The 57,671-nt window shown below is 68.3% G+C and carries 43 protein-coding genes and 1 pseudogene; 21 read left to right on the top strand and 23 right to left on the bottom strand.

Annotation, left to right across the window (positions count from 1 at the left end; all coding sequences use genetic code 11):
- Positions 1-278 precede the first annotated feature (278 nt).
- The 7 genes and pseudogenes from ABZ951_RS16465 to ABZ951_RS16435 all read right to left on the bottom strand — a co-directional run.
- A pseudogene (locus ABZ951_RS16465) lies at positions 279-703 on the bottom strand (transposase); the annotation flags it as partial.
- Between the two features lie 24 nt (positions 704-727).
- Positions 728-5,020, bottom strand: coding sequence for a trypsin-like peptidase domain-containing protein (locus tag ABZ951_RS16460; RefSeq protein ID WP_344090811.1), 4,293 nt, complete (start codon positions 5,018-5,020; stop codon positions 728-730).
- A gap of 47 nt (positions 5,021-5,067) precedes the next feature.
- On the bottom strand, positions 5,068-5,451 hold the full coding sequence (locus ABZ951_RS16455) for a CU044_2847 family protein (protein WP_344090814.1): 384 nt from the start codon (positions 5,449-5,451) through the stop codon (positions 5,068-5,070).
- Positions 5,452-5,677: 226 nt separating this feature from the next.
- On the bottom strand, positions 5,678-6,625 hold the full coding sequence (locus tag ABZ951_RS16450) for a hypothetical protein (RefSeq protein ID WP_344090816.1): 948 nt from the start codon (positions 6,623-6,625) through the stop codon (positions 5,678-5,680).
- Positions 6,626-7,234: 609 nt separating this feature from the next.
- The gene (locus ABZ951_RS16445) at positions 7,235-8,335 is read right to left on the bottom strand and encodes a YncE family protein (protein WP_361280084.1); all 1,101 of its coding nucleotides are present in this window, start codon (positions 8,333-8,335) and stop codon (positions 7,235-7,237) included.
- Between the two features lie 1,802 nt (positions 8,336-10,137).
- On the bottom strand, positions 10,138-10,377 hold the full coding sequence (locus ABZ951_RS16440) for a hypothetical protein (RefSeq protein ID WP_344090820.1): 240 nt from the start codon (positions 10,375-10,377) through the stop codon (positions 10,138-10,140).
- Between the two features lie 873 nt (positions 10,378-11,250).
- Positions 11,251-11,655, bottom strand: a complete 405-nt coding sequence (locus ABZ951_RS16435) for a tRNA-dependent cyclodipeptide synthase (protein WP_361280091.1) — start codon at positions 11,653-11,655, stop codon at positions 11,251-11,253.
- 227 nt (positions 11,656-11,882) lie between these two features.
- Here ABZ951_RS16435 and ABZ951_RS16430 point away from each other — a divergent pair, with 227 nt between their 5' ends.
- The 3 genes from ABZ951_RS16430 to ABZ951_RS16420 all read left to right on the top strand — a co-directional run bounded on the left by ABZ951_RS16430 (position 11,883) and on the right by ABZ951_RS16420 (position 16,162).
- A complete protein-coding gene (locus ABZ951_RS16430) occupies positions 11,883-12,596 on the top strand; it encodes a class I SAM-dependent methyltransferase (protein WP_361280082.1) in 714 nt (237 codons plus the stop codon).
- Between the two features lie 9 nt (positions 12,597-12,605).
- Complete coding sequence (gene solA / locus ABZ951_RS16425) at positions 12,606-14,555, top strand: N-methyl-L-tryptophan oxidase (RefSeq protein WP_344090824.1); 1,950 nt, start codon at positions 12,606-12,608, stop codon at positions 14,553-14,555.
- Positions 14,556-14,644: 89 nt separating this feature from the next.
- On the top strand, positions 14,645-16,162 hold the full coding sequence (locus tag ABZ951_RS16420) for a class I adenylate-forming enzyme family protein (protein WP_344090826.1): 1,518 nt from the start codon (positions 14,645-14,647) through the stop codon (positions 16,160-16,162).
- Between the two features lie 31 nt (positions 16,163-16,193).
- Here the strand turns inward: ABZ951_RS16420 and ABZ951_RS16415 are convergent, their stop codons facing one another.
- The 3 genes from ABZ951_RS16415 to ABZ951_RS16405 all read right to left on the bottom strand — a co-directional run bounded on the left by ABZ951_RS16415 (position 16,194) and on the right by ABZ951_RS16405 (position 20,419).
- Positions 16,194-17,390 carry a hypothetical protein gene (locus tag ABZ951_RS16415; RefSeq protein ID WP_344090828.1) on the bottom strand — a complete coding sequence of 399 codons (1,197 nt, stop codon included), beginning with the start codon at positions 17,388-17,390 and terminating at the stop codon, positions 16,194-16,196.
- A gap of 45 nt (positions 17,391-17,435) precedes the next feature.
- Positions 17,436-18,932: an FAD-dependent oxidoreductase gene (locus tag ABZ951_RS16410; RefSeq protein WP_344090830.1), complete on the bottom strand. Its 1,497-nt coding sequence runs from the start codon at positions 18,930-18,932 to the stop codon at positions 17,436-17,438.
- Between the two features lie 212 nt (positions 18,933-19,144).
- Positions 19,145-20,419, bottom strand: coding sequence for a glycosyltransferase family 4 protein (locus tag ABZ951_RS16405; protein WP_344090832.1), 1,275 nt, complete (start codon positions 20,417-20,419; stop codon positions 19,145-19,147).
- Between the two features lie 240 nt (positions 20,420-20,659).
- Between ABZ951_RS16405 and ABZ951_RS16400 the strand changes: the two genes are divergently transcribed.
- From ABZ951_RS16400 to ABZ951_RS16360, 9 genes are all read left to right on the top strand, one after another.
- Positions 20,660-21,352: a response regulator transcription factor gene (locus ABZ951_RS16400; protein ID WP_344090902.1), complete on the top strand. Its 693-nt coding sequence runs from the start codon at positions 20,660-20,662 to the stop codon at positions 21,350-21,352.
- Positions 21,345-22,850 carry a HAMP domain-containing sensor histidine kinase gene (locus ABZ951_RS16395; protein WP_344090834.1) on the top strand — a complete coding sequence of 502 codons (1,506 nt, stop codon included), beginning with the start codon at positions 21,345-21,347 and terminating at the stop codon, positions 22,848-22,850. The genes ABZ951_RS16400 and ABZ951_RS16395 overlap by 8 nt, the downstream gene beginning before the upstream one ends.
- A 623-nt stretch (positions 22,851-23,473) precedes the next feature.
- A complete protein-coding gene (locus ABZ951_RS16390) occupies positions 23,474-24,625 on the top strand; it encodes a ParA family protein (RefSeq protein ID WP_344090837.1) in 1,152 nt (383 codons plus the stop codon).
- Complete coding sequence (locus tag ABZ951_RS16385; RefSeq protein WP_344090839.1) at positions 24,622-25,731, top strand: ParB/RepB/Spo0J family partition protein; 1,110 nt, start codon at positions 24,622-24,624, stop codon at positions 25,729-25,731. Before ABZ951_RS16390 ends, ABZ951_RS16385 begins: the two co-directional genes overlap by 4 nt.
- A 316-nt stretch (positions 25,732-26,047) precedes the next feature.
- Positions 26,048-26,392, top strand: coding sequence for a hypothetical protein (locus ABZ951_RS16380; RefSeq protein ID WP_344090841.1), 345 nt, complete (start codon positions 26,048-26,050; stop codon positions 26,390-26,392).
- Between the two features lie 1,448 nt (positions 26,393-27,840).
- Positions 27,841-28,725, top strand: a complete 885-nt coding sequence (locus ABZ951_RS16375; RefSeq protein WP_344090843.1) for a ParA family protein — start codon at positions 27,841-27,843, stop codon at positions 28,723-28,725.
- Entirely contained in the window at positions 28,718-29,773 is a 1,056-nt protein-coding gene (locus ABZ951_RS16370; RefSeq protein ID WP_344090845.1) for a hypothetical protein, read from the top strand. Before ABZ951_RS16375 ends, ABZ951_RS16370 begins: the two co-directional genes overlap by 8 nt.
- A 322-nt stretch (positions 29,774-30,095) precedes the next feature.
- On the top strand, positions 30,096-30,614 hold the full coding sequence (locus tag ABZ951_RS16365; protein ID WP_361280077.1) for a hypothetical protein: 519 nt from the start codon (positions 30,096-30,098) through the stop codon (positions 30,612-30,614).
- A 492-nt stretch (positions 30,615-31,106) separates the two neighbouring features.
- Positions 31,107-32,099: a hypothetical protein gene (locus ABZ951_RS16360; RefSeq protein ID WP_344090849.1), complete on the top strand. Its 993-nt coding sequence runs from the start codon at positions 31,107-31,109 to the stop codon at positions 32,097-32,099.
- Between the two features lie 269 nt (positions 32,100-32,368).
- Here ABZ951_RS16360 and ABZ951_RS16355 read toward each other — a convergent pair whose 3' ends face one another.
- Positions 32,369-33,919: a succinic semialdehyde dehydrogenase gene (locus ABZ951_RS16355; protein ID WP_361280089.1), complete on the bottom strand. Its 1,551-nt coding sequence runs from the start codon at positions 33,917-33,919 to the stop codon at positions 32,369-32,371.
- A gap of 29 nt (positions 33,920-33,948) precedes the next feature.
- On the bottom strand, positions 33,949-34,341 hold the full coding sequence (locus tag ABZ951_RS16350; RefSeq protein ID WP_344090853.1) for a hypothetical protein: 393 nt from the start codon (positions 34,339-34,341) through the stop codon (positions 33,949-33,951).
- Between the two features lie 229 nt (positions 34,342-34,570).
- Between ABZ951_RS16350 and ABZ951_RS16345 the strand changes: the two genes are divergently transcribed.
- The gene (locus ABZ951_RS16345) at positions 34,571-35,482 is read left to right on the top strand and encodes an oxygenase MpaB family protein (protein WP_344090855.1); all 912 of its coding nucleotides are present in this window, start codon (positions 34,571-34,573) and stop codon (positions 35,480-35,482) included.
- A gap of 4 nt (positions 35,483-35,486) precedes the next feature.
- On the opposite strand, the gene ABZ951_RS16340 is transcribed toward ABZ951_RS16345, so the two are convergent.
- The 5 genes from ABZ951_RS16340 to ABZ951_RS16320 form a co-directional block, all read right to left on the bottom strand.
- Positions 35,487-36,605 carry a polyprenyl synthetase family protein gene (locus ABZ951_RS16340; protein ID WP_344090857.1) on the bottom strand — a complete coding sequence of 373 codons (1,119 nt, stop codon included), beginning with the start codon at positions 36,603-36,605 and terminating at the stop codon, positions 35,487-35,489.
- 200 nt (positions 36,606-36,805) lie between these two features.
- Positions 36,806-37,741 (bottom strand): diacylglycerol kinase family protein, encoded by a 936-nt coding sequence (locus ABZ951_RS16335; protein WP_344090859.1) that lies wholly within the window; start codon positions 37,739-37,741, stop codon positions 36,806-36,808.
- On the bottom strand, positions 37,738-39,321 hold the full coding sequence (locus tag ABZ951_RS16330; protein WP_344090862.1) for an MFS transporter: 1,584 nt from the start codon (positions 39,319-39,321) through the stop codon (positions 37,738-37,740). The genes ABZ951_RS16335 and ABZ951_RS16330 overlap by 4 nt, the downstream gene beginning before the upstream one ends.
- Positions 39,322-39,324: 3 nt before the next feature.
- On the bottom strand, positions 39,325-40,161 hold the full coding sequence (locus ABZ951_RS16325) for an SDR family oxidoreductase (RefSeq protein ID WP_361280073.1): 837 nt from the start codon (positions 40,159-40,161) through the stop codon (positions 39,325-39,327).
- A gap of 231 nt (positions 40,162-40,392) precedes the next feature.
- Positions 40,393-41,850 carry an NF041680 family putative transposase gene (locus ABZ951_RS16320; RefSeq protein WP_344090866.1) on the bottom strand — a complete coding sequence of 486 codons (1,458 nt, stop codon included), beginning with the start codon at positions 41,848-41,850 and terminating at the stop codon, positions 40,393-40,395.
- A gap of 772 nt (positions 41,851-42,622) precedes the next feature.
- Here ABZ951_RS16320 and ABZ951_RS16315 point away from each other — a divergent pair.
- Positions 42,623-43,666 carry a hypothetical protein gene (locus tag ABZ951_RS16315; RefSeq protein ID WP_361280071.1) on the top strand — a complete coding sequence of 348 codons (1,044 nt, stop codon included), beginning with the start codon at positions 42,623-42,625 and terminating at the stop codon, positions 43,664-43,666.
- Positions 43,667-43,884: 218 nt separating this feature from the next.
- Here the strand turns inward: ABZ951_RS16315 and ABZ951_RS16310 are convergent, their stop codons facing one another.
- A complete protein-coding gene (locus ABZ951_RS16310) occupies positions 43,885-44,265 on the bottom strand; it encodes a transposase (RefSeq protein WP_344090870.1) in 381 nt (126 codons plus the stop codon).
- An 83-nt stretch (positions 44,266-44,348) separates the two neighbouring features.
- On the opposite strand from ABZ951_RS16310, the gene ABZ951_RS16305 reads away from it, so the two are divergent.
- The gene (locus tag ABZ951_RS16305; RefSeq protein ID WP_344090872.1) at positions 44,349-45,668 is read left to right on the top strand and encodes an IS630 family transposase; all 1,320 of its coding nucleotides are present in this window, start codon (positions 44,349-44,351) and stop codon (positions 45,666-45,668) included.
- 102 nt (positions 45,669-45,770) lie between these two features.
- A complete protein-coding gene (locus ABZ951_RS16300) occupies positions 45,771-46,889 on the top strand; it encodes an IS630 family transposase (RefSeq protein ID WP_344090875.1) in 1,119 nt (372 codons plus the stop codon).
- Between the two features lie 26 nt (positions 46,890-46,915).
- Here ABZ951_RS16300 and ABZ951_RS16295 read toward each other — a convergent pair whose 3' ends face one another.
- The 4 genes from ABZ951_RS16295 to ABZ951_RS16280 form a co-directional block, all read right to left on the bottom strand.
- Positions 46,916-47,233 (bottom strand): Imm51 family immunity protein, encoded by a 318-nt coding sequence (locus ABZ951_RS16295; RefSeq protein ID WP_344090878.1) that lies wholly within the window; start codon positions 47,231-47,233, stop codon positions 46,916-46,918.
- Between the two features lie 90 nt (positions 47,234-47,323).
- Positions 47,324-47,677, bottom strand: coding sequence for a hypothetical protein (locus ABZ951_RS16290; protein WP_344090880.1), 354 nt, complete (start codon positions 47,675-47,677; stop codon positions 47,324-47,326).
- The gene (locus tag ABZ951_RS16285; protein WP_344090882.1) at positions 47,562-48,011 is read right to left on the bottom strand and encodes a DUF6192 family protein; all 450 of its coding nucleotides are present in this window, start codon (positions 48,009-48,011) and stop codon (positions 47,562-47,564) included. The genes ABZ951_RS16290 and ABZ951_RS16285 overlap by 116 nt, the downstream gene beginning before the upstream one ends.
- 479 nt (positions 48,012-48,490) lie before the next feature.
- Positions 48,491-48,931: a hypothetical protein gene (locus tag ABZ951_RS16280; RefSeq protein ID WP_344090884.1), complete on the bottom strand. Its 441-nt coding sequence runs from the start codon at positions 48,929-48,931 to the stop codon at positions 48,491-48,493.
- Positions 48,932-49,223: 292 nt separating this feature from the next.
- On the opposite strand from ABZ951_RS16280, the gene ABZ951_RS16275 reads away from it, so the two are divergent.
- The 3 genes from ABZ951_RS16275 to ABZ951_RS16265 all read left to right on the top strand — a co-directional run bounded on the left by ABZ951_RS16275 (position 49,224) and on the right by ABZ951_RS16265 (position 54,152).
- Positions 49,224-49,796, top strand: coding sequence for a glycoside hydrolase family 25 protein (locus ABZ951_RS16275; protein WP_344090887.1), 573 nt, complete (start codon positions 49,224-49,226; stop codon positions 49,794-49,796).
- A 1,113-nt stretch (positions 49,797-50,909) separates the two neighbouring features.
- Positions 50,910-51,113, top strand: a complete 204-nt coding sequence (locus ABZ951_RS16270; RefSeq protein ID WP_344090890.1) for a hypothetical protein — start codon at positions 50,910-50,912, stop codon at positions 51,111-51,113.
- Between the two features lie 183 nt (positions 51,114-51,296).
- The gene (locus tag ABZ951_RS16265) at positions 51,297-54,152 is read left to right on the top strand and encodes an AAA family ATPase (protein WP_344090893.1); all 2,856 of its coding nucleotides are present in this window, start codon (positions 51,297-51,299) and stop codon (positions 54,150-54,152) included.
- 145 nt (positions 54,153-54,297) lie between these two features.
- Here ABZ951_RS16265 and ABZ951_RS16260 read toward each other — a convergent pair whose 3' ends face one another.
- On the bottom strand, positions 54,298-54,795 hold the full coding sequence (locus tag ABZ951_RS16260) for an ATP-binding protein (protein ID WP_344090895.1): 498 nt from the start codon (positions 54,793-54,795) through the stop codon (positions 54,298-54,300).
- A gap of 1,739 nt (positions 54,796-56,534) precedes the next feature.
- On the opposite strand from ABZ951_RS16260, the gene ABZ951_RS16255 reads away from it, so the two are divergent.
- Both ABZ951_RS16255 and ABZ951_RS16250 read left to right on the top strand, forming a co-directional pair.
- Positions 56,535-56,813, top strand: a complete 279-nt coding sequence (locus ABZ951_RS16255) for a helix-turn-helix transcriptional regulator (RefSeq protein ID WP_344090898.1) — start codon at positions 56,535-56,537, stop codon at positions 56,811-56,813.
- A 373-nt stretch (positions 56,814-57,186) separates the two neighbouring features.
- Complete coding sequence (locus ABZ951_RS16250; protein ID WP_344090900.1) at positions 57,187-57,405, top strand: DUF5988 family protein; 219 nt, start codon at positions 57,187-57,189, stop codon at positions 57,403-57,405.
- Positions 57,406-57,671: the final 266 nt, after the last annotated feature.

Here is a 57,671-nt window from a genome sequence, read left to right as displayed (position 1 = left end):
GAGTGGGTCTGCTGCGGCAGCCCTCTGGAAGCCCGAGTCCTCCTCGACACAGTGATGCAGGCCATGTCGCCCCGCGGAGCCCACGAGCTGCAAAAGATCATCAGCAATCTCGACACCCGCTGGTCCCCGCCCTCGCTACAGCCAGCGACAGGCGAAAGATAAAGAACTTCCCCATGAGGATGTCAAGCCGCAAAGGTTACCGGTTGCGATGCCCGGTAGCACTCTCCGTCGCGGAGCATGGCCCACAACACGTTGGCCCTGCGGCGCGCGAGAGACAGCTTGCGGCCATTGATCAACTTGGCCCCGTCAAAGCCGCGGCTGTCCCCGCCGACCGTCTCGGACGCCTTCACGCTCTGAGAGTCCACGATCACCGCCGCGGCCTGCGGCGTCTTGCCGCTGCCGACCCTCACCGCCCGCCGCAGCTGGTCCCGGATCACGCTGATGGCGCCGGAGGCCGCCCAGCGCCGGGCAAACCCGTAAATCGTCCGCCACGGGGGAAAGTCGGACGGCATCGCGCGCCACTTTATGCCATTGTCGACCAGGTAGCGGAGGCCGTCGACGATCTCGCGGCGAGGATGCCTCCGGCCGACCCCGGCCGACCCGACCGACCCCGGCCGACCTCGCTGGCCGCAGACGGAAGCAGGGCCTCAAGCAAAGCCCACTCGGCATCGGTGGTGTCGGACGGATAGCGACGTCGGCGCATCAGCAAGCCTCAGCCAGCGGCGGTTCAGGCCGGGCAGACCTGGTTCGGGAGCCCGACGGCGAGGCCGTTCCGCTCGTGGTCGTCGAGGTCACGGCCCAGGACCTCGCAGACGTGCTTCTTCCAGATGCCGGGGTCAAGGCGGAACATGTCCACGTTTCCGTTGCTCGTGGTCCGCAGCAGCACCTTGCCGTTCCTGGACGCCGCGAGAAACGTCTGGTCCTTCTCGAAGTCGTAGGAGTCGCCACGGCCGGGGGCCGCCGGCCGCAGGAAGCGTACCGAGTTGCCGTTGGCCAGGAAGAAATCGCCCCGCAGGAATCCAGCCTGGTAGTTCTCTCTGAACTTGTTCAGGGGCCCAAGCGGTCCGAGGACTCTCTCCGGCCGTTTGCCGGGCCGTACCGCCCACAGCTCTACCATGTCAGCCCTGGTCTTCGCCGCCGCGTAGCGTCCGCTCCCGTCGAGTACGGCGTTGACGACGTCATGGCCGAGGTGCAGGCGGAGCGCCTTGGTCTCCCGGCCCGTTCGCACGTTGACGGCATGCATCGTCGGACCACCGTCGACCATGATCTGCACATGGTCCGGCTCGGGGTGCGGGTCCAGGACGAACTTCGGTTGCTTGTTCTCCGAGAGTCCCAGGGCACCGACGTCGAAGGGCTGGGAAAGGCGTCGGCCGTTGCGGGCGTTCCAGTGCTCGATCCGCCTGCCGGAGACCGTGACGAGCTCGTCGTCGGTGAGGAACAGGAACTCCAGCCGGTCGGGTTTCCCGTCCTTCGCGGGGGGAGGCGGGGCTGTGGTGAGCTCCGTCGTCCGGCGCAGGGACGGGAGCTCCCGGATCATTACCTTGTTCCGGGCGGTCCGGTCAGCGACCAGCGTTTCGGCGGCGTTGACGATCAGCTTCTGTGACGGGTTCGGGGCCGTGGCCAGGTCCCGCTTCGCTTCGGCGAGGATCTTCAGCCTGCCGGTCGCGCCGGTCAGGTCCTCGCTTGTGTCGAGGAGTCCGACGCTCTCGCCGCGCTTGCCCAGGTGGGCCAGCGTTTTGTTGCCTCCGTCGATCAGTACCGGAGGGCTGTCGACGCTGCTGGTGTCCATACCGAGTTCCGTGCCGGTCACTGCGGTGTCGTCCCAGGTGACCAGGAGGGGGTCATGTTCGTCTCCGAGGAGAGGCAGGTTGGTGAGCAGCTCCGGTTTGGGCGCGGAGAACGGCTGCGCTCTCCTGCCTCGGCGTGTGTCAACGAGTTGCCATCCGCCCACCTCGAACACCGCATACCGTTCGCCCTTCGCGTCGATGGCGAGACCGCGGCAGGACGTCTTGACGTCGTAGCGGTGCAGCTCCCGGCCGTCCGCTACCCGGACGGCCCGGTAGGTGGACTCGCTCGCCGTGCCACCCCGGCTGCAGACGACCAGTACCCCGCCGTCGCCCGACAAGCCGAGCTGTGCGGTTGCTCCGGCCGTACTGGCCCGGTCCGCCAGTTCCCGGGTCCTGCCGGTGCTGATGTCGATCGCCACCATCGTGGACTCCTGGAGCGACGGCCCGCGCCGCTGGCCCACGAGCGTGTTCCCATCCGGGCCGAACCACACCTTCTCGACGGCGGGCCCGTCCACCGGCAGTTCCCGGTTCCGGCGTGTCTCCAGGTCCCACACCCACAGCCGCTTGTCGTCGGCCACCGCGACCGCCCGGCTGCCCTCCGGGGAGATATCGGCCATGCCGGTCCGGTCGCCGGACCATGAGTGGACGACGGCCGCCTCGAAGCCGCCGGATGGGAGCGGCTCCGCCTTGCCCAGCACGCGCTCCGCGTCCTGCGCCGCGGGGTCGACATCGTGCCGGACCAGTCCGCCGTCCCCTTGCGCCACGTAGGCGATCCGCCGCCCGTCCCCGCTGACCATGGGGGCGAGGGCCTTGACCCGGGGCTGGAGCTGCTTGCGCAGCACCTTGCCGCCGGTGCGGACGAACAGCGTCGCGCCCCCCGTCTCGGTCACCACCAGCGTCACCGCGCCGTCCAGGCTCGTCGCGAGCGCCTTGATCTTCCCCTCGGCGCCGGTCAGCACCCACTCGTCGTCCTTGAACTGGTCGTACCTGCGCATCAAGGCGGTACGGGCCTCCTGCGTCGGCGCGATGTCGTACGCCGCCACCGCGGCCAGGGCGGCTTGCCCCGGGTCCCGCTTCACCAGTTCGCCGGACAAGCTGGCCAGCGAACGGGACCGCGCCTCGGCCTCCCGCTGCTCGCTGACGCTCGACTGGTAGACGAGGAAGGTGCCGAGTCCGGCGATGAGCGCGAGCACCAGGGCGGCCGCCGTCCACGCGATGCGCGTGCGAGTCCGGTGGGCACGTTGTCGCTGTCGTGCCAGCGCGAGGAAGGCGCGTTCCTCCTCGGTCAGGTCCTGTTCGCGGTCGCCCAGCCAGCGTCCGATCGCTGCCAGTTGTTGTCCGCCGGGCAGCAGGTCGGCCGACCTGCTGCCCCGCTCCCAGCGGTCGTGGTCGTGCCCCAGTTCCGCCCGGCCCGCCAGGAACGCGCCGTCGGCCTTCACCTGCCGCCGGAGCGCCGGCCAGGCGCTGATCAGCGCCTCGTGGGCCAGCTCGGCTGTCTCTGGTTCCTCCTCTCCCCCGTGCAGCACCAGCAGCCGCCGCTCGGCGAAGGACCGCGCCAGGCGCCAGCGTGTCACGCCCGCCTCCTCCCGGGTCAGCCTGCGGCGCAGCGGGGTCTCGCTGCCGGGGTGCACCCGTACCAGGCCGGTGAGCAGCCGCAGTGCCTCCGCCTCCGCCTGTTCGTCGACGCACTCCTGCCAGACCGTCCGCGCGTGGAGTTCCAGCGCGCCGGAGACGCCGCCCATCGCCTCGTACGAGGCGGAGCGCAGCCGTCCGGCAGCCCGCCGTTCCCACAGTTGTTCGAGTACGAAGCCGAGGAGTGGGAGGATCCCGGGCTCGTCGCGCGCGTCGTCCAGGATGCGCCGGTCGAGCCCCGGGTCGTACGCCACCGCCGGGATCCGTTCCAGTGGCTTGACGATCACCTCGTCGAGCTGGGCCCGGGACATCGGGGTCAACGGGAGCGTCTTGCCGACGCGCAGCGCGGGTCCGAGGCGCGGGTGCTTCAGCATCGCGTCCATGAAGTCGGCCCGCAACGTGACCAGGACGCGTAGGCCGGCCGGTCGGCGGTCGGGGAAGAGCAGGTCGGCGGCCTCGGTGACCTCGGCTTCTGTGCGGTCCAGGAGCGCTTCGGCCTGGTCGAGCACGACGACGAGCCCGCCGGCCGCCTGTCCCCGGGCGCGGTGGTAGGCGTCGGCGAGCCCCCGGTCCGCGAGCCAGGTCTCGACCTGCTCGGCGCTGTCCGCCCGGGCGGGCAGCCCGTACCGCCCGGAGCGGACGGCCTCGTACAGTTCGGTGGCGAGCGCGGAGCGCGGAGACGAAATGTGCCCGGCGTTCACCACCAAGACGTCGTATCCGGCCCGCCGCATCCGGGGCACCACACCGGCCAGAGCCAGCGACGACTTCCCGGAGCCGGACGGGCCGTACACCGTGACGGTCGGGTGGTCGCCGCGCAGTGCCGTGACGACGTCGTCGATGTCGTCGTCCCGCCCGAAGAACACGTCCGCGTCGTTTTCCTGGTAGGTGGCCAGGCCGCGGAAGGGCGCGGCCGGGAGGATGACGGGGGCGAGTGCGGGTATCTCCCGGAGCAGGGTTTTCGTGCTGAGCACGAATGCCTGCTGGGCGTCCCGTTCGGGCTGGGCCGCCACCAGGAGGCCGACGACCGCGTCGAGTTCGTTGTCCCAGACGGGGCTTCCGCTGAAGCCCCGCTTGACGTGTGCGGCCTGTCCGTCGGCCCGGGAGAGCTGGATCCAGCCCTCGCTGGTCGAGCCGCTGAACTTCCCCCGGAACCAGATCTCGCCCGGTTCGCCGCCCGTGAACCCCACGGCGCGGGCGCCGTGTTCCCAGACGCTCCCGGGGTCGGCCATGGGAAGCGGACGGGCACCGGGGAGGGCGGTGCGGAGCCGCAGGACGGCGATGTCGCCCGTACGGTCCGGCCTGATCGGTATCCAGTGCTCAACCTCGGCGTCGAGGGTCCCGCGCGGATTCCCGGCGCCGTCGGCGCTGACCGCGCCGTCGGCCGGGAGCCCGGCCAGCGGGAAGGTGACCGTGACCACGGCTCCCGGCGCCACCGTCTCGTGCCGGGGCCGCCCCAGCGCGTCCGACACCACGTGGGCGCAGGTCAGCACCGTGTCCGGGGCGACGAGCGCGCCGGCCCCGCCGAGTGTGCCGTCCTGTCCGCTGACCCGGGCGACTGTCAAGGCCAGTGCCTCGTCGGCGCTCCGTGACTCCGTCGCCACCGCGACCTCCGCTTTCCGAGCGGGAGGACCGCGGGAGCCCCCTTCGGCTACCCCTGACTCCCTTGCGGATTATCGTCAGTCGAGGTGCCTGTGTCACTCCTGTTCCACGTCAAACTCACGGAGAAGTTGGCGGCGGTGGCGGTGCTGGCGATGACGACGTCCGCCTCGGCCGACAGCGACACCCCGAACTCCAGCGTGATCTCGTCCGGCGCGTTCGCGAGCCCTCGGAACCGTCCGACGAAGCTCTCCGCCACAGGCCGTACGGTGTCCAGCATCTGGCCGAACGACCGCTCGGCCCGGGTGACGGCACGGGCGCCGCCCCGGCCCACGCGGACGAGGGCTTCGTCCACCTCACGTATCTGGACCCGGATCGTGTCGTCACTTCCGTCACCGAGGGGGACCTCTACGGTCTGGACAAGACGTTCGTTCATAGCAACCTCCAGCAGCCGGGAGCTGGGGATCATAACGAACGCCGCGCCGGAACGCCCGGGTTGTTCTGCGCCCCGGCCTCCCCGCAGCGGGCCGCCCGGGGCACACGAGGACATCGGTCCCCCGCGGGGCACGAGCGGCCGGTTCGTGGGTCCGCCTCGGCCGGTACGTGCCGCGTCGGCATGGTGGCCGGGGGCTTCCCGGGACGCGCCCCGGCCGTGACCACCGTCAGCCGGCGGCGGTGCCGTCGCCCACAGCCGCCGCAAGCGCGGCGCGGAGCCGTTCGTAGAGGGGCGCCAAACGTCGCAGCCCCGCTGCCAGTGCCCGGTCGTCCCGGGTGGCCAAGGGGAGTTGCAGGCTTCCCAGGGTGCGGGCCTGGTGGTCGGCGATGGCGGCGGCGTCGGTCAGTCCCAGCGCGTCCAGGCACGCGGCCGCGTCGACGAGGCGGCGGACGCCGACGCGGACGCCGAATTCCTCCAGCATCGTGCGGACGCCCGGGTCGAGCCCCCGGGACACCTGGTCGGCGAAGGCGTCGAGGGCGGCGGCACCGCCGAGCGATCCGGGCGGCATCGGCAGGTCCTGACGGCCCGCCAGCCAGCGTACGGCCCCGGGCAGGGAGCTGCGGAGCGCCTCGGCCGGCGTGACCTCGTGTTCGCGGACGAAGCCGGAGCGCAGTACATACGGCGCGTCGCTGTAGGCGACGCTCTCCGCTCGCCAGGCGGCGGTGAATGCCGTGACGGGCAGTGTGGCGTAGGGGTGGCCGTGCGGGTCGTGGAGGTGGACGGTGTCGCCTTCCACGTTGAGGACGATCACGTAGTGGTCGCCTTCACCGGGCAGGGGGGTACCGGGCCGGTACAGCAGCAGTCCCATGTCCACCGGCCCGGCCATGACCGGCCCTTGGGCACAGGTGTCGCGAAGGCGCGCGACGGCCTGGTCGGGCGTCCCGCCCTCGACGCGCTCGCACCGCCAGCCCAACAGCTCGAGAGCGGTGTCCACGCCGATCTCCGGGTGCCAGCCGTAGGGGTCGAAAAAGAGCTGTCCGTCATCCATCAGCTGGACGCCGAAAGGTGAGCCGGTCAGCGTCTCGGTCACGGCCGGGGCAGGGGCCAGGGGGCCGAGCAGCATGGTCAGGCAGTGGGTGTAGCAGTAGGGACCGGAACCGGTGTAAGGAAACATGCGTGCTCTCCGGGTGGCAGGTGACGTCGTGACGCCTGCCAGCACAGGGCCTGACACGGTGAGAGGGTCAAGCGCAGGGGCCGGGGCCGGCGTCTTACCTGAGCCGTCGGCTCCAAGGTTCGCCTGGGAGGTTCGGCTAGGAGGTTCGGCTACGAGGTGAGGTCCGTGGCCGCCCCCGCGTCGCCTCGCCCGGCGCTCTCCGCCCACCTCAGGGATGAGAGCGGTATCCGTCACGACCCGGCCGAGGAAAAATCGATCCGTACGAACGCCGGGCACAGCGCCCGGAGCAGCAGTGCCGAGCGCTGCGCGACCAGCACCGGCCGGGCGACGGCGCGCGGTCCGATCGAGTTCGGCCGGTGCCGCGGATCGTCACCGCGTACCGCTGCCGTCCGGCATCGGCGTGCTTTCTGCCGTGACGCCAATCGTTTGCATGCTGCCCATCATTCGAGTCGCGTTCGTCGCCCGCGGCTCCGCACTGCGCGCCGCCTTCCCTCAAGGGCGCTGATCGGGCGTCGGGCGCCGCGTGCGGCCTCGCCCCGGGCACCCGCGGGCCATTTTCGGGGTGCGTCCTTACCGGCTGGAGACTTGATCTCGCCGAGTAGCGTCGGCTCAGCGCGGTGTGATGGCGATGCCTTCCGGTTTGCTGCCTGTAGGAAGTGTGCCTCGTACCTTGCCTGTATCCAGGTCAATGATGGATACCGTGTTGGAGTCGTCATTGGTGACCCAGGCCCGGCGGCCACCAGGCGTGAGGGCGACGCCCTGAGGTGCTTTGCCGACGGGAATGCGGGAGGTGACCTGGTTGGTAGTCAGGTCGAGGACGAGCAGGGCGTTCTCGGTGGAGTCGACGGCATACAGGTGTCGGTCGTCGGGTGCGACGACGACACCCAGTGGCGCCTTGCCGACGGGCAGGGTCCCGGTCACCTTATTGGTGGCGGTGTCGATTACGGAAATGCTGCCGGACCCGGTATTGCTGACGAAAACACGTTTCCCGTCGTGGGTCCCGGCAATGCCGCTGGGGAAGTCCCCGACACGGACCGTTGCCTCGAGCCGGCCGTCCGCGCTCAGCACGGTGACCGTGTTGGAACCACTGTTGGTTACGTAGGCACGCCCACCGGCGATGGTCGCAATGCTGTGGGGGAGGTTGCCAACCGGGGCGGTAGCGGTGACCTTGCGGGTCGCGGCGTCGATGAGGGAGACGGAGTCCGCCCCCCAATTGGCCGTCAGGACACGACGCCCGTCGGCACTGGGCACAGCGGCAAACGGGCGCCGCCCCACGGGGACGGTCGCCGTGACCTTACGGCTGAGGGTGTCGATGAACGAGACCGAGTTGGACAGACCATTGGCGACATAGACGGTGTCCCCGTCCGGCGCGGCTCCGACTCCGGTCGGGCCGGCGCCGACCTGGACCACAGCCGCAGGCTGCTCCAAACGGGCGTCGTAGACAGACACGGTGCCTGCGCCACTGTTGGCCACATATGCGGCGACACGCATCGGATACCACGCACGGTAGTCCGCGGCCCAGCCCCCGTCAGAGGAATGCGCCGCCGAGTCGTTCACGGGCGGGCTCAGCATCCATGATGTGATCATCCCGAGGGTGACGAGCCGCTTACCGAGCCGCCGCCGGCGGCCGGGTACGCCGACCCGGCCGGGTCGCACTACCGACCCGTGGGAGACGGCATGGGAGCGTCTGAATCGTGCCTGCTGAACCACAGCGTCTTCCTTCACACTGACCCAAAAGCCGGAAATGGTCTGATACCGATATCATCGACCTTTCCCGTGCAGCCGGAAGACGGCGCGCCCAAAAGCGTCTCCTGCTCCTGCGGCGATGCCACTGGCCCCACGAGCACCAAGCAGCGGGGGGAGCCGCGGAGGCGGATCGGCGTTGACTGGGCAGTCGGAGCTGGAGTCGTGATCGAGTCGGACGCTCCGCAAGCAGATGGCACAGCAAACCACCACGTCAGCGACACCGAGGGCGGAAGCCGAACCGTTTCCTGTTGGCGAGCTGGGCCCCGGGGTCGCTGCGACGCCCCGGGGCCGAATTCACCCGGCCGTCCGAGGTTGCCCCGACCGCCCGGCACAGGTCTGTGACGGCTGCGCGGCGCGGGTCGCCGTTGTCTGTACGCCCGGCCGCGCAACAGCCGTCCATCGTCATCCGTCCAGCCGCCGCCGGGCGGGTCCTTGCCGGTTCGGGTCACGGCTCGGTGAGGTCAGGTCCGGAGGCAAGAGCCTCCGCGGAGTGTGGAAACCCGGCCGTCTATGCCTTCGCCTTCCATTCGATCACGACGGCGCCGTTGGCGCCGTCGTGCCCGTGCCGCCCACCGAACCCAGACGATCCCGGAGCCCCCGGACTGCCCTTATGCCCCTTGGCTACGCCGTTACCGCCGTGGCCTCCGGCGCCTCCGGAACCACCTGCGCCTCCGTCACCGCCCTCGCCGTATCCGTGCCCGCCAACGACGACCTCTGCTCCCCCAGTTCCACCCGCGCCTTGACGCAGGTAGCCGGAGCCGGCCGAACCGCCCGCGCCCCCGAGTGTGTTGCCGGCAGCACCGGGGAAGCCCGCACTACCCTCTGGCCCGTCACCACCCGCGGTGCCGCCAGGCCCGGGTGACGTGGCGAGCAGTTGCATCACCTCGCAGGTGCTGTGCTGGCTGCTGTGGGTAGCACCGCCCCCGTGGCTGCGAGCGGGCCCCGCCGTCCCACCAGGTCCCCCGTAACCACCGTTGTTCCCATGCCAGCCGCCGATGCCGCCGCCGGCCACCGCATCATTCGGAGACGCCGCGTACCCCCCTGCGCCGCCACGTGCCAGGAGCACCGCGTCGTCCTTGGCAAAGCCGATCATGGTGTCCTCGCCGGCCGTACCCGGGGCTCCGGGCTCGTTGCCGTGCCCGGCCCCGCCGTTGCTGCCCGTGGCTCCCGCTAGGCCGCCTTCGCCTCCATGTGCCCCACCCCTGCCACCCTTCCCGCCATGTCCGATACGGAAGGGGAACTGAACGCCTGGAGTCACACGGAGCCGGCACTTGATCATGGCGCCGCCGGCCCCGCCGCTGCCGCCACCGCCACCCGCTCCTCGGCCACCGGCGCCACCGCCGCCGCCTCCAAGAGACGTGAGACCGGGGACGTTCTGGCCGTTGTTGCCGCCTCCGCCCCCGCCTCCACCCTGGCCGCCCGCGCCGCCGCCTCCACCCCCACCAGCGCCCCAGGCCGTCACCACCATGTACTTCGCCCCCTGGGGTACCTCTACGTTCGTAAATCCCGGGGCTGTGATCACCCTTGGACCCGGTACGACCGGAGCCGCACCAGTGGCCTCCGTCGGCATTGCTGCGAAAGCCGCGGTGGACATCATGAGCAGCGCCGACAGCACCGGCTTACTCGACACCATCACAGAGAGATCTCCATTACTTCCGGATAAGCGAGAACGTACTTAACGGCCCTGCTGCGTCGCTCATGGAGCAGTCATCGAAACACCAGGCCCTACCGACTCGGATCAAGCCGCATTTGAATCCCCGTTTGTGCTAGGGCACAGAGAGAGGTACCTGGCACGGGCGCCAACTCAGGACCGGGCTCCAGGTGTCGGTGACCTTGCGCTCCTTGGTGAGCTTGCCCGAGGCCGGGGAGACGATCAGCACCAGCGCACCGCTGTCGTGCCCGCGGCGGTGGTCATCGGCAACGGCCACCGGCACCTGGCTAAGAGCCATCAGCGACGCGGCGGCAGCCACCACGGCCGCGGAAAGACGGAAACGGGCAGAAGACATGAACTGCTCCTTAGCGAAGGAGGGGTGCACTTCACGTGCCTGCTCCCCGTGACCCGGCATCAGGAGGTACGGCCGGTCCGAAGGTCGGCCGACAAACTGGTCGAGGTCACACACGCCGGGACAGCACCGGTGACGTGTGATTGGTACCGGCCGCGCACCGCCCGGTCAAACGATCCTTCAAGTTCGCCCGAAAAACACATAGACATACAGATGGCATTCGAACGTCCATCTGTTGTGTCACCACCCTGTGGGGTGTCGACCTCCGCCCCACACCACTCCCCCGGGTCCGGCGCACCGTGCCCTCGTCCTCTCCTTCGCGACCTCGCCCACCCTCATCCGCCAAGCCGAATACGCCCTGAGCTCACGTTCTTTCCGGCCTTCGTCCTTCGGTACCGCTCCCGGAACGCGCTCGGTTCGCTTAGGTCAGCGCGGAAGCCTCCCCGTTCGGGTGACCGTCGTCCACAGAGGATGTTCATCACACCAATTTGGGGATGAACGGCTGCTTCCAGACACATCCCCCGGGGCCTATCCGAAGGGCTCAGGCGCGGGAAGCGGGAGACTGCACGAACGCCGCCGAGCTTTTCGCCGAGTTCCGCGAGCGCGGCTACCCAGGGCGGCAGCACCACCGCCCGCCAGTACGTCCCACGCCCCCGTGAGGCGTTCCCGCCTTGCACACGTTCACCGCCGACCTCGCCCAGGACCTCGACGCCGTCGTCGCCGGGCTGAGCACGAGCTACAGCTCCGGCCCGTCGAGGGCCGCAACGGCAAGGTCAAAATGCTCAAGCGGTGAATGTTCGGCCGTGCCGGCTCCGACCTGCTCCGCAAAAGCCTGAGCGGCGACGGCATCGCACTGGAGACTTCGTTCGGGCCCACCTACCTGCCCTCGTCCACAGGTCGTACGACGGCATGCCCTTGACCAGGATGCCAGTAGTCAGTGAGATCCCGGAGTTCATGCACGATCGGAATTGGAGCGTGATAGCAGAACAGAGAGGAGTTCACGCCAAGAATCTCGGGCGTGGAGATAATCAGGGGGAGTTCGGCCATGAAATAAGCCCGTGCAGCCTGCCGGCGGCTCTCCTCCCGCCCATCGTTCAACCCGTTGGGGCGGTCGCGAGAGGCGAGCCATGTGCTGACGTGGACCTCACAGGCTGAGGCCAGACGACGATCCCTCGTGACGGCCGCGTCCAGCCGCTGTCGGATGGGACGGTAGCCGGGCAAGGCCATGCACGCGGAAATGGGCCGTACCTGAAGCGCAGGCGCGGGTGCGACCTGCTCAATGGCCCGCCGCCGGAGGCCCTGTCAACACCTTCAGAGTTAACACCTTCGGATTAGAGCGTGCGGAGATTGGGTTGCGGCCAGGGCGCCTGGGAAGCCTGTGAGCGGTTCGCCCTGCCGGGGAGAGATTTCACGGCGGGCGACGGGGGCGGCGCCGTCGGCGGCGCACATGCCTTGAGAAAGGCACGACAATGAGGCAGCCGTGCAGTCGTTTCTGTGACATGAACCCGGTGGGGGGCTATCAGCCGCTGGACGGACAGGCGCTGAGGGAGCGGGGGGCCCGCGGCGAGCTGCTGGTCGAGCGCGAGGGCCGACCCGCGGAACCGACCGGCCTGCGGTGGTGGCTCCGCGAACCCCGTGCCTCCGCGCCTGCCGATCTCCGCGCCTTGGATCTGATCATGGAGGGCCCGGTGCTGGACATCGGGTGTTCCACCGGCCGGCACCTGGAACACCTCATGGCCCGCGGAATCGACGCCGAGGGCATCGATCTGCTGGAGCCCGCGGTGGAACAGGCGGTGCTCCACGGCTGCCGTGTACACCTCGCCGATCTGTGGACCTTCCGCCCCAGCCGGGCCTACCGGCACCTGTTGCTGATGGGGAACAACCTGGGTATCGCCGGGCGGCTCGCGAGGCTGCCGGCGCTGCTCGACCGGCTGGCCGGCCTGCTGGCCCCGGGCGGCAGCGTGCTGGTCTCGGGGAAGGACCAGCGTGCTCCGGGCCCGGCGGGCGCGGCGGACTGGTCGGCGAGCGAAGGGCGCCCCTACCCGGGTGACCGGCGGATCCGGCATCTGTACGCCGGGCAGGTGGGCCCCTGGTTCCCCTGGCTTGACCTGGACCCGGACACGCTGGCGGCCCGGGCGGAGGAAGGCGGGTTCGAGGCCCGTATCGAAGCGGGTGCGAACGGCCTGTTCCTGGCCACGTTGCTCCTGCGGCCGCGAGTGTGAGGAGTGGCGATGGAAACGTACGACGTCGTTGTCGTCGGTCTGGGCGCGGCAGGAAGCAGCGTCGTACGCCACTTGGCGGCTGCCGGGCTGCGGGTGCTGGGTCTCGAACAGTTCGGTCCCGCGCATGTCAACGGTTCGAGCCATGGGGGGACGCGCATCGTGCGTCGTGCCTACGCGGAAGGAGCGGCGTTCGTGCCTCTGCTGCTCCGCGCCCACGAGTTGTGGGACGAGCTTTCCCACGCCGCCGGGCAGACTCTGTTGCAGCGCACCGGCGTGCTCATCACGGGTCGGCAGGACAGCGAGGCGGTGGTGCGCACTGCCGAGTGCGCGCGCCGGTTCGCGTTGGAGCACCACATGCTGGACGCGGCCGGCATCCGGCGGCTGTCCGTGCCCGGCGCCTGGGTGCCCGACGACGCCGTCGCCTGCTACGACCCCATGGCGGGCCTCGTCCGTCCGGAGGAGGCACTGCTCCTGCACCACAAGCTGGCGCGGAACGACGGGGCCCGGCTCGCCTTCCACGAACCGATGACGCGGTTCTCCGCCGGACGCTCGGGGCTGACGGTGGAGACCCCGCGGGCCCGTTACTCGGCCGGGCACCTGGTGCTCTGCCCCGGTTCGTGGAGCACGGGCCTGGTGCCAGGGGTGTCCGTGCCCGTGCGGGCCCAGCGGCAGGTCCAGCACTGGTTCGACCTGTGCCCCGACACGGCGCACCACTTCGCGCCGGACCGCTTCCCCGTGCACATCTGGCAGGCCCCCGGCATCTTCTTCACCATGCCGGCCGTCGACGGCCCGGCCGGCGGCGTCAAGTGCAGCCAGGAGGCCGAGCCGGCCCCGTGCGATCCGGGCACCGTGGACCGGCGGGTGCGACGCCAGGAGATCGAGCAGGCGGCGACGGAGCTGCGCCGTTACCTTCCCGGGCGGACCGGCCGCTGGATGCGGAGCGTGGTGTGCACCTATCCGCGCACCCCCGACAATCACTTCGTCCTGGGGCGGGCGCCCGGCCACGAGGCCGTCACCCTCGTCACGGGGCTGGGCGGCCACGGCTTCAAGTTCATGCCCGTGTTCGGGGAGATCGTCCTCGGTCTGCTGACCGGCGGCGGCCGTTTCACGGCGGAGGAGCTGCGGCCCTTCGCACCGGACCGCACATATGTATCCGACCCACAGGCCGGGGTGCGAGCATCGCCCCCGGCCGGGGAGCAGCGGGCGCGGGCTGCCCTTCCGCCGCGCAGCGGCCGGCTGGTTCGCGGGGGGTGGAGCGCCGCCGAGCGCCGCGTCTGGCGGGACTTGGAGCAGGGGCCCGCGGTCGGACACGAGGATGTTCCCGAGCGGTGTGACCCGGTGCCCGACGGGCTGCGCGTCCTGCTGCCTTCAGCCACCACCGCTTCGCCCGTGACGGAGGTACTGCGGCGCCGCCGCTCCCGCCGTGACATGACCGGCCCTTTGTCGCTCTCCGCTCTCGCCGGTGTGCTCACCGGCCTGTTCCGCGGCGCCAAGGAGGCCGAGCCGACCAGCCCGACGTGCGGGGGCACCGGCAGCCTCACCCCTTATCTGCTGGTCAACGACGTCACGGACCTCGAACCGGGGCTCTATGCCTGTGCCGGCGGCAGCGAGCTGATCGGTCATCCCACCTCTCCCGCCTGGCGGCGGTCCGTGAACGACCGTGTCAACGGATATCTGCGTCGCGGCCCGGCTGCCGGGCACCCGCCGGTCGTCCTGCTGTGGCAGGCCAACTGGGTGCGCACCATGGCCCGTTATCCCGGCGGCGGGCTCCTAGCCGTTTTCTGGGACGCCGGTGCCGCCGTGCAGAGCGCCTATCTGCTGGCCGAAGAGCACGACTTGGCGGGCTGCGCCTGTGCAGGGCTGCCCCGCACCGAAGAGATCCGGGAACTGGGCTGGGATCCGGACACCCATGCGTTCGCCGCTGCCTTCGCCATGGGCCGACGGCCGTCACCGCCGTGACATTCCGGCCCTCGTCTCTCCCCGACCCCTCCCCGGCCGGCCATGAGCGCCGGACGGCTCCGCGGGCGCACAGATCAGGACGGCACAGTATGAGTCAGCTTCTCCACCGAATCCTTTGGGGGCTGGGGCACAACCCTCGCGGCGAGGCTCTGGTCCACGGAAATCGGCGTCTCACGCATGGTGAAGTGCTCGACATGGTCCACCGCTTCGCGCATGTGCTCGCCCAGGCGGGTATCGGCCCGGGCAGGACGGTGGCCACCCTGCATCTCATCTCCCCCGAGGCGGTGGCCCTGCGCTTGGCGGTACAGCTGCTCGGCGGCTGCTACGCCCCTCTTTCCACCAGGATTCCGGCGCCGGCGCTGGTGGCCCTCGCCCGGACGGTCGGGCCGGCGGCGCTCGTCTTCGCTCCCGCCTTCGGCAAGAACGCCGAGGCTGTGCTCGACGCTCTGGACCCGCCGCACGTGCTGTCGCTCGGGTCGGCCGACCATGGCTGTGACCTGCTGGCCGCGGCGGCAGGCGCGCCGGCCCGGCCCGTCCCGCCGGGTGGCCGCGAGAGCGATCCCGCACTGATCATGTGCACCAGCGGCTCCACCGGCACCCCCAAGGCACCGGTCCACACCTTCGCCGGTCTGGCGGTGCAACAGCAGATGGACCGGTGGCTGCGTCGCCACGTCCCCGGCGGTCTCACCCGCCGTTTCCTCCACCATGCGGGGGACATGCTCTCCCCGGAGGTCGAGCATGTGATGTGGACGCTGGCCGCGGGCGGTTCGGCCGTACTGCTGGGTGACGTCGGCCCTTCGCAGGTGATCGAGGCTCTCGATCGGGAGCGCGTCACGCACCTGTACTGCATGCCCCGGCTGCTGGAAGAGCTCACGGCGGAGATCGGCCGTGGTCCCGCCGGAGTGGCCCGGTATCCACACCTGTGCCAGGTGGAGTACGGGAGTGCGCCTGCCGACCCCGGCATCGTCAAGGAGGCATTGGACGGCTTCGGCCCGCGGCTCGTCCAGGTTTATGCCTCCAGCGAGATGGCGTACGTCACCGTCCTGGGCACGGACGAGCACACCCCGGGCCTGCTCGGGTCGGTGGGCAAGCCGCTCCCGGGGGTGCGTCTCCGCATCGGGGACGGTGCAGCGGGCACGGACGGTGATGTCTGGGTGCGTTCCCCCGCCGCCATGACGGAGTACCGGGGCGATCCGGCGCGGACGGCGTCGTCCTTCAGCGAGGGGTGGTTCCGCACCGGTGACCGTGGCCGCGTGGACACCGCCGGGTACCTTCGTCTCACCGGCCGCGAGAGCAGCAAGATCATTGTGGCCAGCGGGCTGTGTGTCTATGCCCACGACGTGGAGGCCGTACTGGCCTCGCACCCCGCCGTGTGCCGGGCATCCGTGTTCGGCGTCCCTGACGCTCGCCTCCACGAGACGGTCCACGCGGCCGTGGTACGCGCCGGTGACTCGACGATCAGTGCGCGCGAACTCATGGCATTCGTCCGGAACGCCATGGGCGAGCGGTATACGCCGAGCAGCATCCACTTTCTGCCCGAACTGCCGCTGACCCGCAAAAACCTGCCGGACCGCTCGGCTCTGCGCGACGCCGTGCGGCAGCGTTAGGCGTCGTACGCGGCGGAGCCTTTCCCCGGCCTCAGGACTTCTTGGGTTGCTCCGGCAGCCGGTCGGCGACGTCGCTCCGCGGCGCATGGAGGTGCTGCGGCACCGGTGGGTAGCCGTTGAAGCCCACCAGGGTGCTCGTCGAGCAGTAAGCGCCCGTCGACCAGATCACGCCCCGGTCGCCGGGGGCCAGGGCCAGGGGTGCGTGGTAGACGTTGTCGGCGGTGAAGGTGTCCAGCGAGTCACAGGTCGGGCCGCACAGTGTGACAGGCCGGGTGGCGACGCCTTCCGGGTGGCCGGGAAAGGTGACGCGATACTCGATGCCGCCGAGGTTGTCCAGGAGGCCGGCGTTATACAGCCCGGCGTCGAGGACGACATAGGTGCCGCAAGGGCGGTCGACGACGGCTTTCACCGAGGTGATGGTGATGCCCGCGTCGGCCACCACGGCCCTTCCTGGTTCGAGCACGAGGTGCGGCTGGTGAGGGTGGGGGAAGTGGCGGTCGACGGCGGTGAGGATGATGCGGGCGTACGCCTCCGCCGGTGGCACGCTGGTGCGGTAGGTGCCGGGGAGGCCGCCGCCGAGGTTGAGGTGCTCCACCGTCATGCCGTGGCACCGTATCCGGCGGGTGATGCGAGCGGCGCGGGCGATCGCTCGTTCCCACTGGGCCGGGTCGTGCTGCTGACTCCCCACGTGCCAGCTCAGGCCCGCCAGGCGGAGGCCGCTCCGGGCGGCGAGGAGGGCGAGCTGGACCGCTTCGTTCTCCGAGCAGCCGAAGCGGCCGGTGAGGGGCTGGGCGGCACCGGCGGTGTGTTCGTGCGCGACGCGGACGAAGACCGACGCTCCCGGGCACACGGCGGCGAGGCGTTCCACCATGGCGGTGCTGTCGGCGGTGAAGACCATGACGCCGTTATCCCGGGCGAAGGCGAGTTCCCTGGCGTCCGCGAACACGTTGGAACAAGCGATGTCCTCGGGTGGGCAGCGGGCGTCCAGGGCCTGCTGGATCTCGCCCGGCGAGGCGACGTCCAGGGCGCTGCCTCGCCGGACGAGGGTGGTCAGGAGTGCCTGGTCGGGGCGGGCTTTGACGGCGTACTGCACACGCGCTCGTCCCTCGAAGGCGGCCACCAGCCGCTCATAGGCCGCCAATGCTTCGCCTATGTCGAACGCCGTGAAGGGCGTGGGGCGCCGCCGGTCAGTGGCGAACCGGGTCAGCCATGGGCTGGGCGCTTTCATGGTTCCCTCCTCCGTCGGCGGGCTACGGCCGTCGGCGGGCTGACGTCACGTGCCGTGGTGGGCGCGCGCCGCGCGAAGGTAACGGCGCAGCAGATCGACCGACCGGGTCTCGATCGCCGTCGGGTCGAGGAACTGGGGGTCGACGACCTCCGGCGGCAGGGCGACCGGGTCCTCCAGGCTTTCGTAGAAGGTGCGGATGCGTGCGCGTGCCCACTCTTCGAGGGGTGTGCTGTCGAGCCACCACGGCATACGCGTTCCCTGGTCGTGCATGGTGTCCGCGGCGTGCCGCGCGGTGTCGTCGACGGCTTCGGGGACGGACATCGTCTGGATGGGCATGCGTTCGGGGGCGAAGTGGGTGAACGGGGTGTCCTTCTCCGCCGCGGTGTCCTGAAGGAGCAGCGCGGCGAGGTGACGGGCGATGGCCGGGCTGCTGTGGAAGCCGTCGCGGTAGGTACCGGTGGCGAAGAGGAGGCCGGGGATGGAGCACGCTCCGATGAGGGGGTAGCAGTCCAGGGGAATCGGGCGGGTGCCGATCATCCACCGGTGCACGTAGGAGACGGCGAGAGCCTCGTCGACCTGCTCGGACGCCTGCCGCATCATGGTCTGTGCCAAGCCCAGGTACACGCCGGGTGCGGGGTCGAAGGTGATGACGTTGGTCGCGCCGATGTACTGCTCGTCCTCCCCGGCCAGCGGGACCACGTGCAGGCCGCAGGTGCCGGCCCGGTTGGGTGTGCGGATCACGTGGGGGCCCCGGGGGCCGGTGTTCGCCCGTTTCACCGTCACGGCGAGGCCGGTGCCGTGCAGCATGGGCGGGACGGCGCCCGGGGGCAGCACCTGGCCCGCGAGTGCGCCGCTGGCCACGCCCGCGGCCAGCACCACCGCTCCGGCCGACACCGTCCGGCCGTCCTGCAGTTCCACCCCGGACACTGCACCGCCTGATGGTCGCAGCAGCGCGCGTACGGTGGCAGGCACCAGCTCCACCCTCCGCTCACGTGCCGCCTGTTCCAGGGCTGCGACCATGGCCCGCCCGTCCACGGCACCCTCGCGCCGGAGGTGCAGGACTCGCAGGGGCCTGTGGCCCAGGCGGGGTGAAAGGCCGGCCACCTCCTCGGGAGCCACGAGCTCGTGCGGTTCGCCGTGTTCCTCGGCGGCCGCACACATGGCCGCGAAGTTCTCGCCGGCGATCCGCCCCGAGCTGCTGCTCATGATGACGAAGGTGCCTTCGCTCCACGAGGCGCGCACCGCGCGGAAGTTCGCTCCGCCGACGTCCTCCTCCAGTGCCGCCAGCCACTGCGGCCACAGGTCCAGTGCCTCTCGTGCGACGGCGAACCGGGCCGCGGACACGGGATGGCGACCGGTGTACGTGGTGACTTCGCCGAAGCAGTTCAGCATGGCTCCCGCGGCCACGCTCGCCGCCCGCGCGCGCTCCGCCGGACCGATCACCGAGACCTTCAACTCCGGTGCCCGCCGCGCAATCTCCACGGCGACCGACAGCCCCAGCGCACCATTGCCCACGACGATGACATCAGCCAGACTGCGCACCCGACCCCCCGTAGGCACGGCCCGCGCACCTGAGCTGGTCCCGAGCGGAAGCCAGTCCGGAGCCGTGCTAGCTGAAGCTACCCTCCGCTTCCCCGGGGAACCTCGGCGCTGCTTCCGGGGGGCTTTCCCTCCCGAAGTTCACCCGTAAGGGTGTGTGCGCTCAGGCATCACCGGAGGACGCCGAAGGCGGGCGAATCTTGAATCTGGTGCTGTCAGTGATCACTTTTCAGCAAATTGCGGGCAGTAGAACGCAGGGCGTGTGCGGTGTCGATCGTGCTGGTCCGCGCGCGGTGTGCGATTTCCCGCGCGGGACCGAGCGATCGTCGGCCGGGGCCCTGACGAAGCAGCTCTTGGTAAAGGCTCAGGTGACGTTCGGCTATGCGCGCCGGGTCGAAGCGGGCCGAGTTCTTCAAGGCTGCCTCGCCCATGCGCTGCCGTAGCTTCTCGTCCCCCACCAGTTCGAGGAGTGCGGCTGCGATGGCGCCGGCGTCGCCGGGGCGGACGAGGCGTCCGTCGACTCGGTCGTTGATGATCTCGCGCGGTCCGGCGGGGCAGTCCGTGGAGACGACGGGGAGACCGCAGCGCATCGCCTCGACGATGGTCATGCCGAACGATTCGTGGTCAGAGGTGGAGGCGGCGATGGAACCTTTCGCCCACTCCGCCTCCATCGGGTTGGCCTTGCCCATGAGCCGGGCGTTGCGGCTCAGCCCGAGTTCACCTATCAGGGCGGACAGGTTGTTCTTCTCGTTGCCGGTGGCGTCGCCACCGCCAAAAATGCGCAGGTGCCAATCAGGGTGGATGGCGACGACCTCGGCGAATGCCCGGATGAGCAAGTCGTATCGCTTCACCGAATTGAGCCGGCCTGCCGCTATGATCACCTTGGCGGCGCTGTCGGCCGGTTCGACGCGGGCGGCGGGGACACTGTTCGGTACGGCCTCCACCCGCACTCCCGGCAGGCCGAGCTGCCGGTAGGTGCGTGCGTCGGCCTCGGTGACGGTGGTGAGGGCGTCCAGCAGCTGATAACGGTGGCGTATCTCGTGCCGCATACGAAAGCCATGGCTCGCGAGGGTCAGGTGCTCCTGCCCCACTCTGATCGCTGCACGGTGCGCTTGGCGGGCGATGTGGACGTTCAGTCCCGGTCTGGTTCCGACGATCACATGGGCGTCCAGCCTCGACAGGTACCGGCCGATGCGCTCGTCCGTGAGGCTGCTGTACTGCTTGTGCCGTCCGTCGGCGCGGGGGAAGATCTTGGCGGGCTGTGCGTGGCGGGGATCGTCACCGTCGTAGTCCGCGGAGCCCGTGCGCATGTCGACCAGAGGGGTCAGGCGCACCTTGGAGGGTGTGCCCATGGCCGGCGCCTTGCGGTGGCGGAGCACTGAGATGATCTCCACTTCGTGGTGCTCTGCCAGTGCTGCGGCCAGGTTGAACGTCGACCTGATCGTGCCGCCTATGCCGTAGGCGTTATGGAGCAGGAAGGAAATGCGCATGGGGCAGCACGCCTTTCGGTAGTGCAAAGGGTCTTCGACGGAAGGCGTCGAAACACAGATCAGTCCCTTTCCCGGATGGCAGGGGCACTGTCACCGGCAGGAGGCCGAAGCATGGGCGTGCCCATTCGGCAGCGGCCGGTGACCTCGCGGGGCGGCCCCACTATGCACAGGTCATCCTTAACCGTTCCTGAAGCCTGCTGAGTGAGCTGTGGGGCGCGTCTGCAGTGCGATGCTGGCGTGGTGAATATTCTGGTGGTGGAGGACGATCCGGTGATCGCGGCCGCCGTGCGGGACGGCCTGGAGGCTGAGGGGTACACCGTCACTCACACGGCGGATGGCCTCTCCGCGGTGGAGCTCGGTGGCACGGGCGCTTTCGCGGCCATCGTCCTGGATGTCATGCTGCCGTCGCTGAATGGTTTCGCCGTATGCGCACGGCTGAGAGCCCTGGGTGTCGACACCCCGATGCTGATGCTGACAGCCAGGGACGAAGAGCTCGACGAGGCCCGCGGTCTGGACACCGGTGCAGACGACTACCTGACGAAGCCGTTCTCCCTGGTCGTCCTCATGGCACACCTGCGGGCGCTGATCCGCCGCAGCACCCGTGCGGTCGCGGGCTCGGACCAGCAGGACGTGCTGCGCGCCGGTGACCTGTGGCTGGATGTGCAGGGGCGAACCTGCGGGCGTGGCGACGAGCGTATCGAGGTCACCGGTCAGGAGTTCGCGGTACTGGAGGTGCTGATGCGCGAGCCGGGCCGTGTGCTGTCGAAGGAGACGATTCTCGGCGAGGCGTGGGACATCGCCTACCGCGGCGGGACGAGCATCGTCGAGGTGTACATCAGCCTCCTGCGCCGCAAGATCGACCACCCGTACGGCACCCGGAGCATCGTGACCGTCCGGGGGCACGGCTATCGCCTGGACGACTCGCATGCCTGACCCCGTTCCCCGGATGCCCGGCAGGATGCTCCAGTGGTGGACGCGGCTGCCCACCCGGGCCCGTACCGCTTGTGCCGCGGGCGCTGCCGCCCTGATCCTCGCCGGTGCCGGGGCATGGTGGCTGCACCACGACGTTTACGCCACGCAGATGACGGCTGCCCGCGGCCGCGCGTGGACACAGGCCCGCGCGGTCGCGGCAGAGGTCGCCCGCATCCAGACCAGGGACCGGGAAGCCACCAGCGACATCATCGACGTGTGGCCAGTGGTGATCATCGGCCCGAGCGGTCCGTTCGCGTCCTGGCTCCCCGAGGCGTTCCCCGACGCGGCCGGAACGCTCCCGGCCGCGCCCGCGTCGGCGCGTCCCGGTTGGGGGACCTTCGTGCCGGTCCACTTCGGCACGCCGGCCGCCTCCTGCCGGGACAATCCCTCGCGCACCACGTCCGGACAGCCTGTCATCGACTGTCTCTCCAAGGCCTCGGCCCTGGCCGGACAGACCCTGGACATGGCCGGCACCGTCGTCGAAATCCCCAGTTCTTCGCCGGCGCCCGCCGGCCGTTACACCGTGTACGTCGCCGTCACCAGGACCGAGGCGGCCCAGACAGCCGACGCGCTCATCCCGGCGCTGGCCGGCGCCGTCCCATTGGCCGCTCTGATCGTCGCCCTCAGCGCCTGGGTGGCAACCGCCCGTGCACTGCGCCCCGTCGAAGCCATCCGCACCCGGCTGGCCACCGTCGACCAGCCGGGCGCGGGCACCCGAGTCCCCGTCCCCGCAGCCGAGGACGAGATCACCCGCCTGGCCCGCACCACCAACGACACCCTCGACGTCCTCGATGCCCACGCCGACCGTCAACGCCGTTTCATCGCGGACGCCGCCCACGAACTGCGGAGCCCCGTCACCGGCCTGCGGGCCACCCTCGAAGTCGCCCTCGCCCACCCCCAGCGGCCCGGCGCCCTTGCCAACGCCCTTCAGGCGACGACCAGGCTGCAGCACCTCGTCGACGACCTCCTGACCCTCGCCCGTCTCGACAACACCGCCGCACCACCGACGACCAGGACGCGGATCGACCTCACCGACCTCGCCCAGGAACTCCTCCTCGAACTTCCCCACACCCAACCCGGAGCCACTGCGCACCTCACCCTGGAGGCTCCCGACGATCCCCTCACCGTCCCGGGCGACCGCGACCAGCTGCGCCGCCTGCTGCGCAACCTCCTCGACAACGCGGCCCGTCACGCCAGTACCCAGGTCACCGTCACTCTCGACTCCGAGCCCGGGTGGGTGGAATGCACCGTGCGCAACGACGGTGAGCCCATCCCGGAAGCAGACCGTGAGCGCATCTTCGAGCGCTTCACCCGCCTCGACGAAGCACGCACCCGCGACACCGGCGGCAGCGGCCTCGGTCTCGCCATCGCCCGGGACATCGCTCGCCATCACGGAGGAACCCTCACGGCCACGCCAACCAGCCGGGGCGCGGCCTTCCTCCTCCGACTCCCCGGCTAGCGCTGCCTTTCTTGATACGGAAGGTCGTCCGTAGGTGTGTGCAGTTGGCCCCGGAACCTCACCTGTTGGCCTTCAACTCCGCGGGGGAGGTGCTCGATTGGCAGTCAGGGTTGGGCTCCCACCAGGCGGCCTTGTAGCGACTCCGCCCTCGGGTCACGACATCGCTGCCTGAGGCCGTGTCCCTCGCCCAGCTCCCTGGTTGCCGATCGTGAGCGGCTTTGCCTTGCCGAGTCGTTCGGGTCGGCTCGGCTCGGCTCGGCTTGAGCGAGCTGACGGGGCGGGGCTCCGCAGGAGCGCCCTTTATTACGTCGTAATGAACGACCGGGCATCAGGGACTGCCGGTGCGGGGGGCGTGGGGGCGCTGATTATTACGTCGTAATGAAGGACCGAGGCTCAGCGACTGCCGGGGCCGGGGGGCCGTGGGGACGCTCATTATTACGCCGTAATGAACGACCGGGCATCAGCGACTGCCGGTGCAGGGGCCCATGGGACCGCGTCGGGCCGGGTTGAGATCACAAATTCATAGCCGGAATGTGCTGTTCCTTATGCCAGGAAGGTATAAAAAGGTACAAGGCGCGCCTAACCGACGAGGCGTCAGCGGCAGAAGTCAGTAAGGTGACGTCATGGCATCTCCGTACCCTGATGGCGAGCGGGAAAAGGTAGCGTCCAAGCTGCCGAGCGCGCTTCGTCAAGAACTCAAAGTCCGTGCCGCTGAGCTCCGGATCGACATCCAGGACGCCGTCACCGACGGCGTGAACGCCTGGCGTGCGAGCGTCGAGCCCTACTCTCCTGTCGACACCACCGGCGCCGACTCGTTCAGCACCTGGCTCCCCGCCGGCCTGTACGACGCATTCAAGGCTGACTGTGCCGCCCGCAAGGTCTCCTACACCCAGGGCCTGGCCCAGTCGATCCGTGGCTGGCTCGATGCTCACTCCTCCCCCACCGCGCGCCCTGAGACGGGCATCCCTCAGCGCAAGATCATTTGTAATCAGAAGGGCGGCGTCGGCAAGACGTCCATCGCGGCGGGTGTTGCCGAGGCGTACGCCGAGGCCGGGAAGCGCGTGCTGCTCGTCGACTACGACCCGCAGGGCCACCTCAGCGAGCAGCTCGGGATCCCGCAGATCGCGCCGGGGCACGACAGCCTCGTGGCTCACATGTGCGCCGAGGGCAAGGGCGACCTCCGGGACCTGCTCGTCACGATCGAAGGCGAGCGGTTCGGCAAGCGTCTGCATGTCCTGCCGGCCTGCTTCGACGGGTTCCTTCTGGACGCGCGGATCGCCACCAACACGCGGATCCGTCATCGGGAGACCACCCTGGAGCGGGCGCTGGAACCGCTTGAGGACGACTTCGACGTCATCGTCGTCGACTGTCCCCCGAGCCTCGGTATCGCCATGGACGCCGCGATCTACTACGGGCGTCGGCGGCCGAACGAGCAGTCCGGTGTCTCGGGCGTCATCATCCCCGTCCTGGCTGAGGACAGCTCCGCTACCGCCTACGCCATGCTCGCGGACCAGATCGGTTCGCTGTGTGATGACCTTGAGCTCGATCTGGACTACCTGGGTCTGGTGGTGAACCTCTACGACAGCCGCCGCGGCTACGTGGCCACCTCCTCCCTCGCGGCCTGGAAGGAGATCGGTGAGCCGCCGGTGCTGGCGATCATCGGTGACCTCAAGGAACAGCGCGAGGCCGTCCGTAAGCGGAAGGCTCTGCTGGATTACGCGCCGTTGAGTGACCAGGCCGAGGCGATGCGGCAGATCGCGAGCGCGACGTCATGAGCAAGGCCGACCAGATGGGGGAGTCCTCTGCGTTCTCCCGGGCCGGCACCGCTCGTAGCGCCCGAGGTCGGGCCATCAGCAGCGCGCTCGACGGCAGTGGACCGAATCAGCTCGCGCTGCATCTGCTGGGTCACAACCCCGACAACCCCCGCGAGCAGTTGGGCGATGTCACCGATCTCGCGAACAGTCTGCGTGATCACGGGCAGAAGCAGCCGCTCGGGATCATGACGCGGGATGCCTACCTGGAGGCCAATCCGGGGCGGGACGAGGAGCTGGAGCCGAGGGCCATGTATGTGGTCATCGACGGTAACCGGCGGTTGGCTGCTGCGCGTGAAGCCGGTCTGTCCTCGCTCAAGGTCATGGTGGATGACAGCCTGGGGGCTGACAACAACGCGATTCTGGAGTCCGCTCTCGTCGCGAACATTCACCGTGAGGCGTTTGAGCCGTTGGATGAGGCCAGGGCTCTGCAGCAGTTGTTGGAAGTTCATCAGACGCAGGACCGGCTGGCGAAGCGGCTTCACCGTTCGCAGGGGTGGGTCTCGCAGCGTCTGTCGCTTCTGCAGCTGACCCCTGAGCTGCAGAGGCGCTTGGAGGCGGGCGAGGAGCCGGTCGACCTCTTGCGCACGGTAGGTAGGAAGCCGCCGGAGAGTCAGGAGACTGCTCTGCGGGCTCTCAAGGAGAAGAGGGCTCTGGAGCAGGCGGAGAAGGAGGCCAGAAAAGCGGCGCGTCTGGCGGGGGAGCAGCGGACTCCTGTTCAGGCTGTGGCGTCAGGGTCTGATGAAGGACCTGACGGTCTTCATTACGACGTAATGAAGACCGCTGATGGCCGGACGCCGGTGGAAGGGACCGCGTCGGCTTCGAAGGCAGCCTCTGGTCCAGGTGGTCTTCATTACGACGTAATGAAGACGAACGGTGGCCAAGGCTCTGCGGCTTCCCGGGATGAGCCGGTCTCCCCCAGCCCCGTAGGTGCCCAGAGTGCTGCAGTGGCCGTTGGCGTCGAGGAGATGCCGTGGCACAGTCCGGCCGCGGTGCTGCGCATCCTGCGCGAGCACATGCGGGCGGCTGACTTCGAGCAGCTGATGAAGGAAGGTATCGAGCTGATCTGAGCAACGGCTCTCGAGCCGTGTGGCCCCGCGTCCTTGCCCCTGGAGGGTGGAAAGGACGCGGGGCCTTTTCGTTTGTCTGCGCTCGCCGCCGCTGCGGACGCGATCCGCGCGTACAGGGTGAGCCGTCAGGAAGCCGTCAGGAGAAGTTCGAGCTCACTGCCTCCGGGCAGGGCACCTCCTTTACTTGCACGTCACCGGTGCCCTGCCCGTCGAGACCTGCTTGCTACACCTGCCGTAGCAGCAGGCAAGACGTGGTGTACTGGTCGGCCGTCTGTGCTCATGACGGCAGAACAGGACAGAACGCTACGGAGCGAGTATGTGGGACGGCCCCTTCTATCGGGTCAAACGTGACGGGTACGAGATCTGCTTCGTACCCGGTGCAGGGGAAGACCTCGACGAGGTCTGCAATGTTGACATGTGGGTCGTCCGCGATGACGGTGACCGGTGGTCCGGAACCGTGTTCACCCTTGCCGAGGTGCAGCGCATCATGAACCGGCAGCGGCGGGCAGGCGAACCTGAAGGCGAGTACTGGTGGTGCTGGGACGGCCTCATCGTTCGCGATCCGGGACTGCCGTCGATGGTCAAAGTCATCGACGGGCTCGTCGCCTCGGGCGAGTACGAGACAGTCCTTCGCCATATCGGGCCCGAGTCGGGCTCATGATCCGACGCCGGTTACGAATCCGCCGCCACGACCGCGCAGGCCACCGACCGCTCTGACGTCGTCCGCGCGATGGCCTGGGACCGGGCCCCCGCCTGACTACCCGCTCCGCGTGCTTCTACCGCAGCGGCGAACTCCCCGTCATCAAGGGGGCCGTCCGTCACTGATCTGACCGGCGACGACCTGGACGTGAGCCGACAGGATTTCCTGTGGGATGGTCCAGCAGATCCTCGGCTGAACCGCTCCCAACTCCGTACCCCGAAGACCGTCGGCCGCCGGGCGTGGCTCGTCATCGGCGCCAGCGTCCACCTCGACTCGTCTGCCAGGGCCGCTGCCGACCTGCGGCAGCCCTAGGAGAAATGTGCCGAGCCCGGCCGGCTCGCACCCGCCCGGATCCACTGCGGGTTTCGGTGCCGTGGCAGCTCAGTCGTCAGTATTACGCCGTAATGAAATAACGAAGGGGTCGGGTCGCCCCGACCATGCCCGTGACTCTCCGCGCATGTCACGCGGCCTCGCCCACGGGGTGGCATAGGGCGCGTCCACCGCTCTGGGAGGGAGAGCCCGAGAGCCGCTGCACTGCTGGGAATCCTGACTGCGTGCGCGAGTTGCGGGTCTCCTTCCTCAGCTACAAATATAACGATAGCTATCCTCATGCATGTCGAGACACATAGACCACATCGAGTTGCGATAGCTACACCTAGTGATGCACTTAGAAATCTAACGACTCATATACCTGTTGTTGCATTCGTGGAAGTACCGATCTGTGTTCTCTTATCTATAGCTATAACTAGTGCGCTGTTGCTAGCTAACTAGCTAGCGATGTAACTAACTACCTGCCGAACTAACCATTCACCCATGGAGCTGCCCTACGGACGGGCTTGCTGCTGCGCTGCCGCCTCAGCTGCCTAACTTGTGACCGGCCTACCTGCCTAACGACCTACCCAGCGCCCTTACTGACTTACTGCCGAGCTGTCGCACTACTCACCTCGCTGACCGCCCACCTGACGATCGCGTCAGCTTCCTGCCTTACGATCCCGCCGCCGAACAGACATGCTTACCGGCTTGCGCGCTCCGACGCTGCTCTGCCTGCTCTTCACCGACCTCACTGCTTTGCGCACTGACCAGCGAGCTGACAGCCACCCTGACGACCTGCCTACCTGTCCTGTCGTCACCGTCCGTCGCATCGGCACCCCCTGACGGACCCCATCCAGGTCCTTCCCGCGCGTCGGGGTGCACCAGTGGACGCCGGTGCTGTTATCGTCGTGCGTGAAGATCCTGTGTCACTAGAGCTAACCGATCCACGACGGACGCAGCGGAAGGGCGAGAAGCCGTTGAATCCGGCATTTCCTCCCCCGCTCGCAGGTCAAGCGAGTGCTTAATGCCCTGGTGACAAAGGGCTTCAGGCAGCAGGCACCACTCAGACGATGTAGCAGGAGAGGCGGAACAGGGCGATGAAGGTCCTCGCGGTCGCGAATCAGAAGGGGGGCGTCGGCAAGACGAGCACGACCGTGAACCTGGGAGCGGGTCTCGCGCTCGCCGGTCACCGGGTGCTCGTAGTCGATCTCGACCCCCAGGCCCAGGCCGGGACGGCCCTCGGAGTGAACCTCTCCGGTGAGGACCAGCTGGCCCGTTCGCTGGGCTGGGCGATGCAGGCACGTATGCAGAACATGCGCATAGAGCTGCCCACCATCATGTTCGACCGCGGGGAACTGCTGGAGGACTGGGACAGCGGGGGCTCCCTCCATCTGCTGGCGGGGGAGGAGTCGACCATGTCCGCGGCCCAGGACCTCATTCACAAGAAGGGGTACCAGGCCACGCCGATTCTCCGTCGCATGCTGCTGGAGGTCGAAGATTCCTTCGATTTCGTTGTCATCGACACCCCGCCGGCGGTCTCCTCTCTCGCGGCTACCGCTCTGGCGGCCGCGGACCACGTGCTGACGGTCTGCTACCCGGAGTACTCCACTCTCAAGGGAGCCGTGGCCATCCGAGGCACGGTCGGGTATGTCAAGGACCGGACCGGTGGGGAGTGTGATCCGCAGTACCTGGGCGCGGTCCTCAACCGTTCGAGCGCTCCGTCGACGATGAAGGCCCAGGAGATCAACATCCGCAATGGTGTCATCGAGGCCGGCCTGTACCCCTTTGTCACTGATATCCGCAAGGACGACCGGATCTCCGGTTCCTACGCGTACGGGGAGCCGGCCGTTCTCCGCTTCGCGAACCATGCACCGGGCAAGCAGTACGCCCGGCTGATGGGCGAGGTTCTCACACGCATCGACCAGCCGGTCGAGAAGTGGGAAACCCCCGAACTGATCGCCACGGGGGCCTTCGATGAGTAGTTCGTCCGCCGGTGGCAAGGGCAAGAAGAAGTCCGCCTCGGCATTCCAGGCAGCAGCCAGGGGTAAGGGGCAGTCGGCAGCACTGCTGCAAAATCTTCTCGCCGGTGCGGACGAGGTAGCCGAGCGTTCCTTCCTCGGCGGTGGAAGCGCGCTCGCACCCGCTCCCGTCAAGCCCGGCGCTCCGGATGCCGCTGAGGCTGCCACTCCGGTCCCGCCCCAGAGCCGGGATGAGACAGAGGCTCCGGAAGCGGCTTCGTCGCCCGCTTCCTCGCCCGCTTCACCGGAGACGCGCAACGGCTCGCGCCCGGAAGCGGCGGAGGAGCCTGCTTCAGGCAACCCGTTCAGCAGCAGTGACCTTCCGGTTTCTGCAAAGAAGACCGGCCCGCGCACCCGCCGGTCGACGAAGTCGCCGTCGGAGCCCTCTGCCCCGTCCACAACTACCGCTAAATCAAGCACAGTTGTCGATCCGAGCCCCGCCGACGCTCTGCCTGAGACGCCGGGCAGTGACGAGCCTGCGCTCTCGGCTTCGGCTCTCGCGCCTTCTTCACGGCGGCGTTCCAAGAGCACGCGTGGCCCGTGGGCACACACTGCGGTCCATGAGAGCTTCGCTGAGGCGAAGATCCGCTCGGAGGAGTGGGAGCAGCACGGTTTCCGCATCGAGCCCGAGGTGCTGGCGGCGCTCAAGGCCCGCATTGCCCAGGACCGCCGCTCATCGGGCAATGGCGGGCTGGCTTTTGGTCACTACCTCGATGCGGCACTGCGGCACACTCCGACGAACGTCGACGAACAGATCGCGTGGGCCCAGCAGTTTCTCGATGATCGAATGGCATATGTCGAAAAGGGCAAGCAGTCGACCTACCGCGTGGGCCGACAGGCCCACGCCCTGATGTCCTCCCTGCACCAGGAGCTGCAGGAGGCGGACTACGGCCGACGGGGACTGTACGTGATCTCCGCTGCGCTTGAACGTTTGTTGCAGGCGCTCAATGCCGAGGGCGAACTGCAGCGGCCGGAGCGCCGGAACCCGGTCGGAGAGGCATCCACGGCCTGAGAGCTGCAGTTCCTTCCTAAATATACCGATGCCTGTAGCCAACGCTATCGCGTTGGCTACAGGCATATTTACAGGTTCTTCTATACCTTCCTCACTAACCCGCTAACTAACGACCTAACTTGCTTCCTGTCTAGTCATGAAGCTGTCTAGGGCTCGCGCTCCCTGCCTCACTGACCCCGTATCACTAGACCTGCCCTCCCGGCCGCTAACTAGCCGGACGACTGACAACCGCTCAATATCGGGACTGTCAGATGCTGCTCGGTTTTGTTCGACACGCAGAAGGTCTAGTGTCAAAAGAAATCCCTGGCCTTTATGCGGTAGCGTGTGCAGCACGATCAACACCCATGGACTGGGGAGCAACCCGATGGTCGAGACCAGCATTCAGCTCAGTACCAGCGCCGTCGCAACAGCGGCCGGACTGAGTGAATCGTGGGCATGGAAAGCCCGCGACCAGGGCGTTCTCCACGCCCCCCACTTCGAGGACGCCGTCGTCGCCCTCCGCGTGTACGCCTTCGTCGCCCAGATCGTGTGGCCGGGCAACCGACGCCCTCGCAGCGCACGCCAGGATCTTGAGCTCTGGCAGTCCAGCGCCGTCGAAGCCGCCCGGGAAGCCGTCTCCGACCCCAATACCACTACAGAGACAGCGCTGTGGGTCCTGGAGGACTCTGTCCACCTGGTCACCAGCCCCGGCCAGCGTGCCGCCTTCGACCTCGACCACCTCAATGGGCGTGTCGCCTTCAGGATCCCTGTCGGCCTGTGGGTCGCAGAGCTGCCCGAAGCCATAGCGGCTCTGCGCACGCGCCGGCGCCGGACCACGCCGCCCTCCAAGCCTGCGGCCTGATCCTCAGACGTCGCTGACGGGCCCCATCGGGCCCGTCACGACACCAGGCCGCCCGCCCCGCCACCGCTCCAGCCGCACAGGCACCACGTGCCGCGTAACAGCCAGAGGTGAAACACCCCCCACTCCTAACTGAACACCACTTCACCACTCGACCGCTGTCTCCCCTGAGCTGCCGAGCCGAGTTTTGTTGCACCCAAAAATGCACCCTCGTTCCAGGAGCCGGTCATCGCTGCCACCACGAGGGCTGGTTCCGTGCTGCCTCCGTCCCGAACCGGCACCCCCGCCCAGCTCGCCTCAACCACCCCCGCGCGCCCCTCAACTGGCGCTCCCTTCAAGGCAGTTACCTCCCAGGCTCAAACCATCCAGCACACCGCATCCCGCCGCAGCGGGCCCCGGCGATGGCTGCGCGCCGTTGAATGGGCCCTCAGCACGAGGCCGCACCCCCAGGCCACCGCCACCACGCTCGCCCTAGCCCAAGACCTTGCGGCCCGCATGGACTACGACACCGGTCACGTCCGTTACGCCATCGACCGCACCATCGCCCGCACCGGCATGGCCCGCAGCACCATCACCAAACACGCCAAGATCTTGCGCGAGATGGGGCTCCTGGCTTGGGTCTCCCGAGGGTCCAAAACCAACGTCCGCCGTCTTCTCGGCCTGCCCGGGTACGCCGCCACGGCCACCATCTACGCCGCAGTCATCCCGGCCGCCTTCGACCACGCCATGAACCGGCGCCTCATCGGCACCGGCTATCACGCACGCGTGGTCATCGACCAGCGTCAGCAGTCCACGCCCTCGTCCCTGCCCCAGAGTGAGCAGGTCGTAGCGTCCTCGTGGACCCCTTCCCTGACCGTGGTTGAGGAAGACGTGACAGTGCAGGTTGAGAGTGGTTTTAACGACACCTCGCGCAAGCGCGCGAGCCGCCGCACACCCTCCACCCCCGCCTCCACATCACGATCCGCTCGCACCCCTCGCCGCTCCGCTTCCCAGGTTGCCCGGGACATCTGGATCGCCCGCCAGGTACGCCCTCGGGTTACCTGGACCCAGGCCGAAACCCTCCGCCGACTCGCGTTCGCACTGCGGCCGCTGATCGACCAGGGGCTCAATGCGGAACAGATCTGTACGGAACTCCACTCCTGGTACCTCACCTGGCGCCCCGCTCGTCCCGGTGCCTACATCCAAGCCCAGCTCAGCCAGCAGCAAGCCCAGGTCCCTACCGCGGACCCGCACAGCAACCCGGACTGGCGGGCGATGTGCGAACAACGCCAGCGCCACGCCGAGGTCCTGCACTCCCTCCTCTCAGCCACTGTCCGTACCGACGACGACCGACGGGCGGCCCGGGCGAAGGGCTGGTACAACTTCCACGAGGTCGCCGATCACTACACGGAGGACCCGGATGACGCTCTCGACCTCTACGGCACCACCCTCTGCGCCCGGGCCATTCGCCTTACAGCTTCGTCCACTTTCAAGCAGGGCTGGTCATGACTTGTCTCGTGGTCAGCAGACAACCAGGAAGCTCGCCGGTTGTTGCGCAACAACCGGTGACGCAAACCCGCCGAGCCCCCGGATGCGTGGAAGCTTCTCGACACCGAGGACATACCCGGCGCTCGGTCGGCAGCTGTGGCCCCGGCCCGGTACCCAGCTCTCATTGCCCTGAGGGCACCTGCGCAGAACCCCGACGGTGGTGTTGCTCAGCAGCGTCCCGGGTTCGCTGGCTCAGGACCGGGAGACTGCCGTTTCGCCGCCGCTCGGACTCACCCTGCGCCCAGGCGGCGGACGGTGAGCAGTACGCGACTGACGGCCTGCTCGTAAGTGGCTTGGGGCATGAAGGCGGGAGCTCGCAGCGCTACCAGCCGCTGGGTGGCGATCGTCTGCGCTTCCGTGTAGGCGAGGATTCCGTCGCGACCGTGGCGGCGGCCGATACCCGAGTCGCCCATGCCTCCCATGGGTGCGTCCACGGAGGAGTACGCCGCCGCGTACGGTTCGTTGATGTTGACCGTTCCGGCTCGGATGCGCAGGCCGAGGCTATGGGCGCGGGCCGTGTCGCGGGTCCAGATGCTGACGTTGAGTCCAAAACGCCCCGCGTTCGCCTGCTGGACGGCGTCCTCGTCGTCGCGGAACGGGTAGACGGCCGTCACTGGCCCGAAGACCTCGTCGGTATGGAGGGCCATGTCGGCGCTCACGCCGGTCAGCACGGTGGGCTCGTAGAAATACGGGCCCACATCGGGCCGATGTCGGCCGCCGGCGTGCACGTGGGCACCCTTCGCCACCGCGTCGCGGACATGTCCGTCCACGGCTCGCAGACGGGCACGGGACACCAGAGAGCCGACGTCATAGTGGTGGTCAAAGGTAGTCCCCAGCCGCAGGGCGCGCGTCCTGACGGTGAACGCCTGCAGGAACGCCTCGTAGAGACTGTGGTGAACCAGCACGCGCTCGGCCGACATGCACAGCTGTCCCGCGCTGGTGAAACAGGCACGCACAGCGCCCTCGACAGCCTCCGTGAGACGCGCATCGTCCAGCACTACGAAGGAGTTCTTGCCGCCGAGCTCCAGGGTGCATCCGATGAGGTGTGATCCGGCTAGTGCCGCGACAGTCCGGCCCGTCGCGGGTGACCCGGTGAAACACACGTGGTCGCTGCGGCCGACGACCATCGGTCCGACCTGGTCTCCGGGGCCGGTGACGAGCCGGAACACCCCTGAGGGCAGGCCCGCGCGTTGCAGCAGATCCCGCGCCCATACCGCGGTGAAGGCGCCGAGGAGGTCCGGCCTGCAGACAACGGCGTTTCCCGCCAGCAGAGCGGGTACGGCATCGCAGACGGCGAAAGTGAGCGGGTAGTTCCAGGGAATGATGAGGCCGACGACGCCCAGGGGGCGCCGGTACTCGACCGTGCGGGTGAAGAGGGGGAGCGCCCCGCGGCGTCGTCGCGGCTTCAGCAGGGCGGGGGCGTGCCGACCGTAGTGGCGCGCGGTCAGGGCGACGTCGAGAACCTCTTCGAAGGCGTCCCGGCGGGCTTTGCCCGTCTCCTGCTGGATGAGGTCCATGGCCTCTTCCCTGTGACGCAGGACGAGGTCGTGCAGGCGTAGGAAGACCTTTGCGCGGTCGCGTACGGATCGTTGAGCCCATGCGGGTTGGGCTGTGCGGGCCTGGTCGAAGGCGCGCGCGACATCATCCGGGCCGCAGTGGGGGACTCGCCCCAGGGGGCGGCCGGTGAAGGGTGCGAGGGTGGTCGTGTACCGGGCCGGGCGGCCTTCGATGTTCGCCCGGCCCAGTGGCCCGGGGGAATCGGGAGGCCGGGCCCCGGGCACTCGGTGGTGCGTCCGCACGGTCCGGAGCGTCAGCGTGCCTGCTGCGGACGGCCGTCGTGGTGTTCAACGATGATGCAGCGCGTGTCGGAGAAGATCGCGATGGTGCTGCCGCAGGCGTTGCTGTGGTCGCTCGCGTTGGTGGATCCGATGTTGGACAGAATGCCGCCGAACCCTCCTGCCGTACGGGGAGCGGGGGAGTTGCGGTCGTCCCCGACGCAAGTGCGCTTGCTCAGCAGCTGAAGCCTTCCTGAACAGGCGTTGGCGTGCGAGGCGGCGGATTTGGATCCGATGTTGGACAGGAGCCCGCCGATGGGCACGTCGCTGCCGTCGGGGACGTTCCCGGCCGCGGCCGGACCGGCCAGGGCGAGCATCGCCGTCGTCGCCGCGATGACCACGGCTCCTGCCTTGCCGAACATGCTCATGCTCTCTCCTTCATTCCGGCCTTCGGCTTGTCTCCATCCGCTGCTCGAAGGCTGAAACTCGACACCCGAGCGCGGTGGTAGTACCAACAGACGAACGGCCGAGCGGATGTGGTGAGTGACGGAAAAACACCCGAACCGGTTGTCGGGCGGCAGTGGCCGCCGCCTGGGCTCCTCGTGTGGGTGACCGCCCTCTTTCCTGCACACCCTCAAGGCCCGATCATGCGACAGTATGGACATCAGCCCTGGCTTCACTGCCCGGCCCGCCCGTTACGCCCGTGCGCGGTACCTCTCCACACTCGACGGCGCCCGCGACCATCTGCGGATCTACAGGATCAGCACGGGGCTGGAGTTCCCCTGGGATTACCAACGGTCGCTCGAACTCGCGCTGCTGCGCATGTTCGCCGTGCCGGAGGTCGCCGGACTGATCGACGCCACCGGTCACTTCGCTCGTGACGGGCAGCGGCGCTACGACGACACGCTCGCCCTCCTGGCGGCGCTCGCCAAGTACGGATATGACTCACCCGAAGGCAGGATCGCCCTGCGCACCGTCAACAGGGCACATTCCTGGTACGCCATCCGCAATGACCACATGCTGTACACGCTGTCGGCCCTGGTGTGCGAACCGGTCCGGTGGATCGGCCGCTACGGCTGGCGCCCGCTCCTCGAGCAGGAGAAGACGGCTGCCTTCTGCTTCTACCGCGAAGTGGGCAGGCGTATGAATGTCAAGGACATTCCCGAAGACTTCGCCGGCCTGGAGCGCTTCAACAGGGAGTACGAACGGACCCGGTTCGCCCGCTCGGCAACCGGCCGCAAAGTCGCGGACTACGTCCTTGGCATCGCCTCGTCCTGGGTGGCGGCTCCGGCACGGCCGATCGCCCGCAAGGGCGTCGTCAGTCTGATGGACGAGCCGCTGCGCCGGGCCTTCGCCTACCTCGAGCCGACGCTGGCGCGCCCCTGCGTCGAAGGCGCGCTGCGCCTGCGGGCCAAGTGCCTGCGCCTGTGGCCGCCCCGGCGGAACTCGTACTACGACGCCCCTCCCCGGCTGCGCAGCTACCCCGGCACCCACCACCAGTACACCGTCGCCGACTTCGGTGTCACCTCGCCCAGTGCCGTGGACCCCCGGTGGCTGAGGAATCCCTGACCGGTCACGCGACGCGTGCCCTGTTCACCGTGTAGCCCGCGACGGCGCGGATGCAGAGTGCCGCCGGGGTGCGGGGCATGTCCGGCTGCAGAGTGGTCCAGGCGGCGTCAAGGAGTTGCTCGGACTCCTTGACGCACGCCTCCAGCGCACCGCACTCCCGCAGGGCTGAGACGTCCTCCCGCAGCGACTCCTCCGTCGGCCGGCCTTGGTGCACGCGCTGCCACATCGCTCGCATCCGCTCCGGGGGAAGCAGGGAGACTGCATGGGCCAACGGCATGGTGACCTTGCCGTTGCGAAAGTCCTCCGCGACCGCCTTGGTGGTGACCCCGCTGAGCGTCACCCCGCGGAGGTCCAGCACATCGTCGGTGATCTGGTAGGCGGTGCCGATCGCCTCACCGAAGCGGCACAGAGCCTGCCGCAGCCCGGGCGGCGCCCCGGTGAGGAGGGCTCCGACGTCGAAGGCAGCGCGCACAGGAACGCCGGACTTCAGCCGGTGCGTCAGCCTGACTCGTTCCAGGAGCAGGCTCGCGTCACCGGTCTCGACGGCGATGTCCATCTCCGTCCCCAGCCCGGCAATGTCGAGCCCCTGCCCGGCGTGTGCCGAGCGGAGCGCCTGCAGGTACGCGTCCTGGACGGCGGTGCGCAGCGGCGGGTCGTCGGGCAGGACGGTGCGCAGGGCACGGTGGAAGGCGAGGTAGGCCGCGGTGCCCGCGTTGAGTGCGGTGGGCACGCCGAAGGCCAGGTGTGCGGCCTGCCGCCCCCGGCGCAGCCCGGCGCCGTCCTCGATGTCGTCGACGATCAGGGAGCCGGTGTGCATGAGCTCTCCGGCGGCGAGCAGCGGGCCGAAGCGACGACTGTCGCCGCCCAAGGCGTCGATCACCTTGGCCAGCAGGTAGGGACGCCAGCGCTGCCCGCCGCCGTCGACTAGATGGCGCACGGGCTGTACGAGCGTTTCGTGCAGCCGGGAGGCGACTTGGGTGAGGAGGGCGGGGGAGAGGTACAGGTCGTCCGGCAGCCCGAGAAGGTCGCGTACGGTGTCCGGCCCCAGGTCAGCAGCATCGGGGTAGAGCTGTGCGATGTGGACACGCAGTGCGGCGGCGAAGCACCGCATGTCCTCGCGCACCGCTGCGGGGAGCCGGGCCGCCCGCGGGCCGGCAGCGTTTGTGGGTGGGGGGACGGCGCGGTGCCGGCGGTCAGGTTCGTACAGCGGTGAGCCTTCGGGTGCGTGCGCGACGTACATGGTGGACCTTTCTGGTGGGGTCTGCGCCGCGGGTCCATCGGAAGGGGATGGGGCAGCCGGGCCCGGCGTCCGTGCCGTGGGGGTCACAGCGCGACGGCGAGCGCTCGCCGGACCGAGGTGAAGCGCACCGTGTCGCGGGCGGGCAGTGGTTCACCGTCCACGTGCAAGGCTACGGGGTTATGGGAGGTGACTGACAGGGTCCGCAGCTCCCTGAAACGGGTCACGGGACGGCCGTGGTGCTCGTGCCATGGGGCGACGAGCATGCGCGCGGCCAGCAGGGAGCAGCGGGGGACCGATGCGTCGGTGAAGGCCAGGGCTTCGAGGTCGGTGCTCCAGTCGGCTGCGGGACACGGATTCAGCGGCCACGCGCCCACGTACGCGTAGGGGGAGGCGTTCGCCACCAGGAGGGCGAAGGCCCGCTCCTTTCGTCGCCCCGCTGTGACCGTCAGGTCCGTCCGTCCGCGCTGAGTGCCGCCGGGGAAGGCCCGCGCGCCCTCGAGGACACAGCGCAGTGGCGTCGTCTTTCTGCCGTGCCGTCGTGCGTGGGAGACGCGGGTCATGAGGTCGGCGCCGAAGCCGACTCCGGATGCGAAGAGGAAGTAACGCTCGCCGGCCCTGCCCACGTTGAGGATCCTTCGCCGTTTGCCGCGCACCGCTTCCGTCAGGCGCCGTACGGCGTCGGGGACGGTCCTGCCCGCGCCGAGGGAACGCGCGGTGACGTTCATGCCGCCGGCGGGGACGATGCCCAGCGCTGTCCGGACGAGGGGGTCGTCGCGCGCACCGTCGGCGAGGAGACCGTTGACGGCCTCGTTGACGGTGCCGTCGCCGCCGACCACGACGAGCAGGGGCAGGGCGTCGCGCCGGGCCGCACGGGCCAGCTCGGTGGCATGTCCGGGGGACGCGGTGACGGTGACGGCCACGGTGGCGACGGCGGACAGCGCGGCCACCACATCGGCGGTCTCGGCGCGGCCGGCCCGTGTGGCGGCGGGGTTGACGAGGACGAGAGCGCGGGGGGTCACTGTGGACAGCCCGAGGTGGTCGTCGTGCCCGTCCGGACCGGTGCGGAACCGTGGGTGCGTCGGGTTTCGCGCAGGAGGAACAGTGTCGCGCCCGCCCCTGTGAAACACAGGGCGGCGGACAGACAGGCGGTGTTCTGCAGGGCGGTGACGAACGCTGTCCGCGCCGCGTACGCCAGGGATTTCGCGGCCTCCAACTGCCCGGTGTTCCTGGCGGAGCCCGAGGGCCCGGCCCCGGCCGCCATGTCCCGCGCTTGCGACAGGGCGGTCAGGAGGTGGTCCCGGGCCCCGTGCGCGGCCCCGCCGGGCGGGGCTTGGTGTTGGTCACGCATGGCCGAGGAGTAGAACGTGTTGAACGCGGAACCCATGATGGCCACCCCTGACGTACTGCCCACGCTGCGCACGGCGTCGTTCACGGCGGCGCCGACACCGGAGGTCTCCCCGGGCACCGCGCCCATGATCAGGCTCGTGGCCGGCCCTCCGGCGAGCCCGGTGCCCAGGCCGACCACCAGGAGGAAGACATGCAGCCTGCCGTCACCGGACTCAGCCGATACGCCGGCCAGGACGAGGAACGCGATCCCGCACAGCACCAGACCGGTGACCATCATGTGACGAGCCGCCGCCCGTCGCGCCCCGGCGGCGGCGAGCGCACCACCGCACGTCACGCCCAGGCCGCCGAGCACCATCGTCGACCCCGCCTCGAGCGGCGACATCCCCCGTAGACCCTGTAGGTGGAAGGTCAGGATGAACGTCGAGCCGACCAGCGTGAAGAACAGCGCCGACAACGTCCCCACCGCGACCGCGTACCCCCGGTCCCGGAACAGCGACAGAGGGAGCATCGGCGAGCGCACCCGGCCCTCCCAGCACAGCATCAGCGCGAGCAGGACAGTGCCGACGGCCGCGACGCCCGTCACGCGACCGTCGGTCCAGCCGTGCTGCGGAGCCTGGACGAAGGCCCACATCACCGCTGTCAGTCCGGCCGAGGACAGCAGGAGTCCGCCCGGGTCCGCCGGGGGAGCCCGCCGCGGCCGGCAGGCGGGGACCACTGCCAGGACAGCGGCCAGGGCCAGGGCGACCAGCGGTACGTTGCCCCAGAAGCACGCCCGCCAGGAGTACCGTTCCACCAGCCAACCGCCGAGGAGCGGCCCCACCAGAACCCCGACCCCCGCCACCGTCGCCCAGACGGTGACCGCCAGGCGTTGACGATCCGGCCGGGTGAAGACCTGGACGAGGATGGAGAGCGTTGACGGCATGATGAGGGCGGCCCCCGCGCCCATCAGCCCTCTCGCCAGGACGACGTGTGCGGCGCTGTCCGCCACGGCCCCGAGGACGGAGGCGCATCCGCACACCCACAGCCCCGCCACCAGGGCGGTGCGCCGACCGCGACGGTCACCCCAGTTGCCCGCGGCCAGAACTGCGGCCGCCAGCACGAGCATGTAGGTGGCGACCACCCACTGCAGCTGAGCGGCGGTCAGCCGCAGCTCGCGCTGCATGTCCGGCAGCGCGGCGTTGAGAACGGTCTGATCAATCCCGAGCAGCATGAGGGCCGCGCACAGGGCGGCGAGCACACAGTTTTGGCGCACCGGTCATCCCCCCGGCCCGGGCAGGGGAAAGGCGAGGCGTACCACCGTCTCGAACCAGGCCCGGGGGAGTACGTCATGCAGTCCCAGACACAGGTGCGCGGCCGCGCCGACGACGTAGCGCGGCCTGGGGGTCCGCGCGCTCAGTGCTCGTTCGACGGCGGCGGCCACCGTCTGCGGCGTGCCGAGGCCGTGACGGCGGGGCCGGCTCTGCACCTGTCGGTAGTAGCGGTCCAGGTCAGCACGGAAAGTCCGGTAGGCCGGTAGGCCCCGGCCGCTTGAGGCGAGGACGCGCAGGGCGGTGTCGATGAACGCGGTGTTCACGGCGGCGGGTTCCACGGTGCTCACGCGTACGCCGAAGGGTCGCGTCTCCAGCCGCAATGTGTCACTGAGGCAGGTCAGCGCGTGTTTGCTGGCGTGGTAACAGCCCCCTCCGGGCAGAGAGAACCGGCCGGCCACGGAGGAGATGTTGACGATGCGGCCCTCGCCCGCGGAGCGCATGCCGGGCAGAACGGCGTGTGCCATGCGCAGCGCACCGAAGACGTTGACCTCGAACTGGTGCCTCACCTGCTCGACACCGATGTCCTCGACCGGCCCGGCCAGGGCGTAGCCGGCGTTGTTCACCAGGCCCCAGACGGGTCCGTGAACGGCCTCCACTTCGCGGACGCAGTCATTCACGGACGTCGCGTCGGTGACGTCGACGCGCGCGACCTTGGCTCCTGCGCGGGCGAGGTCTTCCATGTCCCCGACGCGACGTGCCGTGGCATGGACCGCATACCCCGCGCGCAGCAGGCGCAGGGCGACCGCACGGCCGATGCCGGAAGAGCACCCGGTCACCACCACCGCACGTGGCTTGGTTGCCGAGTCCACATGCGACTCGCGTGACTCATATGACGTTCTCACAAGAGGTGCATGATCCCTGCGCACCTGAGGCCACGACGCCGTCTCGTGGGTCATTAGCCCGTACGGGGCGGTGGGCGAACGCCGTGGGGGGATTCGGTGTCACGGGTTTGTGCGCTGTAGGAAAGCGCGTTCTATGCGGGGTGACAGGCAAGGGCTTAGCTTGTTCTTTGTCTACCAAGATCTTCCGGGCTTGCCGATGTCCTTAAGAATCTCGGGGCGTTTGACGGTTTTGCCGACGTCGTAGCGGGGTGCCCGGTGCTTGTTCTTGGCGCCGGATGGCCGTCCGGGGCCAGCTCCTCGGGGTTTGGGAACGCGGGCCAGGCAGGCGAGGTGGGCTCGGATGTTCCTGAACCCCCGGCGGACGCGGGCCGGGGTGAGCCGGTCGGAGGTGACCGGTTTCTCCCAGGGTCGGCGCAGGTCCTCGGCGAGGGGCCGGGCGAGCCGGAGCTGGATATGGGCGACGACCACGAGCCATGTCCACCGATCCGCGGCCTCGGGAGTACGGACCTTCGGGGTGGTCCAGCCGAGAATCTGCTTTCCGAACCTGAAGGTGTGCTCAAGATCGAATCTCCTGAGGAACACCTGCCACCACAGATCCACGTCTTCCGGGGCGGCGCCGGTCTTGGAGGACCACAGCCAGACCGGCGGTGCCTCCCGTTCCTTGGAGAGATGCTCGACCTTCAGCCTGACCAAGGTGCCCTCGGCGACGGTGAGTTCACCGTCGTGCTCCAGCCAGGCCGAGCGGTGGGTCAACCTCGGGTGGACCCGGTCCCACGCTTGGGCTTCGGCCTTGCCGTAGTTGGTGGTGTCGGTGACGGTGGTGATCGCCGCCTCGGGCCAGGTCTCGGGTTTGGCGAAGCGGAAGTCCTTGCCGTGTTTCGGCGGTCGCCCGCCCTGGGGATAGGCCAGGGTGTACTCCTTGAGCGAGGGCTTCGGCAGCCGCATCACCCGGTCACTGCGGATCCGCCCGACCAGCTCGACAGGAAGATCCCGCAGGACCCAGGCCAGGCGGGTGACGTCGTAACCGGCGTCCAGGACGATCGTGATGTCCGGGTCGCCGGGCGCCCACTGGCCGGCCGAGATGAGCCGCTCAGCCACGGCGCGGAATTGGTTGGCGGTGACGACGGTCGCATCGTCTTCGGGTCCGAGCCGGACCACGTCCAGGATCGACGTCCACGAGGTGGCTCCCGGTTCGAGGACGGCGACGAAGGAGTACGGCCAACCCGGGATGAACTGGGAGGCGGACTTCGCTCGGCCGTAGACGTGGCAGAACAGCCGGTCTGCCGAGCACGGCGCGTCCGAGCGCAGCCACGGCGACACGTCGACCGCCAGCACCAGGCGTCCGCCCTCGAACCGGGGCAACGGCAGCCCGGCGAGCAGGGTCCGCAGCCTCTCGACGTCGGTCCGGCCCCGGTTGAGAGCTCCGTACAACGCGCCGTGCCCACGCCGGTGCTCTGGCACCATCGTCAGGTCCACCGGCGAGGTGACCGACCCGTCGACGCACAACAGCGCGTCGGCCAGTTCGAACATTTCGTCACGCCGGGCGGCCAGACACTCGTAGAACTCTGCTCGGAAGCGTGATGCTTCCGCGAACGCTTCCCGCCGAACATCCGGGCACACCACACTCATGACAACGGCCTTCGACTGGTTCTCCTCGTGACGGAGCACAGGATCAGACGAAGGCCGCCCTCATGTCCGGCGAATGCCCAGGTGAGTGACCTCGTTCGGGACACCGTTCGATGCCAGAAGAAAGAGAACAAGCTTAGAGCGTGTTGGAATGCCCAGGGTGATCTCTGTTCGTACCGGCAGGCCCGACTCGCTGAACGGCGGGAGCTGACCTCGTCGCGCCGGGCTGGTGGCGTGAGGGTCGGTACCCAGCGTCGGCCGCCGTCTTCAGGTGCTGGTTGCACGTCATCTCAAGCGCGCCCCGGTTGTATCTGACGGGTGAATACGGTCCGATGCCGCAACCGCCGACGCGGTCTTGGTGACCGGAGGGCCCCTTCGGAGTGACACCGTCCAACGAAAAATGGTCATCACACCGGGCGAAAATTTGCCCGCCGCCCGCGCCCGGTTGAGGCGTCGCGGGTTCGGTAGCCAACCCACCCTCACCCTCGGGCCTGACTACGTGGAGTCGGGGAAACTCCGGACCTGTTCGGGTGGTGGTGAAGCCGCAGTGAGGGATGGCCCCTCTTTTCAGGTATATGCGGTTACCTGTTTATCGGTCTGGTCGTTATTGCTGGCACCGAGTCCTATGTCACGGTCGGCGGTCAGTGGTGGCGGTGTCTGGTCCGTCCCGGCCGTGCGGTGTGACCACCTTGCTTGCGTGTGGCGAAGGAGTGCAGTGACCGATCATCTTCCGGTGCGGCGTCAGCGGGCCGGCCGGGCCCATCTCACCGTCGCGGTGTCGCTGGCCGCGGCACACCTGGCTTTCGTACCGGCCAGCGCGCACGCGGCCGATCCGGCCGGCTGCACCCGCGACGGGACCCACATCACCTGCACCAACGGTGTGCCCAAGGGGCAGACCGTCACCGGTACCAGCGGCGACGACACCATCGAGGTCACCGGTACCGTCCACGGCACCATCGACGGCGGTGACGGCAACGACACCATCACCGTCCACGGCCGCAACGGCGCCCCCGGCAGCAACACCAGCGGCAGAAGAGCGGACGCCGACAACGGAGGGGACGGGGAGAACGCTGTCGGCAGCGGTGGGACGGTGCTCGGTGGCGCGGGCAACGACATCATCACGCTCATCGGAGGTAACGGAGGCAAGGGAGGCACCTCCTTCGCCCGCTTCGGCAAGGGCGGCTACGGCGGACTGGGTGGTGACAGTGTGGAAGCCGGGGTCGTCGACGGCGGCCGGGGGATCAACCTGATCACCCTCCGCGGCGGGGCCGGAGGCATCGGTGGCGCCGCCTCCAATGGCAAGCCCGGCGACGGAGCCACGGGAGGTCGGGGCCTGGATGCCGGCCGGGTCATCGTCGGCGCGGACCAGCACAGTTCCCTGACCATCGACGGTGGTACCGGGGGTGATGCCGCCCCTGGGGGGCGCGACAGCGGCGACGGAGGGGTGGCGGTTTGGAGGGGTGTCATGGAAGGCGGAACAGCACCCGAGGGCGTCTCCATCGACATCACCGGCGGGGACAGCGGCCGAGGAAGTGGTGAAGGGTGGGGAGGCGTCGGGTTTTTCATCGGGGAGCTGATGGGCACGCCAGGCGGCGATGACATCACACTGGAAGGGGGTAAAAGCCGCAGTAGCAGGGCCAAGGGACGTGCCTTCGTCAGTGGCCCGCTCGACACCAAAGGCGGCGACGACACCATCACTGTCCGAGGCGGCGTGACCGCATCGACCCAGTGCGGTCCGGGCAACGACACCTACAACTACACAGAGCAGCGAGGAATCCCCAACCGTCGCACCTGCGAGCACATCAACCGCTTCCGGTAACAGTCTGTTCGAAAAGCCCGCCCACGGATCGGCCTCTTCGTGAAGGGTGGCGCGGCCTGGGCGGGCGCGGCCAGAACCATGCCGTCTTCAGGGCACGCTCCCGGAGGGGTCCTGTGCTGGCGGCGGGATCGGTCTGGTGAGGCGGCGAGGACGGGCAGGAGGGCTGAGGGCCTGCGTTACCGGGTTGGGTTTTGCCTGTCCCAGAAGTCGGTGCAGGGTCATGAGGGTGATAGCGCCCAGGTCAGGTGTGCTTCCGCATGCTCGGACAGGCGCTCGTAGTCGCGGACGTTGCGGCGCCGCCGGTGCGGATCCGGCGGCGCAGCTGGTCGGATGGACGCCACCACGCCGGCGCGGACCCACCTGCGGAAGGCGTAGTAGACCGTCGACCACGGCGGGAAGTCCGCAGGCAAAGCACGCCATTTCGCCCCGTTGTCGACCAGATACCGGATGGCGTCGACGATGTCGCGGCGGTGCCACTTCTCGGGTCGGCTGCCGGTCTTCTTCTGGCATGCCTCCGCCGGCAGCAGGGGCTCGAGCAGAGCCCACTCGGCGACGGTGGTGTCGGAGGGGTAGCGACGGCGGCGTGAGCGTGCGGGCATGCCGGCCGGCTAGTGTGATGCGCCCGAAATCCTGAGGGTTAGTTGCTACCGTGTTGGCCATGTCGCATCCGGGGCCGTCCGCTGTGGAGATCGTGCTGTCCGAGGCTGAGCGTGCCGAGTTGGTGCGCCGGGCGGGGTTGCCGGACCGACGTGTGGCCGAGCGGGCCCGGATCGTCCTGGCGTGTGCTGATGGCATGACGAACATGGCTGTTGCGCGGGCTTTGGGCGTTGCCGTCAGGACGGTGTACAAGTGGCGCCGGAGCTTCGCCGCGGAACGGATGGCAGGGCTTGAGGATGCCGGCCGTGGGGGGCGGCCGAAAGCGGACCTGGTTCTGAGTGAGGCCGAGCGGGCCCAGCTGACGCGGTGGGCCCGGCGGGCGAAGACGTCGCAGTTCCTGGCCCTTCGCGCGAAGATCGTGCTGCGGTGTGCGGAGGGCGGGACGCACAAGCAGGCTGCGGCGGATCTGGGGGTAGATGAATCGACCGTGGAGCGGTGGCGGGCCCGGTTCGTCGCCCGGCGCCTGGACGGCCTGCATGACGAGCCCCGGCCGGGCCGGCCGCCTTCGGTCCTCCTCGACCAGGTCGAGGAGGTGATCGTGGCGACCCTGGAGTCTTCTCCGGGCAAGGACACGCACTGGTCGCGGGCCTCGATGGCCCAGCACACCGGGTTATCGAAGTCGACCGTCGGGCGCATCTGGAAGCGGTTTGGCCTCAAGCCGCATTTGCAGGACACCTTCAAGCTCTCCACCGACCCGCAGTTCGTAGAGAAGGTGGTCGACGTGGTCGGGCTCTACCACAACCCGCCCGAGCGGGCGGTGGTGTTGTGCGTGGACGAGAAGAGCCAGATCCAGGCTCTGGACCGGTCCCAGCCGGTGCTGCCGATAATGCCGGGCATGCCCGAACGGCGGACCCACGACTACCTGCGGCACGGGATCACCAGCCTGTTCGCCGCCTTCAACATCACCGACGGCACCGTCATCGGAGAACTGCACCGCCGTCACCGGGCCGTCGAGTTCAAGAAGTTCCTGGTCACGATAGACAAGGCCGTGCCCGCCGGACTCGACGTGCACCTGGTGTGTGACAACTACGCGACCCACAACACGGCCGAGATCAGGAACTGGCTGGGCAGGCACCCCCGCTTCCACGTGCATTTCACCCCGACCGGGTCCTCCTGGCTTAACCAGGTCGAGCGATGGTTCGGCCTGCTCACCGACAAACTCATCCGCCGCGGCGTCCACACCTCCGTCAAAGCCCTCGAGGACGACATCAGAGCGTGGATCGACACCTGGAACCAGAACCCCAGGCCCTTCCGATGGACCAAGACCGCCGACGAGATCCTCCACTCCCTCGCCGACTACCTCACCAAAGTGAGAGCAGCCCACCAGACAACCAAGCAGAACTAACCCTCAGGATTTCGGGCGCATCACACTAGTGCTGTGACCGGTAACCTTTGCCGGGCCGCTCGTTGTGCTGGATGTCAGGACGGCGTGTGGCAGGGGGCGTGTATGGCACCGGTGAGGGTCCGCCGGCTGACCGAGCAGGAGGGGCAGAAGCTGCAGCGGATCGTTCGGCGGGGAAGCACCAGTTCGGTGCGGTTCCGGCGGGCGATGATGCTGCTGGCCTCGTCGGGCGGCAGCCCGGTCCCGGCGATTGCACAACTGGTCCAGGCCGACGAAGACACCGTCCGGGATGTGATCCACCGGTTCAACGAGATGGGCCTGGCCTGTCTGGACCCTCGGTGGGCGGGAGGCCGTCCCCGCCTGCTGAGCATTGAGGACGAGAACTTCGTCGTCGAGACGGCCACCACCCGGCCCACCGCACTGGGCAAGCCCTTCACCCGCTGGTCGATCCGCAAGCTCGCCGACTACCTGCAGCGCAACATTGCCCGCACGGTGAGGATCGGCCGGGAGGCCCTGCGCTGCCTCCTGATCCGCCGCGGGATCTCCTTCCAGCGCACGAAAACCTGGAAGGAGTCCCCGGACCCGGACTTCGACACCAAGCTGGACCGCATCGAGTTCGCCCTCACCGAGCGGCCGGACCGGACGTTCGCCCTGGACGAGTTCGGGCCGCTCGGCATCCGCCCGACCGCGGGATCGTGCTGGGCTCCGAAGGGGAGCCCGGAACGGCTGCCGGCGACCTACCGCCGCACCCACGGCATCACCTACTTCCACGGTTGCTACTCGGTCGGCGACGATCAGCTGTGGGGCGTGGTCCGCCGGCGCAAGGGCATCGACCACACGTGGGCTGCCCTACGGTCGATCCGCGCGGCCCGCCCGGACGGCGCCCCGATCTACGTGATCCTCGACAGCCTGTCCGCGCGCCTGAACTGGCGGATCCGCCGCTGGGCCGCCCGGAACAAGGTCGTGCTCTGCTTCACCCCGACCTACGCGTCCTGGGCCAACCCGATCGAGGCCCACTTCGGCCCCCTGCGGCAGTTCACCCTCGCCAATTCGAACCACCCCAACCACACCGTCCAGACTCGGGCCCTGCACGCCTACCTGCGCTGGCGCAACCAGAACGCCCGCCACCCCGACGTCCTCGCCGCCCAACGACGAGAGCGCGCACGGATCCGCAGCGAGAAACACATCCGCTGGGGCGGCAGAACTCTCCAGCTTGCGGCCTGAACCCGGAAGACCTGCTGGTCACAGCATTAGTCGTCGAACTCGAAGCCTGCCGTCTCGGCACGGGCAACGATCTCGCGAACTGCGCTGGAATTCGAGATCACAGGCTCAAGGGCAGCCTTGAGCTGCGTGAGGTCACTCAGGCTCCCGAGCGCACAGAACATGCCACCCTCGCTGTCGTAATCGAGGTGCTCAGCGAGATCCGGCCAGGCGAACTGCACAAGGCCCTCCCAGAAGTACCCATTCGGCTCGTGTCCGGCGGCAACTACTGCAGCATCGGCGGCCAGGTCACCGGCAGCGAGCGTCAGCGAGTGTTCGCCGTCAATGTCATGCAGGGTGAGAGTCACGGCGCGATCTTCCCATGCCCAGTGCCCAGCCGGCCCGGCCAATCCAACCGCTTGGCCGCCCCCACCCGGCGAACCTTCCTGGTCACAGCACTAGGCTTTGGCGAGCTGGTTCAGGGTCGCGCGGACGCCGATGAGTTGTGCGACGGCCAGGCGGGCCCATTCGTCTTCGGGGTGGCGGGCCAGGTGGGGGTCGAGCGTCTCCGTGATCACCCGAGTCAGCCGGCCCAGGATGATCCGGAACTGCTTCTTCTCGTACTCGATCCAGTCCGCGGGCTCATCGGAGAACATGTAGCCGTCCCGGCGGCGCCAGATGATCGGAGTTAGGTGCTCAGCGGCCCCGACGTCGCGCAGGTGCTCGACGCCGCGGGCGACCTTCGACGGGATCAGCCTCGTTGCGGCGACGAACTGGCGGGTGTGCAGTCCTGTGGGGCGGGCTTCCTTCAACGCCGGCCGGACCAGGCCGCCGTAGTGCTCGGCGACCGGCCGGGCTTTGCCTGCCACGGTCACTCACCTTTGAGGAGCTGGACGAGTTGCTCGTCGAGGTGAAGTTCCCCCGGTCCATCGCCGCCTCCAGCCAGTCGGCCGCGGTGCGGACCCTAGTCACTCCCCGGCGCACATGCTCGCGCTCGTCGTCGCTGAACTCCTGGCCCCGCAGCCGGGGAACCAGCCGGCCGAGGGTGGCCACGAACTGGTGACACGACCCGACCAGATCGAGGTATTCGATGGTGTGCTCGATCTTGCGGACGGCCGGGACGCGGTCGCGGACCCGCCCGTGCAAAACGGGCGGGATGGAAGGGACCGGTGGGGCATTCGCCTACGGCGTTTCGGTAACGCCCTTCCGCGACGCCTGCCGCGCGCGGATGGCCCGCACCCGGCACCGCGGCGAACAGTAGACCGCCGAGCGACTCCGCTCCACACCCACCGTCCAGCACCGCCCGCACACCGGACACGCAGCCGTCTGGCCCAGCTTCATCGCCACGACCCGATCGCGGGCCCGCCGCAGCCTCCGCCATCGCCGTGACCTGCACTTCGACGAGCAGAACGACGCCGTCTTCGGTATCCCCAACGACAGCGGATCAGAGCACTCGCGACAGTACCGCGGAACGGCCTCTCCAGACGCCACAACCAGCAGCATCCAGCACCGTCGCCCACTCGATCAGGGGAATTTCCAACACCCTCTTACGACGGCGGTTCGCGCAGCGGGGCCGGTTCAGCTCACTGCGGAGCGCTGAGGACGATGGCGCATGCCATGTGATGTCAGACCGCTCGGCCGGTCAGGCCCAGGGCGCGGAAGGTGACACGCTGGTCGTACCACAGCAGCGTCACGGTCGCTGAGGCCATGACGAGCCCGAGCGCGAGGTGCCCGCCCGTGGACGTGACCGGGGTGCCGATGAGGGCGAACAGGCCGTGGGCGCCCAGCCGCAGGGCCACCAGGGCGAACACGATCTTGCGAGTCCGGGAGTTCTTAAGCATCGCCTTCACCACCTTGGTGCGGCGGCGCAGCACCGTCAGCCCGGTCACGATGTTCACAGCGGCGAGGGCGACGAGGACCATCCATGCGCCCTCCCACGCCTTGCACAGGTCGAAGGCCGCACCGAGGGTGCCTTCGAAGGCGAAGAACCACGCGGGCAGCGGCTTCACGTCCGACAGGTCGGCAGTGGGGGTGCCCTCGGCCTGCCGCTTGGTGATGTCGATCATGTGTGCCGCTCTCCTGGTGTGCTGTTTCGTTTCTCCGACGTTCTTGATCCTTCCGGCCGGCGGATCTCGCGGGCAGAGCTGGGCGTCCCGCTTCTCCCATGACAAAAGTCGTACCGGAGTGACCGGGCTTACGGGACTGACCGGTTTGGGTTACGTGGCCCCGTATCCGGCCCACGCGAAGCCCGACGGGCGAGATACCCGTCGGGCGCTTCTTAACAGCAGGGGAAGTAGGGGTGGATGGCGAACTCCAAGGTGGCTAGATTTTAAGCAGTATGGGTCACAGGAGATTCACATGATTCACGGAATCGACGTCAGCAGCCACCAGCGCAAGAACTACCCCATCGGCGGGAGTGACTTCGTCTTCGTGAAAGTCAGCGAGGGCACCTCATACACGAACCCGAAATGGATGGCGCAACGTGACCGGGCGGAGCGGAAAGGGCTGGTCGTTGGTTTCTATCACTACGTCACCCCGGGCTCAATGGCCGCGCAAGTGGACTACTTCCTAGGTGAGGCCCAACCGCGGGCAGGCCACATGCTGGCCCTCGACTGGGAGGATCCCGGCGTCTCGTGCAAGGACAAGGACCGGTGGATTGCCGAAGCTCGCTCTGCGGCACCCGGCCATAGGGTGGTCCTTTACTGCAATCGTGACTACTGGCTGCACCGCGACACCACCAGCCGGGCGGGCGACGGTCTGTGGATCGCTGACCCCGACCACCCTGCCGGACACCCCGCTATTGAACATCCCTGGACTTTTCACCAGTACAGTTCGGCTGATGGATTGGACCGCAACGTGGGCCGCTTCGTCGACCGTGCCGCGCTTTCAGCATGGGCAAGCGAAGCGAAGACCCGTCGCGGCCCGCGTTGAACCCCAGATCACCCCAGACCCGTTGCCGAGGGCACGCATGCTGGAATTAGGGGTTATGCAGCATGCCGCCCTCGGCTAGTTTACGGAGCATGAACTTCGTCATCGGCAATGGCAACGGGTCATTGCGCCGAACATATGATGGAGAACGAGGGTTAATAGTTGGCCTGCCGTTGTCATGAGTTGTCCGGCTGCGCCTTCGCCCTCCGTATCGTTGGATGCCGGCCTCCTTGCTCCAGCAGCTTCACATGCCAGGAGCGGTCGTTGCTATATGGCTGAAGCCGCACAGCCATATAGCTGTGAGCGAACGAGGACGTTCACGAGACCGTCTCCCCCCGCGCGGGCGGGCACAGCACCCCTCTTGCCCGTCCGCGCCCCCGGCCGCCCGTGCACCCCACCGCGCGGGCGGCCGGTCCGCTGGCGTAAGGCAGGACAAGAGGTTGTGTTCCATCAGGACGGTAAGGCTCGTGCTCCGGCTGTTTCCTTTCCCGAGCGGCTCTTCTTCGCCTGCCATTGCTGGATGCTCCTCACCACACTGTCAGGGCAGCCGATTACTTCTCCCTGCGTGATGTCGTCGTCCGTACCCCTCGATGGGGGAATGGAAGCCGATAACCACCAGATTATTCGAGGGCGCCAATGCGGGGCGCTGAAATGCCATGTTTGACGGTCGAGTGATAACCGGAGGGCAGCGATTGCGGTCTGCGGTTGCTTCCGGGAGCGATAACCGGATAGACCTGTGGAACGAAATACGCACGGGATGTGCTTCGGTACCGCCGTCGAGGATGGGCTCGAAATGTATCTTCAAGACCCGATGCGTTTCAATCATCTGTTGAGATTGAAAGGCATGTCACACCGTGTGCTCGCCCGGCGAGTCAGAGTTCCGGCCCCGATCATTGCCTTGATGGCAGTTGGGCGGTGTGGTGTCGGACCGGAGACGGCCCGGCTCGTGGCCTCGGTACTCGGTGTTCCCACTCAGGAACTCTTCCGTGATTCCGCACCGGGAGCGGTGGACGGGGGCCGCCCTGCAGCCCCCGAGGGGGAGCGGACGCGGCAAGTGGCGTCTTTCTCCGGTCTCGTACCGCGTCAACGCGGCCCGAAGGATTGAGGGGAGCAGCCATGGTCAGTAGTACATCGGACAACGCTTTGCCGGAGGTCGCGTCTTCGCCGGATCACCAGATGGCGGCAGTCAGCACCGCTGATTCGGTAGTCGCCATCAGGGAAATGCTCAGTGAGCTGAGCAAGGTTCTCGACAGGTGGTACAGCGAGGAGCAGCGCGACCATGACGAACGGCAGGGCGGTGGCTCCGGCCGCCGGTTGTGACACCGGGCGGCATTTGCGACGCTGAGCCTGTGCTGCGGTCACAGGAGAGCGGTTGTTCAGGATCGGCTGTCCAGGGCAGAGCCGATCGTCCCTGAGATCAGGTGCCAAATGCGGAATGTTGAGTTGTCAGAGCACGAGCTGCAGGGAGGCGTTGTCGTCGACTCCTGTCCTGGGCTCGAGAGCGTGGGACTGGTCGATCGAAGTGAGCAACTCGACCAAGTGCGGGCGGCTTTCAGCGCAAGCAAGTCGAGCGTGGCAGGCGTAGTGTTTGCCGAAGGCGGAGCCGGCTGCGGGAAAAGTACCTTCCTTGCGGAGGTTGCCCGTGACCTGGCGGCGTCGGGGGCCTTGGTGCTGAGCGCCGGCGGGGTGGGTGCGGAGAGGCACGTCCCGCTGAATGTCCTGCGCCAGTTGCTGAACAATCAAGAGATCCCTCACGATCGTCAGGTGGATCTTGCGAGGATCCTCCTCAACGGCGGCGAGGCCGAAACCCCATCGGTGGGTCGAGCCGTGGGGTCGCCGACATCGGGCGAACCGGGCTGGACAGTGACGATGCAGCAGCTGTGCGCGGTGTTCCGAGGCATGGCCTCGGCGGCCCCCTTGGTGATCGCGATCGACGACATGCAGCATGCGGACAGCGTGTCGCTGGAGTGTCTGCTTTACACGGTTCGTACTTCCCGGCGCGCTCGCATCCTGTTGATCTGCACGGTGGACCCCTCTCACCAATCGACCGATCCGGTGCCGGACGCAGATTTTCTGCGGCTGCCCGCATTTCATCGCGTTGTGCTGAGCCCGCTCTCGCGGGACGGGGTGAGCAGGCTTCTCAGCACCCGGTCCGAGCAGCAAGCGGAGAGCCACATCCTGGCCTACGTTCTGGGAGCCACCGGCGGCAATCCCTTGCTGTTGCGGTCCTTGCTCGAAGAGCACCGACGGGGCATTCCCTACCCGGCCCCCGCCGAGGCAACGATGCCGGGCGAGTCCGCGGACCCTTCGGGGGATTCTTCACAGGTGGCTGTCGGGGGGTACTTCTACCGGGCCGCGCTCGCCTGTGTGTCGAGCATGGGACCGATTCCGCGGGAAATCGCCGGCGCGCTTGCTGTGCTCGGACCGTCCGGTAGCTCTGAAACCCTGACGAAGGTCCTTCACCGGAGTGCTGCATCCGTGGCCTGGGGGCTTCGCGCCCTGGATATGGCCGGACTGACGGAAACGGGACGTCTGCGTCACCCGCTGATCGCGGCGGCGGCACTCGACGCCCTGCCTCCGGGACACCTTTCCCGCCTGCACCAACGCACGGCGAAGCTTCTGTACGACAGGGGAGCTCCGGCGCTGGAAATCGCTCGGCACCTTCTTGCGACGGGGCACGCGGCGGACCGATGGGCGGTACCGATTCTGCGTCACGCTGCCGAAGAGGCACTGGCTGATGACGAGGTGACGCTGGCGAATGCCTGCCTGGAGCTGTCTCTTGGCATGTGTGCTGACGAACAGCAGCGGGCCGACATCAGAATCAGGCTCGCCCTGACCACCTGGCGTATCAACCATTCGGCTGCGGCACAGCGCCTCACCGAGCTCGTGGCCGACCTGCACGCCGGGAACCTCGGTGCGACGCAGACTGCCTCGTTGGCCGGTCTCCTGATCGCTCGGGGCTGCCTGGACGAAGCCGGTGAGGCTCTTGATCGTCTGCCCGGGCGACGGGATTCTGCCGGGCGTCCGACCGATGTCCACTGTCACCTCTCCGGGCTGTGGGCTTCGGCTGAGTACCCGGTCCCTTTCGCTCATGCCTTCGGTCGTCCGACAGCGCAGGAATCGGGTGAGGCCGTGCAGGCCGCGTCGGGTGAGGTCCCGGGGCTGGCCGCTGCCGCGTCTGCGTGGTCCATGCCCGGTGACGGTTCCAGCGCGTCCGCCGCGGAGTCCGCTGCGCATGTCCTGCGGCATTTCCCCCTCGGCGACACGACCCTGCCTCTGGTCACCAACGCTGTTCGGACGCTTGCCCGCGCCGGGAAGACCGACAGCGCAGTGCACTGGTGCAACAAGTTGCTCAGTGAAGCCACTCGCAGGGGAGCTCCCGGGTGGCAGGCGGAATTCGCCGCCGTGCAGGCGGAGATCTCCCTGTCACTGGGGCTCCTGAAGGATGCCGAGGAGCAGGCTGACCAGGCAATGACATGCGTGCCGCCGGGGGGCGACAGCGTATTCATGGGCAGCCCGCTTGCAACCCTCATCATGGTTTTCACTGTTATGGGCCGATATGACGAAGCGACGCAGAGGGTCAACCGCCCGGTACCCGAAACGCTGTACCGCAGTACTTACGGACTCGGATACCTGCGGGCGCGCGGCCACTTCTACTTGGCCACCAACCGTGCCCTTGCCGCTGTCAGCGATTTCATCAATGCCGGGCGCATCGCCACGCGGTGGGGGCTCGACTGCCCGGAGATCCTGCCCTGGCGCACCGACGCCGCCCAGGCGTTTCTACGGCTCGGGTACCGAGCCCGGGCCGGCCAGCTGATCAAGGAGCAGCTGTCGAGAAGCCGGGGCAGGAGTGCGCACGTCCTGGGCGTTTCGCTGAGGTTGTGCGCGAGGCTGGTGGAGTCCGCCGAGCGGCCCCGGCTGCTCACGGAAGCTGTCGACGCGCTCCAGACCTGTGGCGACCGCCTCGAATTGGCCAGGGCGCTGGCCGACCTCGGTGCAGCCCATCAGGGCATGGGCGAGCTGGCGCGGGCCAGCATTCTGACGCGCCGCGCGTGGCGGATGGCCAAGGAATGCGGGGCCAAACCTCTTTGCGAGGAGATCATTCCCGGCGGGGAAAGAGAGGAGCATGCGGGGAGGACCCGGACGGGGCTCAGCGAATCGGAAATGCGGGTAGCCGTCCTGGCCGCTCATGGAAACACCAACCGGGAAATATCCATCAAACTTTGTGTCACGGTGAGCACAGTCGAGCAGCATTTGACGAAAGTATTCCGAAAGTTGGGTATTTCCCGTCGCCAGCAGTTGCCCGCGCGACTGCAGGTGGCGCTGGGGGGATCCGACGCTCGGGTCGCGCGATCCTGACGTGCGGCCCGCCGAGGCGCCAGGGCGATCGGCCGGTCATGGGCGGCCGGTCGCCCTGGTATTTCTTCTGCAGGGTGGCGTGTGCCCGGGGGTTGCGAGAGGTTGCTCTGCCACCGGCGGGTCCTGCGAAGGCGCCCGGCGTGGATCAGCAGGGTGTGGGGGGTACGTACACCCAGGTGACTCGCCGTCCGTTCGCCGCAGGGTGCCAGGACCAGGAGTGTGCCAGAGCCGAGACGATGCCCAGGCCGCGCCCGGACTCGCAGTCCTCGGGCACCCTCACCGGTGTCGAAGGGCACGTGGGCCCACCGCCGTCCTCCACCTCGATCACCAATGCGCCGTCCCCCTCGGTCAGGGTCAGCCTGATTTCCTGCGGTAGCGCATGCCGGATGGAGTTCGCCAGAAGTTCGCCGATGACCAGCTCTGCACGGAACACCTGGTCGACGTGGCCCCCTGCCCACTGGCTGAGGGTGCTGATCGCGGCGTGCCGGGCTCGCGGGATGGCATAAGGGTGCGGCAGTACGGTCGTGGTGAACTGCTGATGTACCGGGATGCTGGGATGGACCGGGTAGGCGGGGGCGGTGGGATCCGGAAGGCTGCCGCCGGATTGCCACGGGTGGACCGGGGATTCCTGGTTGGTGGACATGGCTGTTCCCTCATTGCCTGAGCTGTTTGTGCATGCACGCGAATTGGAGTGGCTTTGAGAAGCTCGGGTGCGGTCAAGGTCAGGGTGTGAAATCCATGTGATCTCGAGGCCCTGATGCCCATGCTCCGCTATCGCGGAACCATTATTCCGGTCACTCTGGGGTCAGCCCCTCTTGGATACAAGGGGAATGGTCGAACTCGGTGGGGTTTATCCTCCTAGGGGTATTTGCCGGAGGGGTGAAGACGCGCTGGGAAGAGGGAAAGAGTTCGCGGGTGAGGGCGTGCTCACGGGGCAGGGGAGCCCGTCCGCTGTTCCGGGCCGGCCCGTCCCGCGGAGGTTCCGCACGCGGCTCGGCGCTACCTGATCGAACGCTTCTTCCTCCCCGTACCTGGGAGCGGGTTCGCCCTCGGAGCGGAGTGGTCGGACGCGTGGCAGCTAAAGCGTCAGCTGCCTCCGTAAGCAGAGGGGTCGGCCCCTTGATGCCTGGTTCTGCGACAGGCCGGCGTCGTCGTCAGCGCGGGCTCGTGAATGTTGGAGTGGTGATCGCGAATCATTGATCGGCGATAATGGCGCAAAGTGCCCCATGGATGGCTTAAGTGTCCCTTCGCGGGTAGTCGGAGTGCCTGTGAGAACTGCCGAAGGAAACGATCCGGCATGGCTGGATATGTTCTCTTCCCGGGCGATTTCCCATATAGCTGATAACTCCTCAGAAAACCCATTGGTCACTCGCGTTGAGGTTCTTCGGAATGTCCAGTTCACACGATCGGGCGATCTTTGAGAAGAGACTTTGGCGGGGCCCCGTCCCGGCCCGGTACCGCCCTTGCCGTGTGCGGCGTAATAGGGACCCGGCGAAGGTTCATGCGCTATGCCGTCCCGTTCCTCTTGGGTCGGCGAGGCGCCGTCGAAGCAGTAACTGCTGGAATATAAACAGGCGTTGGGTAGGCGGGAGAGCTCCGGGCCGTGCCCGAGGCGCCACCGCAGAAGCCCCTGGTGTCGTCAACGCGGTTATGCAGAAGCGTGGTTACTGACTCTTTACCCCTGGGGCTGCCGAGCGCATACGTCTGTCCGAGTGCTTCGGAAAGGCCCGGTGAAGACGCCGCGAGCTATACGAACACCACCCTGCCCCCGCCCTCTGAGGCGGTCCGGCGCGCGTCTGGATCCGTCCGCCGCCCTGATCCGGTGCAGGCCCGGTCACCGTCCGAGCACCGAGGGGCACCGATGAGCCCGCCGGAGACCCGGCCTGGCCCGCACCTGGACCGTTGCGGTGACGACCTGGGCTGATCGTGGAGCAGACGCTCTCTCGGGCATACCGACCAGGGCCCGGGAATCGTGCGCACGATCGTGGCTGTTCGTGGCTGTTCATCGCACGTCGCCGCCCTTTCCCTACGCGTGGAGGATCGGAAAGCCTTCCGTGACAAAGAGCCGTGGATGCCCGGTCCGGGTGTCGGCCGGCGCCCGGAACCGCACACCGGGGAGCGTTCCGGGTCAGGAGACCACGGTGAGCCCGTGCGTCATAACAGCCTCATTCGAAGGGTCACCGGGCGGGTGATAACTCGCTCCGGAGCACCCGAAGCCGCCATGTTCCCACCGTGCTGCGCGCAGGGCGGCTCCGGGCGGAAGCCCGTCCATAACTGACACGCGAGGGTCGCGGAGAGTTATTGCGGAGACGGCGATAACTGTGTTGCTCTGAACCGACGGCTCACGGACTGTAGAAGCGTGAGCCCTGACTAGGGGACGCCATGCATCTGCGAGATAAGGAACGCTTCGACGAGTTGGTACGGCTGAAGGGTCTCTCCCAGAGAACACTGGCCCAGCAAGCGCACGTCACGCAGGCCTTCATCTCCCTGGTGGCGCATGGGCGCCGTGGGCTCCGTCCGGAGACCGCGTGGCGCATCGCCTCTGCGCTCGGGGTGTTCACCGATGAGCTGTTCACCGCTCACGACCAGGAGCCGCCGTCTCGCCGGCCCGCGAGCAGCTTCAACCGCGTCCGGTTCTCCAACAGGTCCCAGCAACACTGACGGACCCGGCCGGCCACGGCGGGGGCCGGCTCGGCGTCCGCGCCGTTCCGGATTTGCTCAACCCGGGACAACCGTCCCCGGAGATCGTGCCGTCGATATGGACCCTCACATTGAGGTCGAACCGACGGGACCGATGTCAGTGACAAGGCGTACGCCCTGACAGGGGCCGCCCGGTGCCGAAGTCGATGAGTGCTCGTACACCCCGACGCCTCGTCCGACTCGAGACACCCCTGACATCCCCTGAATGTTCCCCTCTTCGTAGGGCCCGTGTAACAGGGGTTCCTGCGGCGCCAGGATGCGTGTTCCGATGCTATCGGACGCTTCGCGGTCGTAGCTTCGCTCTCGCGGCGAATAATCGGAGGAGTGTACGGCGATGTCTGACAACGTACCGAACATCGTTCTTCTTGGTGGGCCGAACAGTGGTCTCGACCACCACGAACGGATCCGTTACACGGAGGACCTTGAATCCGCGGTCAAAGTTTTCCGCGGCAATCGCTATGAACACTTCCACCCCACTGATGAAACCACGGTCCAAGGCGGGCTCGAGCTCCGTGTCTTTCGCTGGCGGAGTCGCACGTACGTAGCCGAATGACGCGGATTCGCCATGTGTGACGCCGAGCGGCCGGCTGTGCCGCTCACAAAGGAGGCTGGGGGAGTGACCAGGGAGCCCGGTAGCCCGGTCAAGCCGACGAGGTCACCGGAACGGCCGCATAAGGGGAGGAGCTCGCGAACCCACGCGGACGGGGCGGTCGGGGTGGGTGGTAAGGAGGTGCGTCGTCTGGAGCGGGTGATCATCCGGTTCGCGGGGGACTCGGGTGATGGTATGCAGCTCACGGGTGACCGTTTCACGTCGGAGAC

Source organism: Streptomyces sp. NPDC046215, from assembly GCF_040646215.1.
Lineage (GTDB): Bacteria > Actinomycetota > Actinomycetes > Streptomycetales > Streptomycetaceae > Streptomyces > Streptomyces stramineus.
The sequence above is the reverse complement of the archived record's forward strand: the minus strand, read 5'-3'. Positions and strand labels throughout refer to the sequence as shown.

Bases quoted from the DNA above. Each gene is read 5' to 3' on its own strand.
- ABZ951_RS16455 (WP_344090814.1), bottom strand. From the start codon at position 5,451: ATGAACGAACGTCTTGTCCAGACCGTAGAGGTCCCCCTCGGTGACGGA.
- ABZ951_RS16450 (WP_344090816.1), bottom strand. From the start codon at position 6,625: ATGTTTCCTTACACCGGTTCCGGTCCCTACTGCTACACCCACTGCCTG.
- ABZ951_RS16440 (WP_344090820.1), bottom strand. From the start codon at position 10,377: ATGTCTTCTGCCCGTTTCCGTCTTTCCGCGGCCGTGGTGGCTGCCGCC.
- solA (WP_344090824.1), top strand. From the start codon at position 12,606: ATGGAAACGTACGACGTCGTTGTCGTCGGTCTGGGCGCGGCAGGAAGC.
- ABZ951_RS16420 (WP_344090826.1), top strand. From the start codon at position 14,645: ATGAGTCAGCTTCTCCACCGAATCCTTTGGGGGCTGGGGCACAACCCT.
- ABZ951_RS16415 (WP_344090828.1), bottom strand. From the start codon at position 17,390: ATGAAAGCGCCCAGCCCATGGCTGACCCGGTTCGCCACTGACCGGCGG.
- ABZ951_RS16405 (WP_344090832.1), bottom strand. From the start codon at position 20,419: ATGCGCATTTCCTTCCTGCTCCATAACGCCTACGGCATAGGCGGCACG.
- ABZ951_RS16395 (WP_344090834.1), top strand. From the start codon at position 21,345: ATGCCTGACCCCGTTCCCCGGATGCCCGGCAGGATGCTCCAGTGGTGG.
- ABZ951_RS16390 (WP_344090837.1), top strand. From the start codon at position 23,474: ATGGCATCTCCGTACCCTGATGGCGAGCGGGAAAAGGTAGCGTCCAAG.
- ABZ951_RS16385 (WP_344090839.1), top strand. From the start codon at position 24,622: ATGAGCAAGGCCGACCAGATGGGGGAGTCCTCTGCGTTCTCCCGGGCC.
- ABZ951_RS16380 (WP_344090841.1), top strand. From the start codon at position 26,048: ATGTGGGACGGCCCCTTCTATCGGGTCAAACGTGACGGGTACGAGATC.
- ABZ951_RS16375 (WP_344090843.1), top strand. From the start codon at position 27,841: ATGAAGGTCCTCGCGGTCGCGAATCAGAAGGGGGGCGTCGGCAAGACG.
- ABZ951_RS16370 (WP_344090845.1), top strand. From the start codon at position 28,718: ATGAGTAGTTCGTCCGCCGGTGGCAAGGGCAAGAAGAAGTCCGCCTCG.
- ABZ951_RS16360 (WP_344090849.1), top strand. From the start codon at position 31,107: ATGGACTACGACACCGGTCACGTCCGTTACGCCATCGACCGCACCATC.
- ABZ951_RS16350 (WP_344090853.1), bottom strand. From the start codon at position 34,341: ATGAGCATGTTCGGCAAGGCAGGAGCCGTGGTCATCGCGGCGACGACG.
- ABZ951_RS16345 (WP_344090855.1), top strand. From the start codon at position 34,571: ATGGACATCAGCCCTGGCTTCACTGCCCGGCCCGCCCGTTACGCCCGT.
- ABZ951_RS16320 (WP_344090866.1), bottom strand. From the start codon at position 41,850: ATGAGTGTGGTGTGCCCGGATGTTCGGCGGGAAGCGTTCGCGGAAGCA.
- ABZ951_RS16310 (WP_344090870.1), bottom strand. From the start codon at position 44,265: ATGCCCGCACGCTCACGCCGCCGTCGCTACCCCTCCGACACCACCGTC.
- ABZ951_RS16300 (WP_344090875.1), top strand. From the start codon at position 45,771: ATGGCACCGGTGAGGGTCCGCCGGCTGACCGAGCAGGAGGGGCAGAAG.
- ABZ951_RS16280 (WP_344090884.1), bottom strand. From the start codon at position 48,931: ATGATCGACATCACCAAGCGGCAGGCCGAGGGCACCCCCACTGCCGAC.
- ABZ951_RS16275 (WP_344090887.1), top strand. From the start codon at position 49,224: ATGATTCACGGAATCGACGTCAGCAGCCACCAGCGCAAGAACTACCCC.
- ABZ951_RS16270 (WP_344090890.1), top strand. From the start codon at position 50,910: ATGGTCAGTAGTACATCGGACAACGCTTTGCCGGAGGTCGCGTCTTCG.
- ABZ951_RS16260 (WP_344090895.1), bottom strand. From the start codon at position 54,795: ATGTCCACCAACCAGGAATCCCCGGTCCACCCGTGGCAATCCGGCGGC.
- ABZ951_RS16255 (WP_344090898.1), top strand. From the start codon at position 56,535: ATGCATCTGCGAGATAAGGAACGCTTCGACGAGTTGGTACGGCTGAAG.
- ABZ951_RS16250 (WP_344090900.1), top strand. From the start codon at position 57,187: ATGTCTGACAACGTACCGAACATCGTTCTTCTTGGTGGGCCGAACAGT.